The organism is Salmonella sp. 32020114201800008SM, from assembly GCF_017572025.1.
GTDB lineage: Bacteria > Pseudomonadota > Gammaproteobacteria > Enterobacterales > Enterobacteriaceae > Salmonella > Salmonella enterica.
On the sequence record NZ_JAGEQM010000007.1, the window covers coordinates 1 to 57,671 of the forward strand.

The window sequence follows — 57,671 nt, forward strand, 5'->3', positions numbered from 1 at the left end:
CCGTTCGACTTGCATGTGTTAGGCCTGCCGCCAGCGTTCAATCTGAGCCATGATCAAACTCTTCAATTTAAAAGTTTGATGCTCAAAGAATTAAACTTCGTAATGAATTACGTGTTCACTCTTGAGATTTGGTATTCATTTTTCGTCCGAGGACGTTAAGAATCCGTATCTTCGAGTGCCCACACAGATTGTCTGATAAATTGTTAAAGAGCAGGTGCGACGCGGCTTGCAGCTCACCGTCGCGAGGTGGCGTATATTACGCTTTCCTCTTTTTGAGTCAAGCCTTTATTTTCGCTTTCCTCACAGACTTCTTAATGAAGCCTTTCTGACCCGGCGGCCTGTATGCCGTTGTTCCGTGTCAGTGGTGGCGCATTATAGGGAGTTATTAGAGCCTGACAAGACCTAAATGCAAAAAAAAGCTCAACCGTTCACTTTTCAAACAACATTTGAACCAAAAGCCTATTTTCGCCTGGTTTTTAAACAAAAACGAGCCCGTCAGGGCCCGTTTTATTCAAATTTGTGACTTACTGCACTGCCACAATACGATCATCATTGGCTTCAAGGCGAATCACTTTGCCAGGAACCAGTTCACCAGACAGGATTTGCTGCGCCAGTGGGTTTTCGATCTGCTGTTGAATAGCACGTTTTAACGGACGCGCCCCGTAGACCGGATCGTAACCGTTGGCGCTCAACAGTTTCAGCGCCTCATCGGAGATATGGATTTCATAACCACGTTCTTCCAGACGTTTGTACAGACGCTGCAGCTGGATCTGAGCAATAGAAGCGATGTGTTGCTCACCTAACGGATGGAATACCACAACTTCATCAATACGGTTGATAAATTCCGGACGGAAGTTTTGGCTAACCACACCCAGCACCATCTCTTTCATTCGACCGTAATCCAGTTCGCCAAAGCGCTCCTGAATGAGATCGGAACCGAGGTTAGAAGTCATAATGACCACCGTATTACGGAAGTCGACCGTTCTCCCCTGCCCGTCAGTCAGCCGACCGTCGTCCAGCACCTGCAACAGAATGTTGAATACATCCGGATGCGCTTTTTCTACTTCATCCAACAAGATGACGGAATAAGGACGACGGCGTACCGCTTCCGTCAAATAACCGCCTTCTTCATAGCCGACATATCCCGGAGGCGCCCCGACCAAACGAGACACGGAGTGTTTCTCCATAAACTCAGACATGTCGATACGCACCATCGCGTCGTCGCTGTCGAACATAAAGTTAGCCAGCGCTTTACACAGTTCGGTTTTACCGACCCCCGTCGGCCCAAGGAACAGGAAGGAACCAATCGGACGGTTCGGATCGGACAGCCCCGCGCGGCTACGACGTATGGCGTTCGATACTGCTTCAACGGCTTCATTCTGCCCGATCACACGGCTGTGTAACTCTTGTTCCATACGCAACAGTTTTTCACGTTCGCCTTCCAGCATTCTGGCAACCGGAATACCGGTCCAGCGCGCCAGCACTTCGGCAATTTCCGCATCCGTTACTTTGTTACGTAACAGACGCATGGTTTTACCTTCCGACTGGGTCGCGGCTTCCAGCTGTTTTTCCAGCTCCGGAATTTTGCCGTACTGCAGTTCAGACATTCGCGCCAGGTCGCCAACGCGACGCGCCTGCTCGATGGCAATCTTCGCCTGCTCCAGCTCCGCTTTAATAGTTTGCGTACCAGAGAGCGACGCTTTTTCCGCTTTCCACTCTTCTTCCAGCTCAGAATACTGGCGCTCTTTGTCGTCCAGTTCTTCGTTGAGCATATCGAGACGTTTTTTACTCGCCTCGTCAGACTCTTTCATCAACGCCTGCTGTTCCAGTTTGAGCTGAATAATGCGGCGGTCGAGTCTGTCCAGCTCCTCCGGCTTAGAGTCAATCTGCATACGAATGCTGGATGCCGCTTCATCGATGAGGTCGATAGCTTTATCCGGCAACTGACGGTCGGCGATATAGCGGTGAGATAATGTTGCCGCCGCCACAATCGCCGGGTCAGTGATCTGCACATGGTGATGCAGCTCGTAACGTTCTTTCAGGCCACGCAGAATAGCGATGGTGTCTTCCACTGAGGGTTCTGCGACAAACACTTTTTGAAAACGACGTTCCAGCGCCGCGTCTTTTTCAATGTACTGACGGTATTCATCCAGCGTGGTCGCACCCACACAGTGCAGTTCACCACGCGCCAGCGCCGGTTTCAGCATGTTACCGGCATCCATGGCGCCATCAGCTTTACCTGCGCCAACCATGGTGTGCAGCTCGTCGATAAACAGGATGACGTTGCCTTCCTGTTTCGCCAGATCGTTCAGCACGCCTTTCAGACGCTCTTCAAATTCGCCGCGATATTTCGCCCCGGCCACCAGCGCGCCCATATCCAGCGCCAGTACGCGGCGACCTTTTAAGCCTTCAGGGACTTCACCGTTAATAATGCGCTGCGCCAGTCCTTCAACAATTGCCGTTTTACCGACCCCTGGCTCACCGATTAACACCGGGTTGTTTTTGGTACGACGTTGCAGTACCTGAATGGTACGGCGAATTTCTTCATCACGACCAATTACCGGGTCAAGCTTGCCTTGTTCAGCCCGCTCGGTCAGATCGACGGTATATTTTTTCAAGGCCTGACGTTGGTCTTCAGCCCCTTGATCGTTCACGCTTTCACCTCCGCGCATCTGTTCAATTGCCTGAGTGATATTGGCCGTGGTCGCACCGGCTGATTTCAGCAGATCGGTTAACGTGCCGCGAGACTCAAGCGCCGCCAGAACAAACAGCTCTGACGAAATAAAATTGTCTCCCCGTTTTTGCGCCAGCTTGTCGCAAAGGTTCAGTACGCGTACCAGTTCCGAAGAAGGCTGTACGTCGCCGCCGGTGCCTTCCACCTGCGGTAAACGGCTCAGCGCCTGATCGATAGCAGTGCGCAACTGGCCAGCATTAATGCCAGCGGAGGTTAATAAAGGACGTATCGATCCCCCTTCCTGGTTCAGCAAGGCGCTCATTAAATGAAGAGGTTCGATGAATTGGTTGTCGTGCCCCAGCGCGAGCGACTGGGCATCGGCAAGAGCAAGCTGGAATTTGTTAGTAAGACGATCCAGACGCATAACTCCTCCCATAACAGGTCAAAATTGCTACTGGAGATTAAATGAGGTCATCCCTCAATTATTCAAGGTGAATGACCTGAATTATGTGAAAAGAAAGTTACCCGTACCGGATCGTCTTGATTCTTTAGGTTATATCAGCCAAATAAAACTTGCCATACGACCTGTCGTCTTGTCGCGACGATAAGAGAAGAAAGTCTCACTTTCGCTAAAGGTGCAGCGATCCCCGCCATAGACATGTTCAACGCCGGTATTCGCCAGACGTTGGCGTGCAAGCTGATAAATATCCGCCAGAAATTTTTCCCCGTGCGGCAAAAATGCGCTATCGGCTTGCGCATCTTTTGCTAAAAATGCGTCACGCACTTCCGGCCCCACTTCAAACGCGGTCGGGCCGATCGCCGGACCTAACCAGGCGATGATATTTTCTGGTTTGTCAGCAAAGCAGGTGACAGTTTCCTCCAGTACGCCTTCACATAATCCGCGCCAGCCCGCATGAGCCGCCGCCACTTCTGTTCCCTCACGGTTACAGAATAGCACAGGCAGGCAGTCTGCCGTCATTACCGCGCAGACGGTTCCTGGCGTATTGCTGTAAGACGCATCCGCACGTTTGGAGGCATAAGGTTCTCCGGTAAGCCTCAACACATTTTTACCGTGAACCTGTTCAAGCCAGACAGGTTTCGAAGGCAGATTGCCCGCCGCAAACAGACGCTTGCGGTTCTCTTCAACATGCTCCGGGTTATCGCCGCAATGCGCGCCCAGATTCAGCGAGTCGTAAGGCGGTAAACTCACCCCGCCAATACGGGTAGAACTACAGGCTGCGACGCCTTTCGGCAGCGGCCACTGCGGGACAATCAGTGCATTCATAACCAGTCCACATCATCTTTATGATCTTCAAAATCAGCGCGCATCGCATCGATAAGGTCCACCATATCTTGTGGAATCGGCGCGTGCCACTCCATTTCGATACCCGATACAGGATGGTAGAGACGCAGCATTGTTGCATGCAGCGCCTGGCGGTCAAACTTACGCAGCGTGGAAATAAATTCTTCCGATGCGCCTTTCGGTGGACGTGGACGACCACCGTAGACCTGATCGCCCACTAACGGGTGCGTAATATGCGCCATATGCACGCGGATCTGGTGCGTACGCCCGGTCTCCAGACGCAACCTAAGACGCGTGTGCACACGGAAATGTTCCATAATGCGGTAGTGGGTCACCGCCGGTTTGCCCATAGGATGCACCGACATATGGGTACGTTTGGTCGGGTGACGACTGATGGGTTCATTCACCGTTCCTCCCGCCGTCATATGTCCGATCGCGACCGCTTCATATTCGCGGGTGATCTCGCGCAGCTGCAAAGACTCCACCAGGCGCGTTTGCGCCGGAACGGTTTTGGCCACCACCATCAGCCCCGTCGTGTCCTTATCCAGACGATGCACAATGCCCGCGCGCGGAACATCCGCAATCGGCGGATAATAATGTAGCAACGCGTTCAGTACCGTACCGTCCGGGTTACCCGCGCCAGGATGTACCACCAGATCGCGTGGTTTGTTGATAACCAGAATATCGTCATCTTCATAAACAATATCTAACGGGATATCCTGCGCTTCAAAACGAATCTCTTCGTCGATCTCCGCATCAATAGCCACCCGCTCGCCGCCTAACACTTTTTCTTTTGGCTTATCGCAAAGTTGACCATTGACCAACACGCGCTGATTCAAAATCCATTCTTTTATACGCGAACGTGAATAATCCGGGAACATTTCGGCCAAAGCCTGATCTAAGCGTTGACCGAGTTGGTTTTCGGAGACCGTTGCGGTGAGTTGTACTCGTTGTGCCATATACAGCTTCTTCGTTTAACGTTGGGTTTTACGGCTTTGCCGTTTAATATAGTGTGCTATTGTAGCTGGTCTTAACCGGGAGCAGGAACAGAGAATCTCCCGTAAAACATTTTGAGGAAAGTCAAAACGTCATGACGCGCATGAAATATCTGGTGGCAGCAGCCACGTTGAGCCTGTTTCTGGCGGGTTGCTCGGGTTCAAAGGAAGAGGTGCCCGATAATCCGCCGAATGAAATCTACGCGACTGCTCAGCAAAAGCTGCAGGACGGTAACTGGAAACAGGCAATAACGCAATTGGAAGCGTTAGATAATCGTTATCCATTCGGACCGTATTCTCAGCAGGTGCAGTTGGATCTTATCTACGCCTATTACAAAAACGCCGATTTGCCGCTAGCGCAGGCCGCCATCGATCGTTTTATGCGTCTTAATCCAACGCACCCTAATATTGACTATGTCATGTACATGCGCGGCCTGACGAACATGGCGCTGGATGATAGCGCGCTGCAAGGTTTCTTTGGCGTCGATCGCAGCGATCGCGATCCACAACATGCGCGGGCGGCGTTCAATGACTTTTCGAAACTGGTACGCAGCTATCCTAATAGCCAGTACACCACCGATGCCACTAAGCGTCTGGTATTCCTGAAAGACCGTCTGGCGAAATATGAATATTCCGTCGCAGAGTACTATACCGCGCGCGGCGCATGGGTTGCGGTCGTAAACCGGGTAGAAGGTATGCTACGCAATTATCCTGATACGCAGGCCACGCGCGATGCGTTGCCGCTGATGGAAAACGCCTATCGTCAGATGCAGCTGAATGCGCAGGCTGACAAAGTCGCGAAAATTATTGCCGCTAACAGCAAAAACACCTGAAGCAATACAGACAAGCAAAACGGCAGCCTTCCGGCTGCCGTTTTTTTATTCGATATCTGATGCAACAGAAATGATTTCACTGCAACGCATCCAGTCAAATATGGCCTGCTTTCAGCCATTCCTCAAGTAAAAGATCGCTTCTTCCTGCGATGCCTCACAAAAAGTTCGCCTTGACAAAAAGTGACAAAATAATGTGATTTACATCACACATTTTGACATTAAGAACGGTATGCTGGAATCACCAAGACGGGAAAGACAAGAGGTAAAATTTATGACAATGAACATTACCAGTAAACAAATGGAAATTACTCCGGCAATCCGCCAACATGTCGCAGACCGTCTCGCCAAACTGGAAAAATGGCAAACTCACCTGATTAATCCTCATATCATTCTGTCTAAAGAGCCACAGGGCTTTATTGCTGACGCCACCATTAATACACCGAACGGACATCTGGTCGCCAGCGCAAAACACGAAGATATGTACACCGCTATTAATGAATTGATCAACAAGCTGGAACGGCAGCTCAATAAAGTGCAGCATAAAGGCGAAGCCCGTCGTGCCACCGCATCGGTGAAAGATGCCAGCTTCGTCGAAGCAGAAGAAGAGTAGTCCCTTACATTGAGTGTATCGCCAACGCGCCTTCGGGCGCGTTTTTTGTTGACAGGATTAAAACAGTACGGGTACTGTACTTACGTACACAAAGGAAACAGTTATGAAGCTAACCCGGTTTTTCTTCGCATTCTTTTTTATCTTCCCCTGACCGGGAGGCGTTTCGTCATGTGATAAAGAATGCGAAGACGAACAAGAAGGCCTCCCCCACCGGGAGGCCTTTTTTATTGATAACAAAAAAGGCAACACTATGACATCGGAAAACCCATTACTGGCGCTGCGAGATAAAATCAGCGCTTTAGACGAAGAGTTACTGGCCTTACTGGCAAAACGACGCGCGCTGGCGATTGAAGTGGGACAAGCAAAACTACTGTCGCATCGTCCGGTTCGGGATATCGATCGTGAACGCGCGCTGCTGGACAGACTCATCCATCTCGGTAAAGCCCACCATCTCGACGCACACTACATTACCCGTCTGTTCCAGCTTATCATTGAAGACTCCGTGCTTACTCAGCAGGCGCTACTGCAACAACATCTGAATAATACTCACCCTCATTCGGCACGTATTGCGTTTCTTGGGCCGAAAGGCTCCTATTCTCATCTCGCGGCGCGCCAGTATGCTGCACGCCATTTTGAGCAATTTATTGAGAGCGGTTGCGCAAAATTCACCGATATTTTTCATCAGGTCGAAACCGGCCAGGCCGATTACGCCGTGGTTCCGATAGAGAACACCAGCTCCGGCGCTATCAACGATGTGTACGACTTATTGCAACACACCAGTCTGTCGATTGTCGGTGAGATGACTGTCACTATCGATCACTGCGTGCTGGTTTCCGGCACTACGGATCTGAATACCATCGAAACGGTGTACAGCCATCCGCAGCCGTTTCAGCAGTGCAGTAAATTTTTGAGCCGCTATCCGCACTGGAAAATCGACTATACCGAGAGTACGTCGGCAGCGATGGAAAAAGTCGCGCAGGCGAACTCTCCGCGCGTCGCGGCGCTCGGCAGCGAGGCAGGTGGCATGTTGCACGGATTACAGGTGCTGGAACGCATCGCCGCAAACCAGACGCAAAATATCACCCGCTTTCTGGTACTGGCGCGCAAAGCTATCAACGTTTCCGATCAGGTTCCGGCAAAAACCACTCTGTTAATCGCCACCGGGCAGCAAGCTGGCGCGCTGGTCGAAGCGCTGCTGGTGCTGCGTAACCACAATCTCATCATGACGAAACTGGAGTCGCGCCCCATTCACGGCAATCCGTGGGAAGAGATGTTTTATCTCGATATTCAGGCGAACCTGGAGTCGCAGGTAATGCAAAGCGCGCTAAAAGAGCTGGGCGAGATCACGCGCTCAATGAAAGTGCTTGGCTGCTATCCCAGCGAAAACGTCGTGCCGGTAGAACCTGCCTGACGTTCAATAAAACAGCTTTTCTTCATCCCTGCGACGGCTACCTGCAGGGTGAAGATGGCGCCGGAGAGCGGATAATCCGCCACTTCCTGAGCAGACATATTTTCTCTGGTAGTTGTAATAAACAGCGTTTTCATGTCTGCGCCGCCAAAGCAAACCATCGTCGGACAACGTACCGGCAACCGGTACTCTTCCAGCTGCTCTCCTTGCGGTGAGAAACGCGCCACGCGCCAGCCGTCAAACATCGCGCTCCAGTAGCACCCTTCGCTATCCATCGCCGCGCCGTCGGGAAGTCCTTCTCCTTCGCCAAAATGGCGAAAAAGTTCACGCTTGCCCGGTTCGCCATGCTTATCAAGTAACGTGCGGTATATCACGCCATTCGGCGTATCGGAGGTATACATCCACTGGTTATTCGGGCTGAACGCCAGGCCGTTGTGTCCCTGGATATCGCACTGGATCACTTTTGCCGTCAGGTCATGATCGATCCGCATCAGCAACGCGCCATTATAGTCACCTGGCGCCCAGAACGTTCCGGCATAAAAACGTCCATCGCCATCAGTGCCGCCATCGTTGAAACGCGCCAGTTTCGTATTAGAGGGATTGTCGCAAACCTTACGCTGCAATAATCCATTTTTATCGGCCAGCCAGATAGCATGACGCATGGCCACAATAAATCCGCCCTGCTCACGCAAGGCAAAACAGCCCACCTCTTCCGGAAACGCCAGCACGCTATGCGTCCCGCTCGCCGGATGGTAACGATGGATCTCCTGTTCCAGGATATCGGTCCAGTACAGCGCGCTTTCATCCTCGCTCCATGTGGGGCATTCTGGTAAATGTCCGACATAATCAAATAAAAGGTGCGGCGTAGTCATAACGGTTCCTTAAACGAAAAAAGCCAGCAAAGCTGGCTTTTAGTATAGATGTCATCATTATGGTCGGCTGTCATTCGCCTGACGCAATAACACACGGCTTTCATTCTGGAAGCGTCTGGCATAATCGCCAAACCAGTGTTCAACTTTGCGAAAACTGTCGATAAAAGCCTGCTTATCACCCTGTTCCAGTAACCCGATCGCATCGCCAAAACGTTTATAGTAACGCTTGATAAGCGCCAGATTGCGCTCCGACGACATAATAATGTCTGCATACAGCTGCGGGTCCTGGGCGAACAGACGCCCGACCATCGCCAGCTCCAGTCGATAAATCGGCGATGATAGCGCCAGAAGCTGCTCAAGCTGGACGTTCTCTTCCGCCAGATGCAGCCCATAAGCGAAGGTAGCAAAGTGGCGCAGCGCCTGGATAAAAGCCATGTTCTGATCGTGCTCGACAGCGCTAATTCGGTGCAACCGCGCGCCCCACACCTGGATTTGCTCAAGGAACCACTGATACGCTTCCGGTTGACGCCCATCACACCAGACCACCACCTGCTTCGCCAGGCTCCCGCTGTCCGGACCAAACATCGGATGCAAGCCCAACACGGGGCCATCATGGGCCGCCAACATTGCCTGCAACGGACCGCTTTTCACCGATGCCAGATCGACCAGAATACAGTCGGACGGCAGGGGCGGCAGTTGCGCTATGACCTGTTCAGTAACATGAATCGGCACGCTGACGATCACCATTCCGGCATCGGCGACAATGTCCCTGGCGCGCGGCCAGTCCTGTTGTTCCAGAATACGGACCTGATAGCCCGACAGCGTGAGCATTTTTTCAAACAGACGCCCCATCTGTCCGCCGCCGCCCACAATGACGACCGGACGCAGAGAAGGACAAAGCGTTTTGAACCCCTTATCATTTTCGCTGGAGTAAGATTCACGCATTACCCGGCGCAGGACATCTTCAATGAGATCGGGCGGGACACCGATCGCTTCTGCTTCCGCCCGTCGTGAAGCCAGCATAGAGGCCTCACGCTCCGGCACGTAAATAGGCAGGCCAAAACGGCTTTTCACCTCGCCGACTTTGGCAACCAGTTCCAGGCGCTTAGCCAGTAAATTCAACAACGCTTTATCGACATCATCTATTTGATCGCGTAACGCGGTCAATTCAGCAACCATAACAACCTCTTATGCGACGCGCACCGCCAGCTGGCCGCTCAAATCTTTATGAATTTCACGTAACAGGGCATCGGTCATCTCCCAGCTAATACAAGCATCGGTGACGGAAACGCCATACTTCATTTCGCTGCGCGGCTGTTCGGAAGACTGATTACCCTCATGAATATTACTTTCAATCATTAAGCCAATGATTGAACGATTGCCATCTTTAATCTGCGCAACCACAGATTCGGCAACGGCTGGCTGGCGGCGATAATCTTTATTGGAGTTACCATGACTGCAATCTACCATCAGCGAAGGACGTAGTCCCGCCTGTTCCATCTCTTTTTCACACTGAGCGACATCTGCCGGGCTATAGTTTGGCGCTTTGCCGCCACGCAGAATTACATGGCCATGCGGATTTCCCTGGGTTTGCAATAACGCAACCTGACCGGCCTGGTTAATGCCAACAAAGCGATGGGGTTGCGCAGCGGCGCGCATGGCGTTAATCGCTGTCGCCAGGCTGCCATCCGTGCCGTTTTTAAAGCCGACCGGCATAGAAAGACCAGACGCCATTTCGCGGTGGGTTTGCGATTCGGTTGTGCGCGCGCCTATCGCCGACCAGCTAAACAGATCGCCCAGGTATTGCGGGCTGTTCGGATCCAACGCTTCGGTCGCCAATGGCAACCCCATATTCACCAGTTCCACCAGTAGCTGACGCGCTATTTTCAACCCGGCTTCCACATCAAATGAGCCATCCATGTGAGGATCGTTAATCAGCCCTTTCCAGCCGACGGTAGTCCGCGGCTTTTCAAAATAGACGCGCATTACCAGATAGAGGCTATCGCTGACCTCTGCGGCAAGGGCTTTAAATCGACGGGCATATTCCAGAGCGGTTTCAGGATCGTGAATAGAACAAGGACCGCATACCACCAACAGACGCGGATCGCGCCCGGCAATAATGTCAGAAATGATTCCTCGGGACTGCGCTATCTGCGCTTCCTGCGCCAGGCTCAACGGAAAGGCAGCTTTAAGCTGCTCCGGCGTCATTAATACCTGTTCATCGGTGATACGTACGTTATTCAGCGCGTCTTTTTGCATGATGGCGATCCTGTCTTTTCTTGTTTGCGATAGTTGATCCTCCACGAGGATGTTTAAACCATACCACAAAAAGTAAAGATTTCAATCCATATTACGTAAAATAAACTTTACACCATGCGCAATCGTCGATTAAACCCCCTCATTTCGTATCAAAAACTTTACACAACAAATGAATTATTTTATTCCCAGCCTCAGAAAAGCGGTAAAATGAGCGATGCTCGCTATTTTTTGATTATTTTTTCTCCGCACACATATTTTTACTTTCTGATATAGGGTGATTAATACCATTATCACAAGAATTTAATATCAGGGATATCACTTAAATTATTCATATTATCAATAAGACATAATGACGATATGGCAAAATAATGTTATTTTGCTACAAACAATCACGGATGTATTTTAATGCTTTACGACTGAAGATGGTGGGGACTTGTTAATGCGTTTTTCTCACCGATTTATCCTTCTGTTATCGCTATTATTAGCAAGCTTGCCTCTGTATGCTCAACGCGTCACGGAAGAAGAGAAATCCGTACGCGCCATCGTCTCCGGTATCGTCAGTTATACACACTGGCCGGCGTTATCCGGGCCGCCAAGGCTATGCATATTTTCATCTGCGCGTTTTGTCAGGGTACTTAGCGAAGAGGCTGACTGGGCTTTCCCTTATCAACCGCTTGTCATCCGTACCACACAAGAAGCCCTGAGCGCCCGCTGTGATGGTTTTTACTTTGGCAATGAATCGCCAGCTTATCAGGTGGAGTTAACGCGTCATTATCCAGTTAATGCCTTGTTATTAATTGCCGAGCAAAATACCGAATGTATTATTGGCAGCGCATTTTGTCTGATCATTAACAATGATGAAGTCAAATTTTCCGTCAACCTGGACTCCCTCTCGCATAGCGGCGTGAGAGTGAATCCAGAAGTATTAATGCTTGCACGGAATCAAAAGCATGAATAAGGAATTTTCTCTGTCCAGACCAACATTTAAACGCACACTACGGCGGATTAGTATAATCAGCGTGCTGCTTACAATGACATTGATCTGGCTATTAATTTGCGTTGCGTCTGTCCTTACGCTCAAACAGTATGCGCAAAAAAATCTCGATTTGACCGCCGCCACAATGGCCCATAGCCTTGAAGCGGCACTGGTATTTTCCGATAACACGGCCGCAGCGGAAACGCTCGCCACACTGGGACGCCAGGGACAATTTTCAGCGGTGGAGGTCCGCGATAAAAATGGCCGTATTATCGCCTCATGGCGCTATGATGCGCGAGCCGCAGACGATAAGCTCATTGGCTTAATTAGCCACTGGCTTTTTCCATTGCCGGTATCACAACCCGTCTGGCACAACGGCAGGGCCATCGGCGAAGTACGGCTTGTCGCCCGCGACAGCCTTATTGGTCATTTTATCTGGCTATCGCTGGCAGTGCTGACAGGATGTATTCTGCTGGCATCCGGCATTGCCCTGCTGCTCACGCGTTATTTACACAATGGCGTTGTGGATGCACTGCAAAATATTACTGAAGTTGTACACGACGTTCGCACTAACCGAAATTTTTCACGCCGGGTACCTGATGAGCGTATTGCGGAATTTCACCTGTTTGCGCAGGATTTCAATAGCCTTCTGGATGAGATGGAAGAATGGCAGCTACGGCTTCAGGCTAAAAATGCCCAGTTACTACGTACCGCGCTGCACGATCCGCTGACGGGGCTTGCCAATCGCGCAGCATTTCGCAGCTGTATTAACGCGCTGATGAAGGACAATTCCGCTCGTAGCAGTTCGGCATTGTTATTTCTGGATGGCGATAACTTTAAATATATTAATGATACCTGGGGACATGCGGCAGGCGACCGCGTACTTATAGAGGTTGCCAAAAGATTAGCGGAATTCGGTGGTAGCCGTTATCAGACTTACCGACTCGGCGGCGATGAATTTGCGATGGTGCTTTACGATGTACATTCGGAATATGAAGTACAACGTATTTGCGCAGCGCTATCCCAGGCGTTTAATCGACCTTTTGAACTGCATAACGGCCAGCGGATAACGATGACCATGAGTATTGGCTTTGCGCTGACATGGGAACATGCCACTGCCGAAAAACTACAAGAACTGGCCGATCGAAATATGTATCAGGCTAAACACCGGCGTGCGGAACGCTCGCTAAACTAAGGAACGGGCCTGGCCGTTTCTGACTCAGCGTTGAGACCACTGACCCAGACTAATCATGCAACCGTCTATGGCGTGGAGCAAACCCATAAAAAAAGGGGCCAGCGTAATGCCAGCCCCTTCTTTTCTACAAGCTTTCGGATGTTGCGAAAGCGCGTTCTTAGTTAAGACGCTCTTTGATACGAGCCGCTTTACCAGTACGCTCACGCAGGTAGTACAGTTTAGCTTTACGAACAGCACCACGACGTTTAACAGCAATGCTGTCAACTACCGGAGAGTGAGTCTGGAAGACACGCTCAACGCCTTCGCCGTTGGAAATTTTACGAACAGTGAATGCAGAGTGCAGACCGCGGTTACGAATAGCGATAACCACGCCCTCGAATGCCTGCAGACGTTTCTTGGTACCTTCAACAACCCATACTTTCACTTCCACGGTATCGCCCGGACGGAAGGAAGGTACGTTCTGCTTCATCTGCTCTTGTTCAAGTTGCTTAATAATGTTGCTCATAATTTAATCTCTTATCCTGGGTAAACTGATATTCGGGGGCCTATGCCATCCCATCATGTTTATGCTGCTGTTGTGCGTGTTCTGTTTTGAACTCCGCCAGCAACCTTGCTTGCTCTTCAGTCAGAGCCAGGTTTTCCAGAAGTTCAGGTCTTCTAAGCCAGGTTCGGCCCAGCGACTGTTTCAAGCGCCAGCGACGTATCTCGGCATGGTTTCCCGACAGCAATACTGGCGGTACTTCCATCCCCTCTAACACTTCAGGGCGCGTATAGTGCGGACAATCCAGCAACCCATCAGCAAACGAATCTTCGATTGCTGATGCTTCATGCCCCAGAACTCCCGGTATAAACCGGGCGACGGAGTCAATCAGCGTCATTGCCGGTAGTTCGCCACCGCTGAGAACGTAATCGCCAATTGACCATTCTTCGTCAATTTCGGTCTGAATTACGCGCTCATCTACGCCTTCGTAGCGACCACACACCAGAATAAGTTTCTGATTCGTGGCCAGCTCGCTAACGCCCGCTTGATCAAGCTTGCGTCCCTGAGGCGACAGATAAATCACTTTAGCGCCTTCACCTGCCGCGGCTTTTGCTGCGTGAATGGCGTCCCGCAAGGGTTGCACCATCATTAACATCCCTGGTCCGCCGCCGTAAGGACGATCGTCCACGGTACGGTGCCGGTCATGCGTGAAGTCGCGAGGACTCCAGCTTTGGATGTTCAGCAGGCCTTTTTTTACTGCCCGGCCAGTTACCCCGTAATCGGTAATTGCGCGGAACATTTCAGGAAACAGGCTAACGATGCCAATAAACACAAGCCAATCCCCATAACGCCATTTATTACCGTTTATTCGGTGGTTTAAAAACCAGGATCCCAGTCTACTTCGATAGTACGAGTAGCGAGATCGACTTTCTTGATAACCTGCCCATCGAGGAACGGTACTAGTCGTTCCTTGATACCAAATGCATCTTTCAGGTTCGCCTTAATGACGAGAACGTCATTCGACCCGGTTTCCATCATGTCGATAACTTTACCGAGATCGTAGCCTTCAGCGGTGACTACCTGGCAGCCCATCAGGTCTTTCCAGTAGTAGTCTCCCTCCTCAAGCGCAGGAAGTTGCGAGGAATCCACGACAATTTCGCAATTCGTCAGAAGATTCGCGGCATCTCGATCGTCAACGCCTTTCAGCTTGATGATCAGATCCTGATTGTGGTGCTTCCAGCTTTCCAGCTGTACCTGCTGCCACTGACCCGCCTTCTGGATAAACCAGGGCTGATAGTCAAAAATGCTTTCGGCGTCTTCAGTGGAGGAAAACACTCTGAGCCAACCACGGATACCGTATGAAGAACCCATTTTCCCCAGTACAACCGGTTCAGCGGGTACTTGTGCGGCGAGTTGCTTGCTCATCATGACCACCGTGACAGATTAAGCTGCTTTTTTTACTTCTTTGATCAGCGCCGCAACGCGATCGGAAATGGTTGCGCCCTGGCCAACCCAGTGAGCGATGCGATCCAGATCCAGGCGGGTGCCTTCTTCTTTTTCGCTAGCGATTGGGTTGAAGAAACCAACGCGCTCAATGAAGCGACCGTTGCGTGCATTACGGCTGTCGGTGACAACAACCTGGTAGAACGGACGCTTTTTAGCGCCGTGACGAGCTAAACGAATAGTTACCATAACATCCTCTTGTGTGAATAAAACAACCGGGCCCCATCGAGGAACGGAGCCCGGCGTCATATTAAAAGCCCGAAAATTTTACTGATTTCTGGGAGAATTGCAATCAACAGTTAATAACTCTGCTGTAGAAGGCCGTCGGCGGCGCAGCGAGTTCGGTACCGGCGTGCGCGCAGCCACCGCAGCGTACACGCAGTACGTGAGGATGGCGAGCACACCCCGGTGCCGAAATAGCAAGTGAGCCAGGCCGGGAAATTAGCGACCCGGGAAGCCTGGCGGCATCATCCCCTTCATACTCCGCATCATCTTCGCCATCCCGCCCTTCTTCATCTTCTTCATCATGCGCTGCATGTCGTCGAACTGTTTCAGAAGGCGGTTAACGTCCTGCACCTGCATCCCACAGCCCTGCGCGATACGACGCTTGCGGGAACCTTTGATGATTTCCGGCTTCGCGCGTTCTTTCAGCGTCATCGAATTGATGATCGCCTCCATACGCACCAGCACCTTGTCATCCATCTGCGATTTAACGTTGTCCGGAATCTGCCCCATGCCCGGTAATTTGCCCATCAGACTGGCCATACCGCCCATGTTTTTCATCTGTTTGAGCTGTTCCAGGAAGTCGTTCAGGTCGAAGCCGTCGCCTTTCTTCAGTTTAGTCGCCAGCTTTTCAGCCTGTGCGCGGTCAACTTTGCTTTCGATATCTTCGATCAGCGACAGCACGTCGCCCATGCCGAGAATACGCGAGGCGATACGATCCGGGTGGAACGGCTCCAGCGCGTCGGTTTTCTCGCCGACACCGAGGAATTTAATCGGCTTACCGGTGATATGACGAATAGAGAGCGCCGCACCGCCACGAGCATCACCATCAACTTTGGTCAGCACCACGCCGGTTAACGGCAGCGCTTCGTTAAAGGCTTTTGCGGTATTCGCCGCATCCTGACCGGTCATCGCATCGACGACAAACAGCGTTTCTACTGGCTTGATAGAAGCGTGGACCTGTTTGATTTCGTCCATCATCGCTTCGTCAACGTGCAGACGACCGGCGGTATCAACCAGCAGCACGTCGTAGAATTTGAGCTTCGCTTCTTTCAGCGCGGCGTTGACGATATCAACCGGTTTCTGGCCGACATCAGACGGGAAGAAATCCACGCCAACCTGCTCAGCCAGCGTTTCGAGCTGTTTGATCGCCGCCGGGCGATAGACGTCGGCAGAGACGACCAGCACTTTCTTCTTGTGCTTCTCGCGCAAGAATTTACCCAACTTACCGACGCTGGTGGTTTTACCCGCCCCCTGCAGACCCGCCATCAATACTACGGCTGGCGGCTGCGCAGCTAAATTCAGCGTCTGGTTCTCTTCGCCCATCGCCGCAACCAGTTCGCTACGGACAATCTTGACGAACTCCTGCCCTGGGGTCAGGCTCTTGTTAACTTCATGACCAACCGCTTTCTCTTTTACGCGATTGATGAACTCACGCACTACCGGCAGCGCAACGTCAGCCTCCAGCAGCGCCATGCGCACTTCGCGCAGCGTCTCTTTAACGTTGTCTTCAGTAAGGCGCCCACGGCCACTGATATTGCGCAGCGTGCGCGACAAACGATCGGTTAAATTATCAAACATTGTCTCTCGCCTGGGGTGGAAACGGTTGGTCGCCGCAGCGACACAGTTACAGAATTTCGCCACAGTATACCATGAAGCCGTCTTTGTTGTTATGCAACGGTTGGAGCTGCGGTCACGTAACGCTATACTGCTTCTCTTTCTCACTGGTCAACTGTCGACACAACTATGCCCGTTTTTGCTTTACTTGCCCTTGTCGCCTACTCCTTCAGCCTCGCGCTGATCGTTCCCGGACTGTTGCAAAAAAACAGCGGCTGGCGGCGTATGGCTATTCTTTCTGCGGTCATCGCGCTGGTGTGCCATGCTGTCGCGCTGGAATCGCGTATTCTGCCCGGCGGCGACAGTGGACAAAACCTGAGCCTGCTGAATGTCGGTTCGCTGGTCAGTCTGATGATCTGCACGGTGATGACCATTGTCGCGTCGCGTAATCGCGGCTGGCTACTTCTGCCCATTGTCTATGCTTTTGCGCTGATTAACCTGGCCTTCGCCACGTTCATGCCTAATGAATATATTACGCATCTGGAAGCGACCCCAGGCATGATGGTGCACATCGGTCTGTCGCTTTTCTCTTACGCGACGCTGATAATCGCCGCGCTGTATGCGCTACAACTGGCGTGGATCGACTATCAGTTGAAGAACAAAAAGCTGGCGTTTAGTAATGAAATGCCGCCATTGATGAGCATTGAGCGCAAAATGTTTCATATCACGCAGATTGGCGTCGTACTGCTGACCCTTACTCTGTGTACCGGCCTGTTTTACATGCATAACCTGTTCAGTACTGAAAATATTGATAAAGCCGTGCTCTCTATTGTGGCATGGTTTGTCTATATCGTTCTGCTGTGGGGGCATTACCATGAGGGCTGGCGGGGTCGGCGGGTCGTGTGGTTTAACGTCGCAGGCGCGGGTATTCTGACGCTGGCCTATTTTGGTAGCCGCATATTACAGCAATTTGTAAGCTAAGCTTTTAAAGGAGTTTCCCCTGGAACACATCTCCACCACCACGCTGATTATCATATTAATCATCATGGTGGTCATCTCGGCCTATTTTTCCGGTTCCGAAACTGGAATGATGACGCTAAACCGTTACCGTTTACGCCATATGGCGAAGCAAGGTAATCGCTCGGCAAAACGGGTAGAAAAATTACTGCGTAAACCCGACCGACTGATAAGCCTGGTGCTGATCGGCAATAACCTGGTCAACATTCTTGCCTCGGCGCTCGGCACGATTGTGGGTATGCGGCTTTACGGCGACGCCGGCGTGGCTATCGCCACCGGGGTACTGACGTTTGTCGTGTTAGTTTTTGCTGAAGTCCTGCCCAAAACTATCGCCGCGCTCTATCCGGAAAAAGTGGCCTATCCCAGCAGCTTCCTGCTGGCGCCGTTACAGATACTGATGATGCCGCTGGTGTGGTTACTTAACACCATCACCCGCCTGCTGATGCGTCTGATGGGAATTAAAACGGACATCGTGGTTAGCGGGTCGTTAAGCAAAGAGGAATTACGCACTATCGTGCATGAATCCCGTTCGCAAATCTCTCGCCGCAATCAGGATATGCTGCTGTCGGTTCTCGACCTGGAAAAGGTCAGCGTGGATGACATCATGGTGCCGCGTAATGAAATTATCGGGATCGATATCAATGACGACTGGAAATCTATCGAGCGGCAGCTTACCCACTCGCCGCACGGACGCATTGTGCTCTATCGTGATTCGCTGGATGACGCCATCAGTATGCTGCGCGTGCGTGAAGCCTGGCGGTTAATGGCCGAGAAAAAAGAGTTCACCAAAGAGATGATGCTGCGCGCCGCCGATGAAATCTATTACGTCCCGGAAGGTACGCCGCTCAGTACGCAACTGATTAAATTTCAGCGCAATAAAAAGAAAGTCGGACTGGTCGTCAACGAATATGGCGATATCCAGGGTCTGGTCACCGTGGAAGATATTCTCGAAGAGATCGTCGGCGACTTCACCACCTCGATGTCGCCGACACTGGCGGAAGAGGTCACGCCGCAAAACGACGGTTCGGTCATTATTGACGGTACCGCCAACGTCCGGGAAATCAATAAAGCGTTTAACTGGCACCTGCCGGAAGATGACGCGCGCACCGTCAACGGGGTGATTCTGGAGGCGCTGGAGGAAATTCCGGTTGCTGGCACGCGCGTGCGCATTGAGCAGTACGATATCGATATTCTCGATGTACAGGAAAATATGATTAAGCAGGTAAAGGTTGTACCGGTAAAGCCGCTGCGCGAGAGTGTGGCGGAGTAACACAATGGCGAACTCCGGTTCGCCTTTTTTATCGCCGTCTTTTAAGATTCCATCAATTCCTGCCATTTACTTAACAATGCAATAATGTCTTTTCAGGCATTCAGAAAGGATATTGATGTTATGTCAGAAGATTATGTAATTGAATGGGATAAGAATTTTGCAGACGACCTCAACGTCGTCGCCAACGTTTTTTTATCACACAACCCAACCTTATGGCCCACTATTTTCTCTCAACTTTCGACGCAACCTGAAATCTTTGAAGACGAAGATGAAGACGAATATGGGTTGCAGGACGTCCTGGATTGTAGCGGTGGCGATCTCGGAAATAACGAGCTGGCACAGGCATTTTTACAAGTTCTACGCGGCGAAGGATTTATTCACCTCGTTGACTGGAAAGGTGAAGATGAAGAAGGCGAACTGGCTAATTTTGCCGCAGATCGCTTTTATGAACTCACAAAAAACCTGACGAATTCTGAGGAATTAAGAAATCTTCTTGTCGAAATAACCCAAGAGGATGAAATCTCCGATGTCTGTGAAGCCGGAGACCGTTACCTTGACGAGATCTTTGAACGCATCCAGACCGAACTCAATAAGAGGGGCTTCCAGATTTTTGATCTGAATGAAGGATCTGACACCTATAATGTGGTCGTTCTGCCAATGAGCGAATATAAAAAAATAGAGGATTTCAACACGCCGTGGCTGGAAGTGCAGGATTTTTTAAGCTAAAAAAATGGCCGACTTTACATCGGCCATCAGACTTTTACTTCGCCTTCGCTACAGTCACCATCGCCGCGCGAATGGTACGACCGTTCAGCGTATAGCCTTTCTGCATAATACCCAGCACATTGCCTGCCGGAACCTCTTCCGACTCCACCATCGCAATCGCCTGATGCACGTTCGGGTCCAGCGGCACGTTGGTCTCAGCAATCACTTCCACGCCGAATTTACGCACCACATCCAGCATAGACTTCAGCGTCAGCTCAATCCCTTCGACCATTGCCGCCATATCCGGATTGGCTTTGTCTGCGACTTCCAGCGCGCGATCCAGGCTATCGATGACCGGCAGCAATTCGTTGACGAACTTCTCGAGAGCGAATTTATGCGCTTTTTCGATATCCTGTTCAGTACGACGGCGCAGGTTTTCCATTTCCGCTTTGATGCGCAACACGGTGTCGCGTTCGCGAGTCTGGGCTTCTGCAAGCTGAACTTCCAGATTCGCAATTTTTTCATCGCGCGGATCCACCTGCTCAGCAGAATCGTTTGGTTCAACTGCCTCAACCTCTTCGTGCTGATCCATGATAATTTCTTCCGGGGCTTGCCCCTCAGGCGTTTTCTGTTCTTTACTACTCATGAATTTCTCCGCGTTTTTTTTCGCATTCATCTCGCTAACTTCGCTTATTATGGGGATCAGATTCAGGGTTTCAAGGGAAGTACTCACATTGTCATCAATCTTCGCTACAAGGACCTCAGAAAAATGAATAATCATTTCAAGTGTATCGGCATTGTGGGGCATCCGCGTCATCCCACCGCACTCACGACACATGAAATGCTCTACCGTTGGCTATGCGATCAGGGTTATGAGGTCATTGTGGAGCAACAAATCGCCCACGAATTACAGCTAAAAAATGTGCCAACCGGCACGCTGGCGGAAATTGGTCAACAGGCGGATCTGGCGGTAGTCGTGGGCGGCGACGGCAATATGCTTGGCGCAGCGCGTACGCTGGCGCGTTATGACATCAATGTGATTGGCATTAACCGCGGTAATCTTGGCTTCCTGACCGATCTCGATCCGGACAACGCCCTGCAACAATTATCGGATGTGCTGGAAGGACGCTATATCTCCGAAAAACGTTTTCTGCTGGAAGCGCAGGTCTGCCAACAGGACCGCCAGAAGCGTATCAGCACAGCCATTAATGAAGTGGTGCTGCATCCGGGAAAAGTGGCGCATATGATCGAGTTCGAGGTTTATATTGATGAAACCTTCGCTTTTTCACAGCGATCTGATGGTCTGATCATTTCTACGCCGACCGGCTCCACCGCCTATTCGCTCTCCGCAGGCGGCCCTATTCTGACCCCTTCACTGGATGCCATCACCCTGGTGCCGATGTTCCCGCATACCTTGTCGGCGCGCCCGTTAGTCATTAACAGCAGTAGCACGATTCGTCTGCGTTTTTCGCATCGCCGTAGCGATCTGGAAATTAGCTGCGACAGCCAGATAGCGCTGCCTATTCAGGAAGGAGAAGATGTGCTGATTCGCCGCTGCGATTACCATCTCAACCTCATACATCCCAAAGACTATAGCTATTTCAATACATTAAGCACAAAACTCGGTTGGTCAAAAAAATTATTCTAATTTTACGTTAGCCTCTTTACTGTATAAAAAACCAGTTTATACTGTATTTAATTACAGTCATGGTTTTTCATACAGGAAAACAGCTATGTTGGCGCAACTGACCATCAGCAATTTTGCTATCGTTCGTGAGCTTGAGATCGATTTTCAGAGCGGAATGACCGTCATTACTGGTGAAACCGGCGCGGGTAAATCTATTGCGATTGATGCCCTGGGTCTGTGTCTGGGCGGTCGCGCTGAGGCCGATATGGTCCGTACCGGAGCGACCCGCGCCGATTTGTGTGCCCGCTTTGCGCTGAAAGACACGCCTGCGGCATTGCGCTGGCTGGAAGAAAACCAGCTTGAAGAAGGTCGCGAATGCTTACTTCGCCGCGTTATCAGCAGCGATGGCCGCTCACGGGGCTTTATTAACGGCACCGCTGTGCCCCTGTCTCAATTGCGCGAGCTCGGTCAGTTGCTGATTCAAATTCACGGCCAACATGCGCACCAGCAGCTTACCAAACCCGAACAGCAAAAATCGCTGCTGGATAGCTATGCCAACGAAGCCGCTTTAGCGCAGCAGATGGCTGCTCGCTACCAATTATGGCATCAAAGCTGCCGCGATCTCGCCCATCACCAGCAACAAAGTCAGGAACGCGCCGCGCGCGCGGAACTGCTGCAATATCAGTTAAAAGAGTTGAACGACTTTAATCCGCAGGCCGGCGAATTCGAGCAAATTGACGAAGAGTACAAACGGCTGGCCAACAGCGGGCAGTTGCTTACGACCAGCCAGAACGCTCTGGCGCTACTCGCGGACGGCGAAGACGTTAACCTGCAAAGCCAGTTATATAGCGCAAAACAACTGGTTAGCGAGCTGGTGGGTATGGATAGCAAGCTTTCCGGCATCCTGGATATGCTGGAAGAAGCCACTATCCAACTCACCGAAGCCAGCGATGAATTACGCCACTATTGCGAGCGTCTGGATTTAGACCCCAATCGCCTGTTTGAGCTTGAACAGCGCATCGCTAAACAAATTTCGCTGGCGCGAAAACATCACGTCAGCCCGGAAGCGCTGCCGCAGCTTTATCAGTCACTGCTCGAAGAACAGCAGCAGCTCGACGATCAGGCCGATTCGCTGGAAACGCTGACTCTGGCGGTTAATAAGCATCACCAACAAGCGCTGGAAACGGCGCAAGCGCTGCATCAACAGCGTCAGTTTTACGCCCAGGAGCTGGGGCAGTTGATCACTGAAAGTATGCATTTACTTTCGATGCCGCACGGTCTGTTTACTATCGACGTGAAATTTGATGAGCATCATCTGAGTAACGACGGCGCCGATCGCGTGGAGTTTAAAGTGACGACAAACCCAGGTCAGCCGCTGCAGCCTATCGCTAAAGTCGCGTCTGGCGGTGAACTGTCGCGCATTGCGCTGGCTATTCAGGTGATTACCGCGCGCAAAATGGAAACGCCGGCGCTAATTTTTGACGAGGTCGATGTTGGCATCAGCGGCCCAACCGCCGCCGTGGTCGGTAAACTCCTGCGCCAGCTTGGCGAATCCACTCAGGTGATGTGCGTCACTCACCTGCCACAGGTAGCCGGGTGCGGTCACCAGCACTTCTTTGTCAGTAAAGAAACAGACGGGGCAATGACCGAAACCCATATGCAACCTTTGGATAAACGTGCGCGTTTACAGGAACTGGCCCGCCTGTTGGGAGGAAGTGAAGTTACGCGTAATACGCTGGCAAACGCAAAAGAACTGCTGGCGGCGTAAACTTTTTTATCTCCCGAAGGTCTGAGTTCACAACAAAAACGCCGTAAGACCCGACAGCAAAAGGTTTTAAAGTGATGAAAGGTCTATTATCATCGGCATATTAATATGAGCCACGTACTGCTCAGGCCCGAAAAGGAACCCAATCACTATGCGCTGTAAAACGCTGACTGCTGCCGCAGCAGTACTCCTGATGTTGACCGCAGGCTGTTCCACTCTGGAGCGAGTGGTTTACCGACCTGACATCAATCAGGGGAACTATCTTACACCTACGGATGTCGCCAAAGTGCGTGTTGGTATGACGCAACAACAGGTTGCGTATGCTTTAGGCACGCCGATGATGACCGATCCTTTTGGTACGAACACCTGGTTTTATGTCTTCCGCCAGCAGCCAGGACATGAGAACGTGACGCAGCAGACTCTGACGCTCACCTTTAACAGCAGCGGCGTGTTAACCAATATTGATAACAAACCGGCGTTGACGAAGTAATTTTGTGATACCGCCTGATGAGGTTACGTTCATCAGGCCTGCAAACCTCTCCCCCGCCATTTGGTACGAATTTGCCTGATGGCGCTACGTTTATCTGGCTTACAGGCACGCCTGTGCTTCAGGTGTGGTACGGCTTCCACACCGTTATCCGGCAAAAGAGGCTAATTATCTGCCAGCCGATTTTTCGGCGCGCTGGCGGCGTAACGCTTTTGGATCGGCGATTAAGGGACGGTAAATTTCAACCCGATCGCCATCCTGCACCGTATCGGTGAGTTTTACCGGACGACTGTAGATACCTACTTTATTTTTCGCCAGATCGATATCCGTGCGCAATTCCAGCAAGCCGGAAGCGCGAATCGCCTCTTCGATCGTCGCGCCCTCCTCCAGCGTTACGCGCTGCAAATACTGCTTTTCCGGCAGCGCATAAGCCACTTCAACCACAAGTTTATCCGGCACGGTAAACCTCTTTGGCGCGAACCGTAAACGCCTGCACCATGTTGGACGCTAACTCTTTGAATATACGACCAAACGCCAGCTCAATGAGTTTATTGGTAAACTCAAAATCAAGCTGAAACTCAATGCGGCACGCCTCGGGGCTGAGCGGGGTAAATTTCCAGCCGCCGATCAGCTTTTTAAAGGGGCCATCCACCAGATGCATCAGAATACTCTGGTTACGCGTTAGCTGATTACGCGTCGTAAACGTCTTGCTGATACCCGCCTTCGACACGTCAACAGCCGCCGTCATCTGTGCTGGCGATGACTCCAGGACGCGACTACCAACACACCCAGGCAAAAACTGGGGATACGATTGCACGTCATTCACTAACTGATACATCTGTTCCGCACTGTAGGGGACTAAAGCAGTCCGACTAATCTGAGGCATAGCAATTCCCATCAACATAAATCGTGTAAATAATACCACTTATCAGCGAGTAAAAAAAATGCTGTCCCCAACCGTCATGCCTTAATTGTGCGTGCATAGCCCAACTCATGCTAAGATAGATTTTTGCACCTCATCAGGACGTAATGGGGTGTTTTCGATATCAGATTACCTATGAATTCACGACACTTATGACGAAGAAAAAAGCACATAAACCGGGCTCAGCCACCATCGCGCTGAATAAGCGCGCCCGGCACGAATACTTTATCGAAGAAGAGTTCGAGGCTGGTCTCGCCCTGCAAGGCTGGGAAGTAAAATCTCTGCGCGCAGGAAAAGCCAATATCGGCGACAGTTACGTTATCCTCAAAGATGGCGAGGCCTGGCTGTTTGGCGCAAACTTTACGCCGATGGCGGTCGCCTCGACACATGTTGTATGCGACCCAACCCGAACCCGCAAACTGTTGTTAAATCAGCGTGAGCTTGATTCGCTGTATGGCCGTATTAATCGTGAAGGTTATACTGTCGTCGCGCTTTCTCTGTACTGGAAAAATGCCTGGTGCAAAGTGAAGATCGGCGTGGCGAAAGGTAAAAAACAACATGATAAACGTTCCGATCTTAAAGAACGTGAGTGGCAACTGGATAAAGCACGCATTATGAAAAATGCAGGCCGATAATAGACATTTTTTGTGACCAGCTTCTCAGTATGAAGCTGGTCAATGTTCATATCTCATGCATGCCTCGAAAATATATTCTCTGTGTCTGACGCTTATCAATAGCAATAAATACCACAACAAGAATATATTCTTTGTTTAAAAAATTTTTATAGCCTAATAACACAATACTTCAAATGATTTTTATAAAATTTAATATTGCTGAATACCTTCACAAAAAGTATTGTTTTTATGTTAAAAGAGAAAAAGAAGAAAAAAATTAAAATTCATTATAAAACATAAAGATAAATAAAAAATTATCATGCATTGTTAGCCCACTCTACCTCTACTTAACACAAACTCCGTTATATTTCAGACGCACTAACACCTTTATCAATAGATCTTAATTTGCAGAAAGATTTTTTTCTGACTATATCATCTAATACGAAAGCACTAGTCAGGCACAAAAAACAAAGGGTTATTCGGCGAGAAAACCAGACCTCCACCTACGCTCATAAAAAAGAATATGGCTACGGAAATTCATCTCTCACGATGAACGGGAAGGCTCGTCTACGCATTTTGCCCTGAACGTCGTGCCCGTTAATTAATACACAGAGCAAATCCATCAGGAGCTAATTTATGCGTCTACTCGCCGTGGTTTCGAAATTGACTGGCGTCTCCACCACTGTGGAATCCTCAGCGGTCACTCTTAACGCCCCGTCAATTGTTAAATTATCAGTGGCCCGGGAGGAAATTAGTCAACTTACGCGCATTAATCAGGATCTGGTGGTGAGGCTCCATTCCGGCGAAACGATCACGATTAAAAACTTTTACGTTACCAACGATCTGGGCGCAAGCCAGTTAGTACTGGCGGAAAACGATGGCACGTTATGGTGGGTAGAAAATCCTCAAGCCGGGCTACATTTTGAACAAATCGCTGATATTAATGAACTGCTGGTCACTTCCGGCGCTTCCCATGAAGCAGGCGGCGCCGTTTGGCCGTGGGTACTGGCTGGCGCGGTGGCGGCTGGCGGCATTGCCGCTATCGCGTCTTCCGGCGGCGGCGATTCCCACCATCATTCGGATGGCGATAATCCGCCCCCCGATAACACCAATCCTGACGGTAATCCCCCTGATAACAGCAATCCCGGCGGCAGTACCCCCAACGGCAATACTCCAGGTAGCAGTAATCCTGTAGATACTACCCCGCCTCTCGCTCCCGGCGAATTATTGATTTCAGCGGACGGAAAAACGGTAAGCGGGCAAGCCGAAGCGGGCAGTACCATTACCATCAAAGATCCCTCAGGCAACGTCGTTGGCGAGGGCAAAGCGGATAGCGACGGTAAATTTAGTATTGATCTGACAGCGCCACAGATTAGCGGCGAACAACTTACCGTGACCGCGACTGACGATGCCGGCAATACCGGCCCATCCGCAACCATTGATGCGCCCAACATTCCTCTCCCCGATACACCGGTTATCACCGCCGCTATCGATGATGCCGCTCCCCTCACCGGCACGCTGAGCAATAATCAGTTTACGAACGACAGTACCCCCACTCTGGAGGGCACCGGCAGCGCAGGCACAGTCATCCATATTTACGCCAATGGTCAGGAAATAGGCTCAACAACGGTTGATACCAGCGGAAACTGGCGTTTTGCCATTACCAGCGCGCTAGCGGATGGGGAAAATCATTTCACCGCCATTGCGACTAACGTTAAAGGCGAAAGTAGCGAATCAGCCCGCTTTACGCTGACTATCGACACACTCAGCCCCGATGCCCCACGCGTTGAACTGATTGCCGATAACACCGGTTTGCTCACCGGGCCGCTACAGAATAATGACCGGACTGACGAGGCAAAACCGCTATTTTCCGGGCAGGGAGAGGCAGGCAATACCATCACGATTAAAGAAGGTTCAACCGTTATCGGCAGCGCTACCGTAGACGAAAATGGACGCTGGACCTTTACGCCGACTACGCCGTTAAGCGATGGCGAACATACCTTTACCGTCGAACAAAGCGACAAAGCCGGAAACACGAGCCGCGTGACGACAACGCCTACTATCATTGTGGACACCACACCGCCTGACGCCGCTATCATTGATAATGTTGCGAAAGACGGCACAACCGTTAGCGGCACCGCTGAAGCTGGCAGTACTGTGTCGATCTATGACCCGGCGGGAAATTACCTGGGCTCCACGATTACCGGAGAAAATAACCACTTCAGCATCACGCTGAATCCGGCTCAGACCCACGGCGAGCGTCTGGAAGCGCGTATTCAGGACGCCGTCGGTAACATCGGCCCCGCCACGGAGTTTACCGCTTCTGACTCACAGTATCCTGCCCAGCCGACTATCCTTACCGTGACGGATGACGCTGGCGCCGTTACCGGGCTGCTGAAAAATGGCGATGCCACAGATGATAACCGCCCAACCCTCAGCGGTACTGCTGAACCAGGCAGTACGATATCGATTAACGATAATGGCTTTCCTGTACCGACCTTTCCGCCCATTGTCGCTGACGCTGACGGCAAATGGAGCTTTACCCCCTCGCTGGCGCTTGCCGATGGCGACCATGTCTTTACCGCTACCGCGACCAACGATCGCGGCACCAGCGGGCAGTCCGTCTCCTTTACCATTGATATCGACACGCAGCCGCCGGTGCTGGAAGGCCTGGCGGTTAGCGACGTCGGCGACAAACTCACCGGCACTACGGAAGCTGGCAGTACGGTGGTTATCAAAGATAGCCTGGGAAATACGCTCGGGAGTGGAACGGCAGGCGACGACGGCACCTTCTCAATAGGTATTAGCCCGGCGAAAATTAACGGCGAAACATTAAGCATTAGCGTTACCGATAAAGCCGCGAATAGCGGTCCGGTAGAAACGCTGAACGCGCCGGATAAAACTGCGCCTGCGGCACCGAACGGTCTTATCGTGGCGACCGACGGTCTGTCCGTAAGCGGTCAGGCGGAAGCCGGGGCAACGGTCACTATCCGCGACAGTAGCAACACCGTACTTGGCAGCGCCGTCGCTAACGGCAACGGACAATTTATCGTTCCGCTGAATACGGCGCAGACTAACGGCCAGGCGCTTATCGCTACCGCCACCGATGTCGCGAAAAACGAAAGCGCCGCCGCGACGGTTATCGCACCGGACAGTACCGCGCCGGAAATGCCGAAAAACGTGGTAATTAGTGAGGATGGCGCCAGTATCAGCGGCACCGCCGAACCGGGTAGCGCCATCACGATCGCCACGCCGGACGGCACGCCGCTTGGCAGCGGCAAAGCAGATGGCGAAGGTCATTTTACCCTTCCCCTCGTCCCCGCACAGACCAACGGCGAACAGGTTACCGTCACCGCCACCGACAGCGCCAACAACGTCAGCCCGCCAACTACAGCGCAAGCGCCCGATATCACCGCCCCGGATAAGCCCATTATCACTCAGGTGCTGGACGATGTTGAAAGCTTCACCGGGCCGCTGGTTAACGGACAAACCACCAATGACAACCGCCCCACCCTTAGCGGTACGGCGGAGGCCGGCGCGCGTGTCGAAATTTTTGATAACGGCGTTTCGCTGGGACTCGCCACGCTACAGCCCAACGGCGCCTGGACGTTTACGCCGTCGCAAAATTTAGGTGAAGGCGCGCATCGACTGACCGTAATCGCAACCGACGCTAAAGGCAATGCCAGTCCGGCCGCGTCATTCGACCTGGTGGTCGATACGCAATCGCCGCAGCAACCGGTAATCACCTTCATTACAGATGATGCGCCGGGTATTCTCGGTAGCGTCGCGCATCTGGGGCTCACTAACGACAGCACGCCAACGATTAATGGTACAGGTGAACCGGGTTCCACAGTACACCTGTATCAGAATGGCGCCCGGATAGCAGATATTATCGTCGGTAATTCCGGCGTCTGGAGCTACGCTTACACCACGGCCTCGCCACTGGCGGACGACACCTACACCTTTACCGTGACGGCCAGCGACAGTAACGGCAACACCACGCCTTTTTCGACCGATTTTACGATTACCATTGATACCCAGGCCCCTGCCGCCCCCGGCGTTATCGGCGTAACTGACGGCGACGGAAATACGATTGATACCAATCAGATTACCCAGGAATCCCAGCCCCGGTTGAGCGGTAGCGGCACCGCAGGCGACACAATCATCCTTTACGATAACGGCAATGCCATAGGTCAGGCGCTGGTCGGCACGGACGGGCGCTGGCAGTTTACGCCGCCTGCCGCGCTGGGCGACGGCGACCACCTTCTGACCGCTCGCGCCAACGATCCGGCGGGGAACGAAAGTCCCGAATCCATCAGCTTTACCCTACGCATCGATACCCAGGCGCCGGATGCGCCGCAGATCGTGTCAGCCGCCATCACCAGCGGAGAAGGCGAGGTGCTACTGGCAAACGGCAGTATTACCAATCAGCGTATGCCGACCCTCAGCGGCACCGGCGAACCCGGCGCCATCATCACCCTGTACAATAACGGCGTAGAACTGGCTACCGTCCAGGTCAATCCACAGGGTAGCTGGACCTATCCGCTAACCCGTAATCTGAGCGAAGGGTTAAACATCCTGACGGCCACCGCCACGGATGCCGCAGGCAATAGTAGCCCGACCTCCGGCGTGTTCTCCGTTACCCTTGATACCCAGCCTCCAGCGCAGCCTGACGCGCCGCTAATCAGCGATAACGTCGCGCCGGTTATTGGCAACATCGGCAATAATGGCGCAACGAACGATACCACGCCGACCTTCAGCGGCACGGGAGAGATCGGCAGCACGATAATTCTCTACAATAATGACAGTGAAATTGGTCGCACAACGGTAGGCGATAACGGTAGCTGGAACTTTACGCCTGCGGCACTGACGCCAGAAACCTATACCATTACCGTCACGGAAACCGATATAGCGGGCAATATCAGTCCACCTTCCGCCTCAGTCACTTTTACGCTAGACACCACTGCGCCCGCCAATCCAGTTATCACTTTTGCCGAAGATAACGTCGGCGAAGTCCAGGATACTATTGTCAGCGGCGCAACCACTGACGACAATACACCGGTCATTCACGGCACTGGCGACATCGGCAGCATTATTACGCTCTATAACGGCAGCAGCGTTTTAGGCGTAGTCACCGTCGATGAGACCGGCACCTGGACGCTGCCGGTGACCAGCGCGTTGCCGGATGGCGTCTACACCCTGACCGCCATTGCCGCCGATGCAGCCGGAAACAGCAGCGGCGTATCGAACAGCTTTACCTTCACCGTCGACACCGTTCCGTTGCAGCCGCCCGTCGTCAATGAGATCCTCGACGATGTTGCACCAGTGACCGGGCCATTAACCGATGGCGCCTTTACTAACGATCGGACGCTGACTATTAACGGCAGCGGCGAAAACGGCAGCACCGTCACGATTTACGACAATGGCGTGGCAATCGGGACGGCGCTCGTCACCGACGGGGTCTGGACATTCAATACGCCCGAATTATCAGAAGCCAGCCATGCGCTAACCTTCAGCGCGACTGACGATGCTGGAAATACCACGGCGCAAACCCAGCCGATCACTATTACCGTGGATATCACTGCCCCGCCCGCGCCAACGATCCAGACGGTGGACGACGATGGCACGCGCGTCGCCGGACTTGCCGATCCTTACGCTACCGTTGAAATTCACCATGCCGATGGCACCCTGGTCGGCAGCGCTGTCGCTAATGGCACCGGTGAATTCGTCGTTACGCTCAGTCCGGCGCAAACCGATGGCGGTACGCTGACGGCAATTGCTATCGATCGCGCGGGGAATAACGGCCCGGCTACGAATTTTCCTGCTTCCGACAGCGGTCTGCCCGCCGTCCCGGCCATCACGGCGATTGAAGATGATGTCGGGAGCATACAGGGGAATATTGCGGCGGGCGGCGCCACGGACGACACCATGCCGACGCTGCGCGGCACCACGGATATCGGCTCTACCGTTGAAGTTTTCATTGATGGCGATTCGGCAGGCTTTGCCACCGTTGACGCCAGCGGGAACTGGATCTTTGAGATCGCGACGCCATTAAGCGAAAGTACACATTACTTCACCGTCCAGGCAACCAATGCGAATGGCCCGGGCGGCCTGTCCGCACCGGTCGGGATCACTGTCGATCTTAGCGCGCCGGCGCAACCGGTTATTACCAGCGCAACGGATGATGTCCCCGGCATGACCGGTACGCTGGATAACGGCGCGCTCACCAATGATTCACGCCCGACGCTCAACGGAACGGGAGAAGCAGGCGCCACGATCCGCATTCTGGATAACGGCGTAGAAATCGGTTCCGCCACGGTAGATCAAAGCGGCAACTGGCGCTTCACCCCGAACGCGCCGCTGGAGAGCAACGCGCACATCTTTACCGCCGTAGCGACCGATCCCGCCGGAAATAGCGGCCAGCCTTCGGACGGTTTTACGCTGAACATTGATGCGCAGGCGCCAGATGTGCCGTTTATCACCTCCGTGATTGACGATAACAATCAACCGACCGTTCCGGTGTTACCGGGGCAATCCACCGACGATCGGCAGCCAATACTGAACGGAACTGGCGAACCTGGCGCGACAATCACCATTTTTGATAACGGTACGCCGCTTGGCACGGCTCAGGTAGGCGAAAACGGTAGCTGGACCTTCCCGGTGCCCCGCAATTTGTCAGAGGGAAGCCATAATCTGACGGTTAGCGCTACCGATCCGGCGGGCAATACCAGCGCGGTCTCCGCGCCGTGGACGATCGTGGTCGATATTACGCCTCCGGCGATCCCGGTTCTCACCTCCGTTGTGGATGACCAGCCCGGTATTACCGGCAACCTGGTTAGCGGGCAGCTAACGAACGATGCGACGCCCACCCTGAACGGGCGCGGAGAGGCAGGCGCGACGATTAATGTCTATCTTGACGGTAATCCCGCGTCCATCGGTACCACGACGGTGAATAGCGACGGCACGTGGAGTTTCACGCCGCAGACGCCGCTTGCAAACGGTAGCCACACGTTCACCCTTAGCGCCACCGATCCGGCGGGTAATAGCAGCGCGGTGTCCAGCGGATTTGTGCTGACGATTGACGCCACACCGCCCGCCGCGCCGGTTATCGCCAGCGTGGCAGATAATACGGCGCCGGTAACGGGCATCGTCCCCAACGGCGGCTCGACGAACGAAACCCGACCAACACTCTCGGGTACCGGTGAGGCGGGTACAACCATCTCGATTTATAATGGCAGCGCGCTGGTCGGCACGGCGCAAGTTCAGGCCAACGGTAGCTGGAGCTTTACACCGTCTACCTCGCTGGGCGCGGGCGTCTGGAACCTGACGGCGACAGCAACCGATGCGGCAGGCAATACCAGCGCCGCGTCCGAAATACGCTCGTTTACTATTGATACCACGGCTCCCGCCGCGCCTGTTATTGATACGGTCTACGACGGTACGGGCCCCATTACCGGCAATCTGAGTTCAGGACAGATCACAGACGAGGCGCGCCCTGTCATTAGCGGCACCCGTGAAGCCAACACAACTATTCGTCTCTACGATAACGGCACGCTGCTGGCTGAAATTCCCGCCGACAATAGCAGTAGCTGGCGCTACACGCCCGACGCCTCGCTGGCGACGGGCAACCATGTAATTACCGTCATTGCCGTTGATGCCGCAGGCAACGCCAGCCCCGTTTCGGACAGCGTTAATTTCGTCGTCGATACTACGCCGCCGCTGACGCCGGTAATCACATCAGTCAGTGACGATCAGGCGCCAGGCCTCGGCACGATCGCGAACGGCCAAAATACCAACGATCCTACGCCAACCTTCAGCGGCACCGCAGAAGCCGGCGCCACGATCACGCTCTATGAAAATGGTACGGTCATTGGCACGACAACGGCTCAGCCTGACGGCGCGTGGAGCGTCTCCACCTCAACGCTGGCAAGCGGAACGCACGTCATCACCGCCGTCGCCACCGATGCCGCAGGAAACAGCAGCCCGAACAGTACGGCTTTCACCCTGACGGTCGATACCACCGCGCCGCAAACGCCAATCCTGACGTCCGTGGTGGATGACGTCGCGGGCGGGGTCACAGGAAATCTCGCTAATGGTCAGATAACCAATGATAACCGCCCCACGCTGAACGGCACTGCCGAAGCGGGCAGCGTGGTCAGTATCTATGATGGCGACACTCTGCTTGGCGTCACCTCGGCTAACGCGAGCGGCGCGTGGAGCTTCACGCCGACGACAGGGTTAAACGACGGCACGCGCACATTAACAGTGACCGCCACCGACCCGGCAGGCAACGTTAGCCCGGCCACCAGCGGTTTTACTATCGTGGTCGATACCCTTGCGCCAACGGTTCCGCTTATAACCAGCATCGTTGATGATGTCCCGAACAATACCGGCGCCATTGGCAATGGACAATCGACCAATGACACACAGCCGACGCTCAACGGTACCGCGGAAGCCAACAGCGCGGTAAGTATCTTCGATAATGGCGCGCTGGTCGCGACCGTGAACGCCAATGCCAGCGGCAACTGGAGCTGGACGCCAACCGCCGCGCTCGGCCAGGGAAGTCACGCCTATAGCGTTAGCGCCGCCGATGCGGCTGGCAACGTTAGCGCCGCTTCGCCATCGACAACGATTATCGTGGATACCATTGCGCCCGGCGCGCCCGGCAACCTGGTCATCAATACTACCGGTAATCGGATGACGGGCACCGCGGAAGCAGGCAGTACAGTGACGATTACCTCTGAGACTGGTGTGGTACTGGGAACCGCCACCGCCGACGGTACAGGCAGCTTCACCGCCACACTCACGCCCGCGCAGACCAATGGTCAGCCGCTACTGGCATTTGCCCAGGATAAAGCAGGCAACACTGGCATTGCCGCCGGATTTACCGCGCCCGATACGCGCGTGCCGGAAGCGCCGATCATCACCAACGTAGTGGATGATGTGGGTATTTATACCGGCGCTATCGCCAACGGTCAGGTCACTAATGACGCCCAACCCACATTGAATGGTACCGCTCAGGCGGGCGCCACGGTGAGCATTTATAACAACGGGGCGCTGCTCGGCACCACCACGGCGAACGCCAGCGGAAACTGGAGCTTTACCCCGACAGGCAATTTGACCGAAGGCAGCCACGCCTTCACCGCCACCGCGACTAACGCCAACGGTACAGGCAGCGTCTCCACCGCCGCGACGGTGATTGTCGATACGCTGGCGCCCGGTACGCCGTCAGGTACGCTCAGCGCCGATGGCGGTTCACTTTCCGGGCAGGCAGAGGCAAACAGCACCGTAACCGTCACGCTGGCGGGCGGTGTGACGCTCACCACCACCGCCGGCAGCAACGGCGCATGGTCTCTCACCTTGCCGACAAAACAAATTGAAGGTCAACTCATTAACGTGACGGCCACTGACGCTGCGGGTAACGCCTCCGGCGCGTTAGGCATTACTGCGCCGGTTCTGCCGCTGGCGGCAAGGGATAACATCACCAGTCTTGATCTGACCTCTACCGCCGTCACCAGTACGCAAAACTATTCGGATTACGGCCTGCTGCTGGTTGGCGCGCTTGGCAATGTCGCCTCGGTTTTGGGTAACGATACCGCTCAGGTTGAGTTCACCATTGCTGAAGGTGGTACGGGCGACGTCACCATCGATGCCGCCGCAACGGGAATCGTGCTTTCGCTGCTCAGCACTCAGGAGATAGTGGTACAGCGCTATGACACCAGCCTCGGCGCCTGGACGACGATCGTCAACACCGCCGTTGGCGACTTCGCGAATTTGCTTACCCTGACCGGGAGCGGCGTTACCCTGAACCTGAACGGACTGGGCGAAGGCCAGTACCGGGTACTCACTTATAACACCAGTCTGCTCGCCACCGGGTCATATACCAGCCTGGATGTCGATGTACACCAGACCAGCGCAGGTATTATTAGCGGGCCAACCATCAGTACCGGCAACGTCATGGCTGATGATACCGCGCCGACGGGCACCACGGTCACCGCCATCACCAACGCCAACGGCGTCAGTACGCCGGTCGGCGCGGGCGGCGTGGATATCCTGGGGCAATACGGCACGCTGCACATTAATCAGGATGGCAGTTACACCTACACGCTGACTAAGCCCACGGCGGGATACGGACATAAAGAGAGCTTCACCTACACCATCACCCAGAATGGCGTCGGTAGCAGCGCCGCGCAACTGGTTATTAATTTGGGTCCCGCGCCTGTACCGGGCAGCGTGATAGCGACAGACAATAACGCCTCGCTGGTCTTTGATACTCACGTTAGCTACGTCAACAACGGTCCCTCGACACAAAGCGGCGTCACGGTATTAAGCGTCGGACTTGGTAATGTACTGAACGCGAATCTGCTTGATGATATGACTAATCCGATCATCTTTAACGTTGAAGAAGGCGCTACGCGAACCATGACGTTACAGGGAACCGTCGGCGGCGTCTCACTGGTTTCCACGTTCGATCTGTACGTTTATCGCTTCAACGATGCCATTCAGCAATATGAGCAGTTCCGGGTGGAAAAGGGCTGGATTAACACCCTGCTGTTAGCCGGACAGTCCCAGCCGCTGACCCTGACGTTGCCTGGCGGCGAATACCTGTTCGTGCTGAATACCGCCAGCGGCATTAGCGTCCTCACTGGCTATACGTTGGCGATTTCCCAGGACCACACCTATGCCGTTGACAGTATCACCGCCAACACCACCGGCAACGTACTGACCAATGATGTCGTCCCTACGGACGCCCTCCTCACTGAAGTAAACGGCGTGGCGATTGCGGCGACCGGCACAACGGAGGTAAACGGGCTGTATGGCTCGCTCATCATTGACGCAAGAGGCAACTATACCTACACGCTGAAGAACGGCGTCGGCGCCGACAGCATTAAAACGCCGGACAGCTTTATCTATACGGTCAAAGCGCCAAACGGCGATACCGATACGGCCTCGCTCAATATCACGCCAACCGCCAGGGCGCTGGATGCGATTAATGATGTCAGCGATACCCTCAGCGTCGCCACGCTTCAGGATACCGCTGCCTGGCTGGACTCCAGCGTCGGCAGCGCCAGTTGGGGGCTACTCGGCAAATCGGGCAGCGGGAGCGGCACCTTTGACGTTGCAACGGGCACCGTACTTAAAGGCGCGTCACTGGTCTTTGATGTCTCCACGCTCATTACGCTGGGCAATCTGAATATTAGCTGGGCCATTCAGGAGAACGGGACCGTCATACGCAACGGAACCGTTCCGGTGGCGAATATCACGCTGGGCAGCGCGACGGTGACCGTCAACCTGAGCGGCCTGGAGCTGGATGCCGGAACGTACACGCTTAACTTTACCGGCACCAATACCCTGGCCGGGGCGGCGACGATCACGCCACGCGTCATCGGCACCACCGTCGATCTGGATAATTTTGAAACGTCCGGAACGCATACCGTTCTCGGCAATATTTTTGACGGCAGCGACGCGGCGGGGGCGATGGATCAGCTTAATACGGTGAATACCCGCCTGAGCATTAGCGGGTATAACGGCAGCGCCGCCACGCTGGACGCCGCGGCGAATACCACCAGCGCCACGATTCAGGGACATTACGGCACATTGCAAATTAACCTTGATGGCGCTTACACCTACACCCTGAATAATGGCGTCGCGATGTCGTCCATCACCAGTAAAGAGGTCTTTACCTATCAACTGGATGACAAGATGGGTCATACGGATAGCGCCACATTGACCATTGATATGGCGCCGCAAATCGTCAGTACCAACCAAAACGATGTTCTCATCGGCTCCGCCTATGGCGATACGCTGATTTACCACCTGTTAAACGGCGCGGACGCGACCGGCGGCAACGGCGCCGATCGCTGGCAAAACTTCTCCACCGCGCAGGGCGACAAGATCGATATCCACGAACTGCTGACCGGCTGGGATCACCAGGCGGCGACGCTGGGTAACTTTGTTCAGGTTCATACCAGCGACGCCAATACGGTGATATCCGTCGATCGCGACGGCGCCGGCAGCGCGTTTAAATCAACTGACCTTGTCACTCTGGAGAATGTGCAGCTCACGCTAAATGATCTGTTGCAGAACAACCACCTGATAACCGGCGGTTGATAAAAAAGCCCCGAACGCCACGACGTTCGGGGCAACAAGCGGTGATATTTAAAAGGGATAAACTATGGGAAGAGTCGCACCTGTCGCCATCGTACTGGCATTTGCTTTGTTTCATCACCAGCCCCGGGGCGCAGAATCGCTGCCAATTATCACATCCGAAGGATTAGCAACGGACCAGATGCTTCCTTCGCTGGATGGCTCCGCCGCTGAGTTGCCGCTCAGCGCCGCCGCGCCGGGCAACCTGACGCTCAATGACGCGGTCAATCGCGCCGTTAACTGGCATCCTTCTATTCGCGAAGCCGTCGGCAAACTGCTCGCACAGAATGAACAAATAGAGGTCGCCAAATCGAAATATTATCCGCAAGTCAGTGCTGGCGTGAACAATGGGTACAGCAATACCTACACCGATCACGGGTATAGCCCCTCGCTGGTGCTGTCGGTATCGCAAATGCTTTATGACTTCGGCAAAGTGGCAAGCCAGGTTCGCGCCGAAACCGCAGGCGCAGCACAGCAACAGGCCAACGTGTTGCTCAGTATTGATACCGTCGCGCATGAAACCGCCAACGCCATTGTACAAACGCAGAGCTGGCAGCAAATGGTAGAAGCAGCGGAAGAACAGCTCACCGCGCTGGACGGCATCGGTAAACTTATCCGGCAGCGCAGCGATGAAGGCGCCACGTCGCTATCTGACGTAGTGCAAACCGAAGCCAGAATCGAATCCGCCCGCTCGCAACTGGCGCAGTATCAGGCCAATCTCGACAGTGCGAAAGCCTCACTGATGAGCTGGCTGGGCTGGAATTCGCTTAACGGCATCAATAATGACTTCCCAGCGAAACTTGCTCGCAGCTGTGAGACGGCGACTCCCGACGATCGACTGGTGCCCGCGGTACTGGCCGCCTGGGCGCAGGCCAACGTTGCGCGGGCGAATCTGGACTATGCCAGCGCGCAAATGACGCCGACGATTTCGCTCGAACCTTCTGTACAACATTATCTTAATGATAAATATCCCAGTCATGAAGTGCTGGATAAAACCCAGTATTCCACCTGGGTAAAAGTTGAGATGCCGCTTTATCAGGGCGGAGGGCTGACTGCCCGACGCAACGCCGCCAGCCATGCGGTAGACGCGGCTCAGTCGACCATTCAGCGCACCCGGCTTGATGTCCGCCAGAAACTGATGGAGGCGCGCAGCCAGGCAATGAGTCTTGCCAGCGCGTTACAAATCCTTCGTCGGCAACAGCAGCTTAGCGAACGCACGCGCGAACTGTATCAGCAGCAATACCTTGACCTCGGTTCCCGCCCGCTGCTCGACGTGCTTAATGCGGAGCAGGAAGTTTACCAGGCGCGTTTTGCCGAACTGCAAACGGAAAGCCAGTTGCATCAGTTGCAACTGAACTGTCTGTATAACACCGGCGCGCTTCGTCAGGCGTTCGCGTTAAATCATCGCAGCATTCAATCCGTGGAGATCCAGCCATGACCCGCGCCGCCCCCGATGTAGAAGAGGTACTCAGTGAGCGCGCGCTAAGCCAATGGGCGCAGGCCATCAGCTATGTCGCCGGTCATTATCGCGTTGCCTGTTCTCCCGGTTCAATTCAGGCCAACGCCCCGTGGTTTAGGGGTAAAAGCAGAACGACCGCCTTAACGCAGCTCGCGCGGCAGGCGGGTTTATCCTTTCATGCGCCGGACATAGACAAAACGGCATTTAGTCAGTGGCGATTGCCGTTGGTTGTCGAGCTCCGGGACGGGCTGTTATTGGTTATCGAACATGTTAATGGCGAAGATGCGGTAGACGTTTTTGTGATTGAAGAAGAGGGTCAGCGTAACCGCCTGACGCTCAGCGAGTTATTGCCGGAGATCCTCTATGTTGCCGCGCTACGCCCGCTATCGGCGCTCAAGGATAGCCGCGTCGACCGCTATATCTCCCGCTTTAAACCTGACTGGATGCGCGAGCTGGTTCTGCAGGATATTCGCCCTTATTTACCGGTAATGGTCGCCGCCTTTCTGATTAACGTGCTGTCGCTGGCCGGGATTGTGTTCTCTATGCAGGTTTACGATCGGGTGATCCCCGCTCAGTCATATCCTACCCTGTACGTGCTCTCCTTCGGCGTGCTGGTAGCGGTGCTGTTCAGTTTTCTGCTGCGTGAAGCGCGTACGCACATTATGGACGTGCTCGGTAAACGCGCCGATATGCGCATTTCCGATCGGGTATTCGGTCATGCGTTAAGGCTGCGCAACAGCGCTATCCCCCGTTCCACCGGCAGTTTTATCTCGCAGTTACGCGAACTGGAGCAGATCCGCGAGATGATTACCTCTTCAACGCTGGCGACCATTGTCGATCTGCCTTTCTTTTTCCTGTTTATGATAGTCCTGGCGATTATTGCCCCACCGCTGGCATGGATAGCGCCCGTGGCGGCTCTGCTGATGATCCTGCCGGGCGTCGCACTGCAAAAAAAACTGGCTGTCCTCGCCAACCAGGCCGCCCACGAAGCGACGCTACGCAATGCAGTCTTGGTCGAAAGCGTTCAGGGGCTGGAGGATATTAAACTGATGCAGGCGGAGAACCGCTTTCTTCAGCAGTGGAATAGCTATATCCGTATTACCGGCGAGTCGGGCCTACGCACCCGCAAACTCACGCAAGGGCTTATCAGTTGGGGGATGTCGGTACAAAGTCTGGTGTATGCCGCAGTGATTATGTTCGGCGCGCCGATGGTCATTGAAGGCAGTATGACTACCGGCGCCGTGGTCGCCGCGTCGATGCTCGGCTCGCGGATGATCGCGCCAATGGCTAACCTGTGCGGCGTGCTGGCGCGCTGGCAGCAGGTGAAAGCGGCGAAGATGGGTCTCGACAACATTATGCAACTGCCCACTGAGACACAGCATGACGATAGCCTGATACACCGCGACATCCTCCACGGGCATTACCTATTTGAAAACGCTCAGTTTCGTTACCATAACGACGATCAACGCATACCGCTGCGCCTCGTACGTCTGGAGATCATGCCAGGCGAGCGGATTGCGATACTGGGGCGTAACGGCGCGGGTAAATCCACACTTTTACAGGCGATGGCGGGCGGCCTGGAGATGATTCAGGGAGATGCCCGGCTTGATAATCTCAGCTTGTCGCACATCGATATGGCGGATTTACGCCGCAACATCGGCTTTCTTAGCCAGAACGCGCGGCTTTTCTTCGGCACCCTACGAGAGAACTTGACGCTCGGCGCGCCGCACGCCAACGATGAACAGATTTTTGACGCGCTCGAAGTCAGCGGCGGCGCCGTCTTCGTCAGGCGGCTGGCAAAAGGGTTGGATCATCCCATTATGGAGGGCGGTAACGGCCTGTCCGGTGGGCAGCGTCAGTCCCTGTTGCTGGCGAGAATGCTGCTGCGCTCCCCCAATATTGTGCTACTTGACGAACCCAGCGCCTCGCTGGACGAGCATACGGAACGAGAGTTTATTCAGCGGTTAAATCAGTGGCTTGGCAATCGTACCCTGGTCGTTGCGACGCACCGGGTACCAATACTGGAGCTGGTTGAGCGTGTCGTTGTCCTGAAAGAAGGACAACTGGTGATGGATGCGCCAAAAGCGCAGGCGCTTAACGCGGATCGGATGCAAAGTCACCGTCGGGAGTGGAAAAATGAAAATCAATCAGCATGATGCCGCGATGGACGATCCCGATATTCAGCGTGAACGGGCGTTTTCCGGCGCGGGTCGTATTGTTCTGATCTGCTCACTGTTATTTCTCATTCTCGGCATCTGGGCGTGGTTTGGCCGACTGGATGAGGTTTCCACCGGCAACGGGAAAGTGATCCCCAGTTCACGCGAACAGGTTCTGCAGTCGCTGGATGGCGGCATTCTGGCGCAGTTGACGGTGCGGGAAGGCGACAGAGTTCAGGCTAACCAGATTGTCGCCCGGCTTGATCCGACGCGTCTGGCGTCCAATGTGGGTGAAAGTGCGGCAAAATATCGCGCTTCACTCGCCTCCAGCGCACGGTTAACCGCGGAAGTCAACGACTTACCTCTCGCCTTCCCCGCTGAGCTGAACGGCTGGCCGGATCTGATTGCCGCAGAGACGCGTCTCTATAAAAGCCGCCGCGCGCAGCTGGCCGATACCGAAGCCGAGCTACGGGATGCGCTGGCGTCGGTTAATAAAGAGCTGGCCATTACCCAGCGTCTGGAGAAAAGCGGCGCGGCCAGTCATGTTGAAGTGCTGCGCCTGCAACGACAAAAAAGCGATTTAGGCTTAAAAATTACCGATCTGCGCTCACAATATTATGTGCAGGCACGCGAAGCGTTATCGAAAGCGAACGCTGAGGTCGATATGCTCTCCGCCATTTTAAAAGGACGCGAGGATTCCGTCACCCGCCTTACCGTGCGTTCGCCGGTACGCGGCATTGTTAAAAATATCCAGGTCACGACGATTGGCGGCGTGATCCCGCCTAACGGCGAGATGATGGAGATAGTGCCGGTAGACGATCGTCTGCTGATTGAAACCCGCCTTTCGCCGCGTGATATCGCCTTTATTCATCCCGGCCAACGCGCATTGGTTAAAATTACTGCTTACGATTACGCCATTTACGGCGGGCTTGACGGCGTGGTGGAGACCATTTCACCGGACACCATTCAGGATAAAGTGAAACCGGAAATTTTCTACTATCGCGTGTTTATCCGCACCCACCAGGACTATCTACAAAATAAATCAGGACGCCGTTTTTCGATTGTTCCAGGCATGATCGCCACGGTGGATATCAAAACCGGTGAAAAAACCATTGTCGACTATTTAATCAAACCGTTTAATCGCGCGAAAGAAGCGCTACGCGAACGGTAAATCGTTAAAGATAAGAAGATACGGGGGCTGGTCACGCGTGTCACAAGTCTGTTATACTTACCTTACACATTGGGGCTGATTCTGGATTCGACGGGATTTGCGAAACCCAAGGTGCATGCCGAGGGGCGGTTGGCCTCGTAAAAAGCCGCAAAAAAATAGTCGCAAACGACGAAACCTACGCTTTAGCAGCTTAATAACCTGCTTAGAGCCCTCTCTCCCTAGCCTCCGCTCTTAGGACGGGGATCAAGAGAGGTCAAACCCAAAAGAGATCGCGCGGATGCCCTGCCTGGGGTTGAAGCGTTAAAACGAATCAGGCTAGTCTGGTAGTGGCGTGTCCGTCCGCAGGTGCCAGGCGAATGTAAAGACTGACTAAGCATGTAGTACCGAGGATGTAGGAATTTCGGACGCGGGTTCAACTCCCGCCAGCTCCACCAAATAAAACAAGGGGTTACGTGAAAACGTAGCCCTTTTTCTTTGGTAGTGGCGGCAAAATGGCGACAGAGTGTCGGACTGGCGGCAACAAAAAACCCGCCATTAAAGCGGGTTCTGTTCAGAAACTCATGTGGCCTTGACCACCTTTTCCCGGATGTGGTGGCGCAGAAGAAATTAGATTCGGTTTTATAATGTGCCGTACAAACGTTTCATGAGTAACGAACGTACAGCCACAATTTATATTTTGGCACTGGTTGTAACGTTCTTTTGTCGTAGCTGATACCTGAAAGCTGCTTCTGGTATGTGCTGCATGACCGCACTCTGGACAGTTCATCATTGCTGTTATCCCACCACTTTTGCCGTAATCGCAATAATGATACATCATTATTCAATATTGAGAACCAATTATTCGATTTCAAGACCATCAATCTTTACTTCAAGCTCCATGCTGGTCGTAAATCCATTATCCGGGCTGACAGAATGCGTCAGGGTGGTAATGGTCCATTCTGCATCATCAATCGGCTGCTTAAATCCCGTCACCTTCACCGGCATTTCCGTATAGAGATCAGCCCGCCCCTCAGCGAGCTGCAGGGAAAATGAAGCAACCCCGCGCTGCAGACGTTCCCACTGCATTTTTGCTGCGCGCTCTGCATTGCTCCGGTTGGCGTAGGTACGATTAAGAACCAACACGTTTTCATCCGTTCCCACCAGATAATCTCCCTGTTTTGCTTCCGGCTCTTTGGGTGTGGTGGTTTTCTTTCGGCGACGCTTAACACGGGTTGTCTCTTTTTTCCTGGGTTCACGCGTATGCAACCAGCTGGCAATAACACCGGTATAGGCACCACGATCAGCAAGGGTGAACCGATGACCGTCACCGGCTTTGCGCGTGATGGTGATAACCGGCAGCTGCTTGCCGCTTGCCGTTCTTCCCTGTCCCTGCCGGATAAACAGCAGGTTCCCGTCTTTAACGGAAGCAATCGCCCCATACTGTCTCGCCAGTTTCATCAGAAAACTTGCATCGCTTTCATTGGTCTGGTCCATATGATCCAGCGCCTTATCCGTCAGGTCTTTACCCAGCGCCACTTTGAGGTTATGCCGGGCGGCGATTTCCTTTACCACCTCCCCCACCGTTGTCTGATGCCATGATTTTTCGCGCCGTGTATTGAGGGTTTCACGGAAATCTGCGCTACGCGCCCTGATGGTCAGCCGGTCAGGGGCACCGCTGTGTTCAATTTCATCTACGGTAAAAGCCCCTTTAGGGAAAAGCGGCTGGCCTTTCCAGCCCAGCGCCAGCTGAATCACAGCCCCACGTCGCGGCAGGGCGATCAGCCCGTCGGCGTCGTCCAGCTCCAGATCAAGCTGGTCCGCTTCAAAGCCCCGGTTATCCGTCAGTGTCAGACTCATCAGGCGGGTATCCATCACCGTCGTCACGTCTTTGCCTTCGATGGTGATACTGAAAGCCGGGCTTTTGCTGTTCAGATTCAGGAGATCAGAATTAACGTTCACTGCAGCAATCCTCCAACCGTGTTTTTGATACCTCCAATCGCAGAGGCTGCAGAATCCTGCAGGTTGCTGAGCTGGTCACTCAGACTCCCGAACATGTCAGAGAGCGACTCATCAACCCGTTTGAGGGTGATCGTAAACTCAATGCGCCTGGGCATTCCGCTGGCAAAAAACTCCGTCTTTGTCTGGCTCAGACTCTCAATAACAAACATGCCGTAAATGGTTCCACTGCCTTCAATCAAAGGCCATGCCTTGCCCAGTTCAGCCATTTGTTCAAGCGCCAGTAATGACAGTCTGCCGCCGGTCACTTCCGGCAGCAGAACCCCGGACAGTGTCAGTGAATCGTTATCCGGGCCAAGAAACTGCGTTGACGGACGGCGGTTTACCCGGCTGTTGGCGGCGTGTCGCCAGCTGCGCTGATACTGCAGTTCCTGATAAGGGACAGTGCGCAGCATAAATACATATAAACCCAGTACCATCATCATGATTCATACCCCCCCTGATCGCTGAAATTGCTGCGTGCTTTTGCCCTGGCCCGACGCTCCCGTTCGTCAAGCTGGCGTGCCACTTCACGGGCAATATCCTGCGCGTTCTGCCCAGGCTGAGCGACAATATGAATGGGCGCATTTATCTCATAACGAATAACCGGCGGCGGGCTATCTGCCTTAGCAAGCGGGGGCTGGTATGCCCTCGCAGGCAAACTGAACGGATGAAGCGGAGCCGCTTCTGCAGGTGTCGCAGCTACCCCCATCACGCCAGCAACAACAGAGGCCAGCGCAGCAGTACGCCGCCTGCTGGTAACATTTGCCGGTCCGTTCACAATTTCAGGGCCATTTTCTCCGACAATGCCAAACTGCCCGCGTGGAATGATCCCGCCCGTGTCGTACATCCCCGCGTAAGCCGGGAACCCGCCTGGCGGCAGCACCACTTTGCCGTCACTGTTCACTGTGGCGGACTGCTGCTGCGTAACCTGCGCAGGTAGTTTCGCCTTTGCCGCCTCCTTACTAACAATACCGAGCTTTTCCAGCAGCCATGACACACCGGATTTAAGTGACTCAAGTGGGTGCATCACCATATTCAGACCTTCCGCCAGCGCCTCACCAAACCGACGCCCCATTGCAGCTGCGCTGTTCAGTTCTTCGGCAGTGGATTTAACCGGGGTAAGTAAATCATTGAACCAGCCCCACAAGGCCTGCACCCTGTCACCAATCCACTGAAACACGGGTCTGAGCGGCTCAAAGGCGGCGCTGATGGGCGCAGCAGCGGATCTGAACCCTTCCACCACGCCCCCCAGAAATGCACTAATGGGCTGCCAGTATTTCCAGATAACCAGCGCCACGCCTGCCAGTGCAGCCACAACCAGCCCTACAGGACTGAGCAGCGCACCCAGCAGGCTACCAACAGCAAATAATGCCACGCGCAGCAAAGCCAGCGGACCAGAGATCAACAGACGCAGCACGCTACCTGTACGTGTGGCAGCGGCGGCTGCAGAAGGTAACGCTTTAACTGACAGCATGGACAGGCCAAACCGGATAACCGCCAGCGGTCCCAGCACAGCAGCCACCGCCACTGCCAGCGCCCCCAACCCAACAGTAATGGCTGCCGTAGCTGCCGCCACTTTCATCAGCGTGCCAGCCAGCACGGGATTCTGCTCAACCCAGCGATGCAACGCCCCGGTCACGCGCTTAACCATGCCCATAATATCCATCAGCGGCTGGCGCAGCGTTTCCCCCAGGCTGCTGAAAGCGTTCTGCGCGCCCGTCTTAACCAGCAACCACTGCGCAGACAATGAATCCTTGTTAATGTCGGATTCTTTCTGCATGGAGCCATTAGCACCACTACCTGATGTGAGTTTCAGCTGGCGCTGCAGCTCCGGCAGGTTGTTAGCCAGCTTTGCCGCATCATCGCCAAACTCTTTGCCAAAAATCATTGTCATGGCTGACAGGCGTTTATCCTGCGGCAGATTGTTGACCTTCTCCAGAACCCGCTGAATTGTGCCCATGGCATCGGTGGTCATCTGCTTTTCAATCTCCGCTGGATTGAGTTGCAACAGATTCATGCCTTCAAAAAATCGTTTACTTTGCATGGTGGCAATGGACAGTTCACGCACCATGGCATTAGAGGCGCTGGCGGCGATTTCCGGGGCAGCCCCAAGAGAAAGGAATGTTGAACCCAGCGCCGCGGCCTTTCGGAAGTCAAGGCGGTCAGCCACGCCCCCCATACGCTGCAGGACGTTGATAATGTCCCTACCCTTTGACATGGCGTTATCGTCCAGGTAGTTCAGCGCATCGCCCAGTTGTTCAATATTGCGCGTCGGAACTTTATAGAGCTGCGCGATTTTCCCCAGCCCTTCTGCCAGTTCATCTGCGGGCAGCTCAAAGGCCGTTGCCGCTTTTGCCGCCGTGGATGCAAAAGCCAGCAGGTCACGTTTCTGCTCTTCGTAAGGATCGTCCTGATTGGTCACCCCCATGCGAGCACCACCTTCAACCAGCGCGGCATAGTCTATAGCGCCGTTCTCCATCGGTAGCTGTTCGCTGGCGGCCTTGATAGCATCCTGCATGTCATAAAACTGTTTTGTGCGGTTGCCATTATCGTCCCGCAGCCCGTTTACCTGCTTTGCCACACCTTTCATGGCATCTTCCATGCTGGCGTAGCTCTTAACTGCCGCCACAACAGGTGCGCCCATTGCCACCCCCGCAGCCGTAGTGGTAGCCCCTGCCCCGGCGATGCGATCCCGCACCTCAAGACGGCGCGAATACTGATCGCGGACGGCGTTCATTCGCGCTTGCTGTTCGCCCAAGCTTTTAAGGGATTTCTGCTGCCGGTCCAGGGCCTGCCGGGTTTCGTCGGCATTCTGCCGCAGTTCCCGCTGCGCACTACTGAGCTTTTTCGTGTCCAGCCCGGCTTCATTGAGCGCAAGACGCTGGCGCTGCACCGACTGACGTAGACCGTTATATTTGCTCTGTAACTCCGTAACGCGGTTTTTTGCCTGCTCAAGCAACCGTGCCTGCGCCGCCGTCGGGCGGTTGGTGGCAGAGAATTGCGTGGCAAGTTTTGCAGCTTCTTCGCGTGCGGCTTTCAGGCTGTTACCGGTGACTGCCAGCTGCGCGCTGGCCTTGCGGAAACCGTCAATGCGGCCCGCCTTAGCATCTAATTCTTTTAAACGGGCGCGGCTTTGCTGAATCGCTGTAGCCAGCTCTTTTGAGCTGGCCTGCGCGGATCGAAATGGGCGGGTGAGCTTGTCAACCGCATTAAGAATCACCTGCAGACGCAGGTTATTGTCACTCATCGCTGGCCCCGCTTCGCTGAATTGCCTTATGCCGCCACGCCAGCACCTCAGTCAGCGGCATAACGTCAGTGATGGATGGCGACCAGTGAAAGATGGTGGCGATGTCCGCCACAAGATCATCAATCGTCAGGCTGTCGGTAAACCGGCAAGCACCGACTTCTTCAACAAAAAAGTCACCACCTCTACCGACAGCGCGGTGAGATCGGCGGGGTCCAGCTCTGCCATTTCCTGCGCGGTCAGCGTCGGGGTGGAGATTCGTGGGATCACAGTCATCATTGCGCCCACGTCCATATCCATAATGGCCTGCAGACGGGTGCCACGCAGTGCGCCGGACTGAGGCTTGCGCAGCACAATTTCGGTAATTTCAGCTTTACCGCGCATGATGGGAGTATCCAGTTTTACGGTCTTTTCAGTCAGCTTGTCGCTCATGTTCGTATCCTGTTAATGAAATACTGGCGCGGCTGCCCGCGCCGTTAAGGTTAATCAGAGGCCGAGGGCATTACGGTGTGCTTCCATCAGGTCCACGCCGCCAACGATTTCTACCATGTTGACCAGATCGACCTCATAGAGCACCTCACCATTAATGGTCAGCTTCGCGTAGCTGTTGGTACTGCTGACTTTGGTGCTGCTGCTCTCGCCGGTTTTCCACTCGCCGGAATCCACTTCTTTATGGCGCCCGCGCACAACCAGCTCAACGGCCTGCACTTCGCCGGTATCGTCACGCTGAATGGAACCGGTGAAACGCAGCTGGATGCCGTCAACGGTTGCCTTGCCCATCTGCTTGAATAACAGCAGCTCGGTACCGCCGATTGAAAATTCCGTGTCCAGTGCACCGTCATCCAACCCCATGTCCACATCCACTGCGCCCGGCATACCGCCGCCGCGATACTTCTCAAACTTGCGGGTAAATTTCGGCAGGGTCAGAGACTCAACGATCCCCTGCCAGTTGTTCCCGTCGTTGAACAGGTTCAGGTGTTTTAACTTGCGTGGTAAAGCCATGATTCCCCCTTATGCAGCGACACGGCTGGCAAAATCGACCAGGTAACGATCGGTGATGCGCTGGCGCAGCATCAGGTTTTCAAGCGGAGGCACCGGCGTGTAGTCATAATCGATGGTCAGTTTCCCGGCTTTAAGGGTGTCTTTATCGTTAACAGACTCATCCAGCCAGCAGTCACCACCAATCAGGTATCCCTGGTTGACCAGACTGCGCATCTTGGCGCGTAGTCCTTCAATAATGTCGCGGGCCAGCGACGGATTAAGCACGCCATCCACCGCCCACATGTGCGCCTCCGCCATAGTGTCAGCCAGCACCTGCGCCGTGCGGGTGTAGTTCTCAAAGGCAAACAGCGGATCGTCACTGAGACAACGGGAACCCCAGAAGCGGAAGCCGTCTTTGCGGATCAATGTGGTGACGTCATTTTTGTTCAGCAGTCCCGCATCGGTTGCCGGGTCCTGCAGATCCCAGAACACATCAGCGGAAATGCCGGTGACACCGTTCACACCCACATTGGACAGGGTTTTATGCCAGCCGATCTGCTCGTCGATTTTGGCACGCAGGCCGAGCGCACGGGCGGAGGCGTAAGCCGTCGCGTCTGCTTTCAGCACGGTGTCAAAGTTGATGAAGTCAGGCCAGATCAGCATTCCCTCGCGCTGACTGAAATTCTCGCGATAGGCAATAGCTTCCTCCACCGTTTTGCAGCCATTAGCAGCAAGGTAGGCAAACCCGCGCAAGCTTTGCGCCACGCCCAGCAGTTCAGTAGCAACGGCCTGAGTGTCATGTCCTGGCACCCCAAGAATGCGCGGCTTGACACCGAGCTGCGACTGCGCCGACAGTAGCGCTTTCATGCCCGTTTTCTTACCGTCGGAAGTTACGCCGCCGATAATATTGGAGGTGGTTTCCGCTTCGGTTTCGCCCTGCGCCACACGCACAACGACAGTCACGGGTTTTGCCTGATCTGCAATCGCGTCCAGCTAGCGGGCCAGCGTGCCGGACTCCCCCGCTTTACCGCTGGCGGTGAGCACATCAGTCAGCAGGACCGGCTTATTGAGGGGGAACACGGATGCATCAGCATCATCGCCGGTGCAGACCATGCCCACGATGGCAGTGCTCACCGTGGTAATAGGTCGGGTGCCCTCGTTGATTTCAACAACGCGCACCCCGTGGTGGTAATCCTGAGCCATAAGGCAGTCTCTCCGGTTGACAGGGATACCTTATGTTCTGGTTGCCAGGCGTGCGGCGCACGTATTTCACGATGTGTCAGTGCTGGTACAATATCGCCACTTTCAACGCGACTGATTTACAGGGAATTTCTTGTAAAGAGTGGAAATGCTAACATCAAAAAGCAATCCAACACGATGACGAGTTTCACCGGCGGCAAGCAACCGTCCGGCCTGCTCCCATTGCTCCGGAGTGAGCTTTGGACGCCTGCCACCGACTCGCCCTTGCGCCCTCGCAGCGGCAAGTCCGGCGCGGGTTCTTTCCACAATTAATTCTCTCTCCATTTCAGCGAGTGCGCCCATCACATGAAAGAAAAAACGCCCCATCGGCGTGCTGGTATCAATAGCATCCGTCAGGCTGCGAAAATTAATGCCCCGTTCGCGCAGCTCCTCTACCAGAACGACCAGATGACGCATACTGCGCCCCAGACGATCGAGCTTCCATACAACCAGCGTGTCCCCTTCTGATAACGTCCTGAGTAATTTTTTTAACCCTGGTCTTTCTGCTTTGGTCCCGCTTATTTTGTCTTCAAAAATCAGTTCACATCCTGCGCAATTCAGCGCGTTTCGCTGTAAATCGGTGTTCTGGTCATTTGTTGACACCCGTACATAGCCAATTTGCACAACAGGCCCCCTCGCAAAAGGCTGGGATCATGCCATTTACGACCGTTTTCTGCATTTTCATAAACCTCGGTTTGGGAGAAACAGCAAAGCAAGCTGCTGGTGCAGTCCAGAAAACCGGCGATGAGATGAACGGGAAGTTAACCCTGCCACAGACATCTTCCTTCGGCGTGAATACTAATAACACACTGGGCGGTAGTTCCATCGCTATCGGTGATAACGATACCGGGCTCAAAGGGAACGGCGACGGTAATCTGGCATTTATGGCTAACAACGTGCTGGCAGGATATTTTAATGAAAATGAATTGCAGCACAGTAAAAAGATGCTGACTAAAAATTTTCAGGCTCTTGTTGATAATAACTGGCCGGAGGGGGCGGGGGGATTTTCTGGTCAGTTAAGCAGTGAAGCACCGTTTAGTGTACCAATGGTTCACCGTCAGAATAATGATAATAATTTTTTCCCGCTTCTGAAAGGAAAGGTCTCACTGGAGTCTGGCTATCCTGTAGCCGCCTCTTTCGGAATATTAACTAGTGGGAATACTAATTTCCCACAAATTGCAATTCACGCGAAAACAGACTTTGATGTTAACGATAAAATATGGGTATTTGATGTTGCAACCGGAGAATTTCGCGCGCCGGGCAGGATTACAGCTACAGAAATTTTATTGAGCGGTAAAAGCCGTGTTGGTCCTGATGGTAATTTATATGGTGATGTGTGGGGTGGCTGGCTGAATGACTTCCTTATTAATAATTACAACCGTAAAAATACTGCCAGCCTCGGTGATTATGGCTGGGTTCGTGACGAAAGCACCGGGTTTATAATGCAATGGGGGACACTTGGTAGCTCAAACGGAACCTACAATTTCCCGCGAGAGTTTCCGACATCCTGCTTTGCTGTATTTGTCACCAACACTAATCAGCAGGGAGGTTCAGTGGATAATGCGTTTGGATACCCGGTGAGTAAAAGCCAGTTTTTTGCCGCGACTAAAGCATCAACAGACGGAAATGTCGTAAATGGCTATCCTGTAGCCTGGTTTGCGATCGGGAGATAAGTATCAATGAGCGATTATTATTACAGCTTTAAAGAGAAAGGTTTTTTCTACAAGCCGGATACCGAATCGGGAGATTGCCCGACTGATCTAATTCCTCTGACTGATGAACATTACCATGAACTTATGCAGGGTCAGGTGGACGGAAAATATATTGAGCACAGGAAAGGAGGCCCAGTACTGGTTGAACATCGCGAATATACACATGAAGAGTTGATTGCACAGGCTGAAGCCAAAAAGGCAGAACTTCTTGCTGAAGCTGAGTCAGTTATTGCGCCACTGGCGCGGGCGGTAAAATTGAACATTGCTACAGATGAGGAAATAAAGCGGCTGGAGGCATGGGAACTCTACAGTGTACTGGTTAATCGGGTGGATACCTCAAATCCTGACTGGCCGGATAAGCCAGCCAGTCAGTAGTCGTTATTGTGGTAATTCAGGCCACCTGATTGTAGTAAAGGTGGCCGCGTCTTTCACGCCGCTCAAATCCAGCGTTTTAAGCGCCCTGATATACGCCATCCATTTAGTCAGGCTGTCCTTATCGTCGTCACCGATTTCACCCAACGCCAGTTCGGTTCGCCAGTCAGCAATGGCGCTGTTAGCGGCATCCAGTAGTTTCTGTCGGGTGGTTTCGGCCTTAGCCTGATAATCCACCGGAACGGGTAAAACCTTACCATCTCTGTACAACCATGAGCCATCACCACGACAATCATCAGGGCAGTCAGCAGCGTCTATTTCCGCAACAGACATATTAACCGGCCACAACATTGATACAGCATATGTGTTGCTACGTTGTGGGACTGGCTTATTAACAACACCCCAGATAACCCCTTCAGGAGCGTACATAATTTTTGCAGTATCATCAGAAAATAATGACTGACATTCATACCAGTCCTGCCCGTCTTCCGACTCCAGAAAATATGCACCTATATTTATTTCGGCCTGAGTTTTACCCCTGTTTACAGGCGCGTCAATCAGTCTGAAATTTTTAATATCCTGATATTTTTTCATTATACCGTTCCCCCTTGTACGGTATACCACTGATTCCCGACTCGTTTTTGCAAAGGCGCATAATTAATACCATCAATATTTTCGCCTTGTGCATCTTTCCAGACAGAAGTAACTACATATCCGGGAGTGTTAGGCCAGGAACCTGCATTGTTCCAGGTAGTCACTGATGTGCCAGCCCCTAACTGAACATCTGCGACGAAATTATTATTAATCCACAGACTCAGCCAGTTATTCCCCCAGACAGAACCAAAGATGTCGCCGTTATTCTGATAGATGGCCCCGCCTGCACGAAGCGTGTTAGCGGTGATATCGCCATTAACCGTAAAGACAATCGAACCATCAGGATTTCGCTGGCTGTATAAATGCCATCCCTGATCGTCGTCCAGTTCAATAACTGTTGGCCTGTTTGCATCGCCCCATAAATTAAACGTGGCTGTCATTGTCGAATTATTATTGCTCGTCAGTGACAGTTTTTTTTCTTTGCCTGCGCGAATAGCTCCCAGAACCATCATTTCACCGGGAGCGACACGAACGGTGTGCTGGCTATTCGCAAACGTATCCAGTATCCCGTCACCATTCTGTTTAAAGCCGGTATCGTTATCACCGATAGCGATGGAACTACCGCCCAGTGTGTTATTAGTATTCACGCCGAAGGAAGATGTCTGTGGCAGGGTTAACTTCCCGCTCATCTCATCGCCAGTTTTCTGGACTGCGCCCGCAGCTTGCTTTGCTGTTTCGCCTAAACCGAGGTATGTGAGAAGGCCGGCGATATCTTTTCCGCTTAAATTCGTCAGTGTATTGTCCAGCGGTTGCTTTCCAGCCAGAGCGTTTATCATCGTCGTGGCAAAGTTCGGGTCATTCCCCAGAGCCGCTGCCAGCTCGTTCAGCGTATCCAGTGCTGCAGGCGCAGAACCCACCATTGCCGCAATAGACGATGCCACAAATTCCGTGTTCGCAATCTGTTTAGTGCTGTTACCCGCCGCTGGCGTCGGTACCTTTGGAATCCCTGTGAGTGTCGGGCTGTCCTTCTGCGCATACTGTGAATGCGGGTCCGGCGCAGCAAGATGCTTTGCCATCAGGTCGTCTACATATACCTTCAGCTCCAGCGCCTTATCATCCACATATTTACGGGTTGCCAGCACTACTGCAGGGTCAATTTTCATGGTGATATTATCGGTGCTGCTGGTAATCAGTACCATGCGCACGGTCTGCGTACGTCCGCTCCCTTCTGTCAGCTGCGGCTTGTAGCTCTCAGGGCAGTTACCCACAGCGATCAGCGCACCGGTTTCATCAAACAGGCCAACTTCACGAATCCACCACCCGCCCTCAGTTTCCGGGATTACCTGCTCAGCAATAATCTGGCTGTTGTTCTGCGGGTCGATATACAACATATTCAGCGCTGCGCGGCGCCTCTCAGCAACTAACGCGGTCTGTTGTGCGCTGGGTGTGGGCAGCACACCGCCACCGTCTCCCACCGCCATATGGGTAATTTTCAGCGGGACACCGAGCGCGGCGGCGCTTGCCAGTTTCGCCGCGCCGATCTCCGTCAGCAGGGTATAAAATTTTGCGCTCATGGATTCACTCTCATTGTGTCAATAACATGGACTGCCCCGCCTTCATATGCGGTGCCGCCGGAAACAATCGTTTCATTGATATACGGATATACCGTGATTTCTTCGCCAAGGTAGCTGGCTGCGCCAACCCAGTAAGGGCCGCTGGTCTGCATATTAATGGACATACCTGTCATGTGGCGGCTGCATGGTTTGGCATCGCTTATCAGGCGCTCAAGTTCCAGATAGGTATCTTCAGTGATGCCCTGGTCCTGCACACCAATGTCCAGACGAAACGTGCCCGGTGTTTCTCCGGTCTGCCACCACTCAATAATGCGGATCAGGAAGCCGAACGGCTCCACCACCCGCCGTACGGCACTGGTGGTTCCTTTGTGCTGATGAATATAAAAAGCATCCTTCACTACCTGGCGTTTGACGCTTTCTGTCCAGCCCTCGTCCCAGCGATCCACAGAGAACGCCCAGGCGAGATAAGGCAGGAAACTGACCGGACAGGTTGCCGGATTCCACAAGTCACGCAGTGACACCTGCAGATCAGAAATCCCGCTACAGGTTTGCGCCAGTCGGCGCTCCAGTGGCGTTGAACCCGGTGGCAGCAGACTATTCATCCGTTCCCCCGTTGGTCACGCTCCACTGCGTACATGATGCCGCCTGCGTTTTGTTCAGGACCACGTCCGCCTGCGGGGAAGCCAGTTCCACACGCTGAACACCCTCAACATGCAGCGCGGCAAAAATGGCGCTACGGCGAATATCCCGACCAAGCCGCGTCTGACTGGCAATGTACCTCTGCAGGCTGGCTTTTGCCGCTGCCATTACCGGCTCTGCTTCCGGTCCCGGATAGAGAAAAATGGTGGCTTCCACGCGGTACGGGATGATTTCCGCGCTGCGAACCGTCAGACGGTCAGCCACCGGGCGGACATTCTCACTGTTCAGTGCTTTCTCCACCACATCCAGCAGGTCTTTTTCTGCTGTTCCGTCGCCTTCGCGGCTAAGGACTGTCAGCACCACCTCTGCAGGTGCCGGACTGGTTGCACTGGCATCCGCCACCCGACCGTCGGCGCTTCGGGCATGAAATTCATAAGCGGCAGTTGGTCCCGCAACTGAAAGCCCCTCAAAGGCTGCAGGCACACGCAGGCGTAACGCTTCATCGCTTTCCATCACTGCTGCAACGGGCGGCACAGCGTTATTATCAGCAGGCGTCACCGTCAGGCGTTTCACGTTGTAGTTGGCAGCGATCTGGTCAAGATCGCCGCCCATCGCGTAAGCAACCATTACCGCCTGCGCGGCTTCGTTAATGCGCTGGCGCAGAAGCAACTCACGGTAAGCGTTCTCCTGCAACAATTTGGTGACGGGTTCAGATTCCAGTTCCAGCGTGCGGATCACTGCTTCCTGCTCATCTTTCGGATGAAGCGCCACAAATTCTGCCTTGCGTTCGGCAAGCAGCGTCTCAAAGTCCGGCACATCCACAATCTGCGGTGCAGGCAACTGCGAAAGGTCAATCACTGCCATTCTCTGCTCCTGTTGATACTGAAAGGGACACAGGCACACCGTTATTCCGCCGCCCGGTCAGCTCTACCACCATTGAACCGTCAAAATTGCTGTTAATAGTGATGGAATCCAGCGTCAGCCGTGGCTCCCAGCGACTCAGTGCCACATACACAGCCGACATAACCTGCAGGCGTAACGCCGGATTTTGTGGCTGATCTATCAGTGCCGACAGCAGGGAACCATATTCCCGACGGGCAATGCGGCTACCCTGCGGCGTCAGCAGAATGTCCCGCACCGACTGGCGCAGATGGTCAATATCAGTAATGGCTTTACCGCTGGTATTGTTCATCCCGCTATAAAGCGTCATACCGGGCCTCCGGTTGTGTCGCCGCCTTTCAGGACGCCAGTATGCTGATGCGCATCAACCACGATCCCGTTAGAACTCATCGCTCCGCCGCCCTGGGTAACGCCACCATTGATCACCACTTCGCTGTTAATGCGCGTGCGGTCAGCCTCCAGTACAAACTCATTGGTTTTCAGGGTGATGTTGTCAGCGGCCTCAATGACCATTGATTTGATGCCCCTGACATACCAGCGCCCGGTGGCGGGTTCGTATTCAAACCAGCCACCGTCAGGATGTTCTGTCACGCATGCGTCCGCCGACGTCGACGGTGGTGCGAACTGATTCGAATACACAGCGGGCAGCGCAAAGGCGGTCTCCAGATTGCCGCCCAGACTCAGCAGCACCACCTGCTCACCTTCCGATGGTCGCCACCATGTGCGGGCATTCCCGGCACGCAGCGTCAGCCAGCTGATCCAGTTGGTTTCAAGCTCGCCCGTTTTCACCCGGCAAAGCCAGTTTTCCCGGTCCACTTCGGTGACTACCCCAGTGCGGATCAGATTGGTGATAAGGCGCATGATTTCGGTTAATTGTGCGTTCATAATTTGATAATGAAAGAACGCATCAAAGATATAAATAATATTGAATTGTAGGGACTATGATACAAATCTTACAACTAAGCACTCATAGCTCTTTTAAAGTCGCCAGCATACAACTCTAAAGCCTCCTTCAGGTATTTGTTTTCGTTTTCCAACCATGTATGAATATAATTAAGAGCGAGATCACTAGGTTGAGAATTACAAATACCTTTTGCTTGCTTTAGCAAATAGATACCGTTTGACAATGCCAACTCGACTGTTACTCGCTCTCCCCACCGAGTTAAAACCTTGTATATATAACTTTCACCATTGATAACTTTTTCTTTATATGAAGCCAAGCAGTGCTTCATTTCCTTACCCTCTTTAATCAACTTGTTTATTGAGTTGATATACTCTATTCCGTCAATAACCTGTATGCTTGGCTCATCCAAGAAAATATCCTTTTCAAGATAGGTCATCGAATTTCTCAACCGTAATGACCACTTATCATGAAGGTTTTTCACATCTTCCCTACTATTACAATTCATAACCATTGTCTTGGCAGATTTTATACCTATGTTTTCGCCTATTCGTATACTATCCCGTACCAACTTTTCAAGAGATATCATTCCGTATTTATAATCTTGAAGAGTATCTTTTTTTTCTTCGCACAAACTTTCCAATAAATTAGCACCACAAAAAATTGGATAACTATATGCTAAATAAAGCTCCTGTATAGATATATTCTTTTTATGCTTATACGCTTCAATAATAGCATCACTACTTAAACAACGTGATAGCCAGAGAAACTCATCCTTTCTTCCATTCAGCAATGAAGTCTTCTTAAGTATATTTACTATCTTTTCCTCAGCAGCAGTACCAGCCAAAATAGAAATTAATCGTTTTCTTTTTATTCTTGCCAAATACTCAACAGTATGAAAATTAACACCGTAATAATTATCTAAAACAATTCCCCACGCTAAATTAGGACAATCGATAAAAAGTTCATTTAAGAATTTACTAGAGATAACTGAGTTATAAAGCTCTAATTGCGCATCATAGTATCTCCTTAATAAATCAATATGTAAATTTTTTGTATCCCCTATCAACGTCAGGAGATGATCAACAATTTTCTCACTTGTTTCACTTGCATCAAAAAGTGGTATACCAAAATCAATCTCACCTGATTGCACGTTATTTTCATGGATAATATTTGATAAGACCAATCCATCTTGGATATACACAATTATAGCCATATGGACTGAGGATGAAAAAGATATAACCATTTTATTTTTTAATGGATAAACCTTCATCTCTTACTTCCTCAAGATAATGAATCTTTTTTTCTAG

The 57,671-nt window shown here is 53.1% G+C and carries 49 protein-coding genes, 1 rRNA gene, 1 other RNA gene, 1 pseudogene and 1 other annotated feature (1 of these 53 running past the window's edge); of the genes and pseudogenes, 20 read left to right on the forward strand and 32 right to left on the reverse strand.

Annotated features, from left to right (window positions below; translation table 11 throughout):
• From J4613_RS17850 to rluD, 4 genes are all read right to left on the reverse strand, one after another.
• A 16S ribosomal RNA gene (locus tag J4613_RS17850) occupies positions 1–69 on the reverse strand; the annotation flags it as partial.
• Positions 70–524: 455 nt separating this feature from the next.
• A complete protein-coding gene (clpB, locus tag J4613_RS17855; RefSeq protein WP_001235092.1) occupies positions 525–3,098 on the reverse strand; it encodes an ATP-dependent chaperone ClpB in 2,574 nt (857 codons plus the stop codon).
• A 129-nt stretch (positions 3,099–3,227) separates the two neighbouring features.
• Positions 3,228–3,959: a purine nucleoside phosphorylase YfiH gene (yfiH, locus tag J4613_RS17860; RefSeq protein WP_000992639.1), complete on the reverse strand. Its 732-nt coding sequence runs from the start codon at positions 3,957–3,959 to the stop codon at positions 3,228–3,230.
• The gene (gene rluD / locus J4613_RS17865; protein WP_000079130.1) at positions 3,956–4,936 is read right to left on the reverse strand and encodes a 23S rRNA pseudouridine(1911/1915/1917) synthase RluD; all 981 of its coding nucleotides are present in this window, start codon (positions 4,934–4,936) and stop codon (positions 3,956–3,958) included. The genes yfiH and rluD overlap by 4 nt, the downstream gene beginning before the upstream one ends.
• Before the next feature lie 131 nt (positions 4,937–5,067).
• Here rluD and bamD point away from each other — a divergent pair, with 131 nt between their 5' ends.
• The 4 genes from bamD to pheA all read left to right on the forward strand — a co-directional run bounded on the left by bamD (position 5,068) and on the right by pheA (position 7,826).
• Positions 5,068–5,805, forward strand: coding sequence for an outer membrane protein assembly factor BamD (gene bamD / locus J4613_RS17870; protein WP_000197660.1), 738 nt, complete (start codon positions 5,068–5,070; stop codon positions 5,803–5,805).
• Positions 5,806–6,076: 271 nt separating this feature from the next.
• A complete protein-coding gene (gene raiA / locus J4613_RS17875) occupies positions 6,077–6,415 on the forward strand; it encodes a ribosome-associated translation inhibitor RaiA (protein WP_000178449.1) in 339 nt (112 codons plus the stop codon).
• A 102-nt stretch (positions 6,416–6,517) separates the two neighbouring features.
• Positions 6,518–6,643: a sequence feature (Phe leader region), on the forward strand.
• The gene (pheL, locus tag J4613_RS17880) at positions 6,519–6,566 is read left to right on the forward strand and encodes a pheA operon leader peptide PheL (RefSeq protein ID WP_010989056.1); all 48 of its coding nucleotides are present in this window, start codon (positions 6,519–6,521) and stop codon (positions 6,564–6,566) included. Its footprint overlaps the feature before it by 48 nt.
• A 22-nt stretch (positions 6,644–6,665) precedes the next feature.
• The gene (gene pheA / locus J4613_RS17885; RefSeq protein ID WP_001619571.1) at positions 6,666–7,826 is read left to right on the forward strand and encodes a bifunctional chorismate mutase/prephenate dehydratase; all 1,161 of its coding nucleotides are present in this window, start codon (positions 6,666–6,668) and stop codon (positions 7,824–7,826) included.
• Here the strand turns inward: pheA and J4613_RS17890 are convergent.
• Genes J4613_RS17890 through aroF form a run of 3 tightly spaced genes read right to left on the reverse strand, consistent with a single transcriptional unit; the run spans position 7,787 to position 10,954 of the window.
• Entirely contained in the window at positions 7,787–8,695 is a 909-nt protein-coding gene (locus J4613_RS17890; RefSeq protein ID WP_111742262.1) for an SMP-30/gluconolactonase/LRE family protein, read from the reverse strand. The genes pheA and J4613_RS17890 overlap by 40 nt on opposite strands.
• A gap of 57 nt (positions 8,696–8,752) precedes the next feature.
• Positions 8,753–9,874, reverse strand: a complete 1,122-nt coding sequence (gene tyrA / locus J4613_RS17895) for a bifunctional chorismate mutase/prephenate dehydrogenase (RefSeq protein ID WP_000225191.1) — start codon at positions 9,872–9,874, stop codon at positions 8,753–8,755.
• Between the two features lie 9 nt (positions 9,875–9,883).
• Positions 9,884–10,954 carry a 3-deoxy-7-phosphoheptulonate synthase AroF gene (gene aroF, locus J4613_RS17900; protein ID WP_001168062.1) on the reverse strand — a complete coding sequence of 357 codons (1,071 nt, stop codon included), beginning with the start codon at positions 10,952–10,954 and terminating at the stop codon, positions 9,884–9,886.
• 439 nt (positions 10,955–11,393) lie between these two features.
• Here aroF and J4613_RS17905 point away from each other — a divergent pair, with 439 nt between their 5' ends.
• Positions 11,394–11,912 (forward strand): YfiR family protein, encoded by a 519-nt coding sequence (locus J4613_RS17905; protein WP_001212379.1) that lies wholly within the window; start codon positions 11,394–11,396, stop codon positions 11,910–11,912.
• Positions 11,905–13,125 (forward strand): diguanylate cyclase DgcN, encoded by a 1,221-nt coding sequence (dgcN, locus tag J4613_RS17910; RefSeq protein WP_080193587.1) that lies wholly within the window; start codon positions 11,905–11,907, stop codon positions 13,123–13,125. The genes J4613_RS17905 and dgcN overlap by 8 nt, the downstream gene beginning before the upstream one ends.
• A gap of 157 nt (positions 13,126–13,282) precedes the next feature.
• On the opposite strand, the gene rplS is transcribed toward dgcN, so the two are convergent.
• From rplS to ffh, 5 genes are all read right to left on the reverse strand, one after another.
• A complete protein-coding gene (rplS, locus tag J4613_RS17915; protein WP_000065257.1) occupies positions 13,283–13,630 on the reverse strand; it encodes a 50S ribosomal protein L19 in 348 nt (115 codons plus the stop codon).
• Between the two features lie 40 nt (positions 13,631–13,670).
• The gene (gene trmD, locus J4613_RS17920) at positions 13,671–14,438 is read right to left on the reverse strand and encodes a tRNA (guanosine(37)-N1)-methyltransferase TrmD (RefSeq protein ID WP_000469807.1); all 768 of its coding nucleotides are present in this window, start codon (positions 14,436–14,438) and stop codon (positions 13,671–13,673) included.
• Between the two features lie 44 nt (positions 14,439–14,482).
• Complete coding sequence (gene rimM, locus J4613_RS17925) at positions 14,483–15,031, reverse strand: ribosome maturation factor RimM (RefSeq protein ID WP_000043266.1); 549 nt, start codon at positions 15,029–15,031, stop codon at positions 14,483–14,485.
• Positions 15,032–15,049: 18 nt separating this feature from the next.
• On the reverse strand, positions 15,050–15,298 hold the full coding sequence (rpsP, locus tag J4613_RS17930) for a 30S ribosomal protein S16 (RefSeq protein WP_000256453.1): 249 nt from the start codon (positions 15,296–15,298) through the stop codon (positions 15,050–15,052).
• 252 nt (positions 15,299–15,550) lie between these two features.
• Positions 15,551–16,912: a signal recognition particle protein gene (gene ffh, locus J4613_RS17935; protein ID WP_000460052.1), complete on the reverse strand. Its 1,362-nt coding sequence runs from the start codon at positions 16,910–16,912 to the stop codon at positions 15,551–15,553.
• Between the two features lie 165 nt (positions 16,913–17,077).
• On the opposite strand from ffh, the gene J4613_RS17940 reads away from it, so the two are divergent.
• The 3 genes from J4613_RS17940 (at position 17,078) to J4613_RS17950 (ending at position 19,901) form a co-directional block, all read left to right on the forward strand.
• Positions 17,078–17,869, forward strand: a complete 792-nt coding sequence (locus tag J4613_RS17940; RefSeq protein WP_001537507.1) for an inner membrane protein YpjD — start codon at positions 17,078–17,080, stop codon at positions 17,867–17,869.
• 19 nt (positions 17,870–17,888) lie between these two features.
• On the forward strand, positions 17,889–19,175 hold the full coding sequence (locus J4613_RS17945) for an HlyC/CorC family transporter (RefSeq protein ID WP_127172650.1): 1,287 nt from the start codon (positions 17,889–17,891) through the stop codon (positions 19,173–19,175).
• A gap of 120 nt (positions 19,176–19,295) precedes the next feature.
• Positions 19,296–19,901, forward strand: coding sequence for a hypothetical protein (locus J4613_RS17950; RefSeq protein ID WP_001287924.1), 606 nt, complete (start codon positions 19,296–19,298; stop codon positions 19,899–19,901).
• A gap of 34 nt (positions 19,902–19,935) precedes the next feature.
• Here the strand turns inward: J4613_RS17950 and grpE are convergent, their stop codons facing one another.
• Entirely contained in the window at positions 19,936–20,526 is a 591-nt protein-coding gene (gene grpE, locus J4613_RS17955; RefSeq protein WP_001518875.1) for a nucleotide exchange factor GrpE, read from the reverse strand.
• A 123-nt stretch (positions 20,527–20,649) separates the two neighbouring features.
• Here grpE and nadK point away from each other — a divergent pair, with 123 nt between their 5' ends.
• The 3 genes from nadK to bamE all read left to right on the forward strand — a co-directional run bounded on the left by nadK (position 20,650) and on the right by bamE (position 23,762).
• Positions 20,650–21,528 carry an NAD(+) kinase gene (gene nadK / locus J4613_RS17960; RefSeq protein WP_001059155.1) on the forward strand — a complete coding sequence of 293 codons (879 nt, stop codon included), beginning with the start codon at positions 20,650–20,652 and terminating at the stop codon, positions 21,526–21,528.
• A gap of 85 nt (positions 21,529–21,613) precedes the next feature.
• Positions 21,614–23,275 (forward strand): DNA repair protein RecN, encoded by a 1,662-nt coding sequence (recN, locus tag J4613_RS17965; protein WP_000880965.1) that lies wholly within the window; start codon positions 21,614–21,616, stop codon positions 23,273–23,275.
• Positions 23,276–23,423: 148 nt separating this feature from the next.
• Positions 23,424–23,762, forward strand: a complete 339-nt coding sequence (gene bamE, locus J4613_RS17970; RefSeq protein WP_001203445.1) for an outer membrane protein assembly factor BamE — start codon at positions 23,424–23,426, stop codon at positions 23,760–23,762.
• A 165-nt stretch (positions 23,763–23,927) separates the two neighbouring features.
• Here the strand turns inward: bamE and J4613_RS17975 are convergent, their stop codons facing one another.
• Both J4613_RS17975 and J4613_RS17980 read right to left on the reverse strand, forming a co-directional pair.
• Entirely contained in the window at positions 23,928–24,218 is a 291-nt protein-coding gene (locus J4613_RS17975) for an RnfH family protein (RefSeq protein ID WP_111742261.1), read from the reverse strand.
• Positions 24,208–24,645, reverse strand: coding sequence for a type II toxin-antitoxin system RatA family toxin (locus tag J4613_RS17980; protein ID WP_001537508.1), 438 nt, complete (start codon positions 24,643–24,645; stop codon positions 24,208–24,210). Before J4613_RS17980 ends, J4613_RS17975 begins: the two co-directional genes overlap by 11 nt.
• Before the next feature lie 188 nt (positions 24,646–24,833).
• On the opposite strand from J4613_RS17980, the gene smpB reads away from it, so the two are divergent.
• The 6 genes from smpB (at position 24,834) to ssrA (ending at position 42,662) form a co-directional block, all read left to right on the forward strand.
• Positions 24,834–25,316 (forward strand): SsrA-binding protein SmpB, encoded by a 483-nt coding sequence (gene smpB, locus J4613_RS17985; RefSeq protein ID WP_001518569.1) that lies wholly within the window; start codon positions 24,834–24,836, stop codon positions 25,314–25,316.
• A 615-nt stretch (positions 25,317–25,931) separates the two neighbouring features.
• Complete coding sequence (gene bapA, locus J4613_RS17990; RefSeq protein WP_111742260.1) at positions 25,932–37,406, forward strand: biofilm-associated protein BapA; 11,475 nt, start codon at positions 25,932–25,934, stop codon at positions 37,404–37,406.
• Positions 37,407–37,470: 64 nt separating this feature from the next.
• Complete coding sequence (locus J4613_RS17995) at positions 37,471–38,880, forward strand: TolC family outer membrane protein (RefSeq protein WP_000533874.1); 1,410 nt, start codon at positions 37,471–37,473, stop codon at positions 38,878–38,880.
• Complete coding sequence (locus J4613_RS18000; RefSeq protein WP_111742259.1) at positions 38,877–41,057, forward strand: type I secretion system permease/ATPase; 2,181 nt, start codon at positions 38,877–38,879, stop codon at positions 41,055–41,057. Before J4613_RS17995 ends, J4613_RS18000 begins: the two co-directional genes overlap by 4 nt.
• 7 nt (positions 41,058–41,064) lie before the next feature.
• Positions 41,065–42,228: an HlyD family type I secretion periplasmic adaptor subunit gene (locus tag J4613_RS18005; protein WP_010989057.1), complete on the forward strand. Its 1,164-nt coding sequence runs from the start codon at positions 41,065–41,067 to the stop codon at positions 42,226–42,228.
• Positions 42,229–42,299: 71 nt separating this feature from the next.
• Positions 42,300–42,662: a transfer-messenger RNA gene (ssrA, locus tag J4613_RS18010) on the forward strand.
• A gap of 116 nt (positions 42,663–42,778) precedes the next feature.
• Here ssrA and J4613_RS18015 read toward each other — a convergent pair.
• The 9 genes and pseudogenes from J4613_RS18015 to fin all read right to left on the reverse strand — a co-directional run bounded on the left by J4613_RS18015 (position 42,779) and on the right by fin (position 50,293).
• A complete protein-coding gene (locus J4613_RS18015) occupies positions 42,779–42,997 on the reverse strand; it encodes an ogr/Delta-like zinc finger family protein (RefSeq protein WP_000980498.1) in 219 nt (72 codons plus the stop codon).
• A gap of 68 nt (positions 42,998–43,065) precedes the next feature.
• Positions 43,066–44,166 (reverse strand): phage late control D family protein, encoded by a 1,101-nt coding sequence (locus tag J4613_RS18020; protein WP_079849161.1) that lies wholly within the window; start codon positions 44,164–44,166, stop codon positions 43,066–43,068.
• Positions 44,163–44,648 (reverse strand): phage tail protein, encoded by a 486-nt coding sequence (locus J4613_RS18025; RefSeq protein ID WP_000980409.1) that lies wholly within the window; start codon positions 44,646–44,648, stop codon positions 44,163–44,165. The genes J4613_RS18020 and J4613_RS18025 overlap by 4 nt, the downstream gene beginning before the upstream one ends.
• On the reverse strand, positions 44,645–47,452 hold the full coding sequence (locus J4613_RS18030) for a phage tail tape measure protein (RefSeq protein ID WP_208293663.1): 2,808 nt from the start codon (positions 47,450–47,452) through the stop codon (positions 44,645–44,647). Before J4613_RS18030 ends, J4613_RS18025 begins: the two co-directional genes overlap by 4 nt.
• Complete coding sequence (locus tag J4613_RS18035; RefSeq protein ID WP_000763316.1) at positions 47,445–47,564, reverse strand: GpE family phage tail protein; 120 nt, start codon at positions 47,562–47,564, stop codon at positions 47,445–47,447. Before J4613_RS18035 ends, J4613_RS18030 begins: the two co-directional genes overlap by 8 nt.
• 14 nt (positions 47,565–47,578) lie before the next feature.
• Positions 47,579–47,881 carry a phage tail assembly protein gene (locus J4613_RS18040; protein ID WP_001280962.1) on the reverse strand — a complete coding sequence of 101 codons (303 nt, stop codon included), beginning with the start codon at positions 47,879–47,881 and terminating at the stop codon, positions 47,579–47,581.
• A 54-nt stretch (positions 47,882–47,935) separates the two neighbouring features.
• A complete protein-coding gene (locus J4613_RS18045) occupies positions 47,936–48,451 on the reverse strand; it encodes a phage major tail tube protein (RefSeq protein WP_001207652.1) in 516 nt (171 codons plus the stop codon).
• A gap of 9 nt (positions 48,452–48,460) precedes the next feature.
• Positions 48,461–49,633, reverse strand: a pseudogene (locus J4613_RS18050) (phage tail sheath protein).
• A 102-nt stretch (positions 49,634–49,735) separates the two neighbouring features.
• A complete protein-coding gene (fin, locus tag J4613_RS18055; protein ID WP_001165555.1) occupies positions 49,736–50,293 on the reverse strand; it encodes a serine-type DNA invertase Fin in 558 nt (185 codons plus the stop codon).
• Between fin and J4613_RS18060 the strand changes: the two genes are divergently transcribed.
• Together J4613_RS18060 and J4613_RS18065 are read left to right on the forward strand one after the other, a co-directional pair.
• Entirely contained in the window at positions 50,263–51,342 is a 1,080-nt protein-coding gene (locus J4613_RS18060) for a hypothetical protein (protein WP_080215056.1), read from the forward strand. The genes fin and J4613_RS18060 overlap by 31 nt on opposite strands.
• Positions 51,343–51,348: 6 nt before the next feature.
• On the forward strand, positions 51,349–51,756 hold the full coding sequence (locus J4613_RS18065; RefSeq protein WP_058144964.1) for a tail fiber assembly protein: 408 nt from the start codon (positions 51,349–51,351) through the stop codon (positions 51,754–51,756).
• A gap of 3 nt (positions 51,757–51,759) precedes the next feature.
• On the opposite strand, the gene J4613_RS18070 is transcribed toward J4613_RS18065, so the two are convergent.
• The 8 genes from J4613_RS18070 to J4613_RS18105 form a co-directional block, all read right to left on the reverse strand.
• Entirely contained in the window at positions 51,760–52,377 is a 618-nt protein-coding gene (locus J4613_RS18070; RefSeq protein ID WP_079849174.1) for a tail fiber assembly protein, read from the reverse strand.
• Positions 52,347–53,921, reverse strand: coding sequence for a phage tail protein (locus tag J4613_RS18075; protein WP_058144962.1), 1,575 nt, complete (start codon positions 53,919–53,921; stop codon positions 52,347–52,349). The genes J4613_RS18070 and J4613_RS18075 overlap by 31 nt, the downstream gene beginning before the upstream one ends.
• Positions 53,918–54,523 (reverse strand): phage tail protein I, encoded by a 606-nt coding sequence (locus J4613_RS18080; RefSeq protein WP_079849039.1) that lies wholly within the window; start codon positions 54,521–54,523, stop codon positions 53,918–53,920. Before J4613_RS18080 ends, J4613_RS18075 begins: the two co-directional genes overlap by 4 nt.
• A complete protein-coding gene (locus tag J4613_RS18085; protein ID WP_079849040.1) occupies positions 54,516–55,424 on the reverse strand; it encodes a baseplate assembly protein in 909 nt (302 codons plus the stop codon). The genes J4613_RS18080 and J4613_RS18085 overlap by 8 nt, the downstream gene beginning before the upstream one ends.
• On the reverse strand, positions 55,411–55,770 hold the full coding sequence (locus tag J4613_RS18090; protein WP_000177580.1) for a GPW/gp25 family protein: 360 nt from the start codon (positions 55,768–55,770) through the stop codon (positions 55,411–55,413). The genes J4613_RS18085 and J4613_RS18090 overlap by 14 nt, the downstream gene beginning before the upstream one ends.
• Entirely contained in the window at positions 55,767–56,345 is a 579-nt protein-coding gene (locus tag J4613_RS18095; protein WP_000993772.1) for a phage baseplate assembly protein V, read from the reverse strand. The genes J4613_RS18090 and J4613_RS18095 overlap by 4 nt, the downstream gene beginning before the upstream one ends.
• A gap of 74 nt (positions 56,346–56,419) precedes the next feature.
• On the reverse strand, positions 56,420–57,634 hold the full coding sequence (locus tag J4613_RS18100; protein ID WP_208293664.1) for a PcfJ domain-containing protein: 1,215 nt from the start codon (positions 57,632–57,634) through the stop codon (positions 56,420–56,422).
• Positions 57,609–57,671, reverse strand: the final stretch of a protein-coding gene (locus tag J4613_RS18105; RefSeq protein WP_001183830.1) for a hypothetical protein. 321 nt of this gene lie beyond the right edge of the window; only the last 63 of its 384 coding nucleotides appear in the window; the start codon falls outside the window, past its right edge; it ends in the stop codon at positions 57,609–57,611. Before J4613_RS18105 ends, J4613_RS18100 begins: the two co-directional genes overlap by 26 nt.

Bases quoted from the DNA above. Each gene is read 5' to 3' on its own strand.
- J4613_RS17940 (WP_001537507.1), top strand. From the start codon at position 17,078: ATGCCCGTTTTTGCTTTACTTGCCCTTGTCGCCTACTCCTTCAGCCTC.
- J4613_RS18065 (WP_058144964.1), top strand. From the start codon at position 51,349: ATGAGCGATTATTATTACAGCTTTAAAGAGAAAGGTTTTTTCTACAAG.
- rluD (WP_000079130.1), bottom strand. From the start codon at position 4,936: ATGGCACAACGAGTACAACTCACCGCAACGGTCTCCGAAAACCAACTC.
- clpB (WP_001235092.1), bottom strand. From the start codon at position 3,098: ATGCGTCTGGATCGTCTTACTAACAAATTCCAGCTTGCTCTTGCCGAT.
- J4613_RS18100 (WP_208293664.1), bottom strand. From the start codon at position 57,634: ATGAAGGTTTATCCATTAAAAAATAAAATGGTTATATCTTTTTCATCC.
- dgcN (WP_080193587.1), top strand. From the start codon at position 11,905: ATGAATAAGGAATTTTCTCTGTCCAGACCAACATTTAAACGCACACTA.
- bamD (WP_000197660.1), top strand. From the start codon at position 5,068: ATGACGCGCATGAAATATCTGGTGGCAGCAGCCACGTTGAGCCTGTTT.
- J4613_RS17905 (WP_001212379.1), top strand. From the start codon at position 11,394: ATGCGTTTTTCTCACCGATTTATCCTTCTGTTATCGCTATTATTAGCA.
- J4613_RS18045 (WP_001207652.1), bottom strand. From the start codon at position 48,451: ATGGCTTTACCACGCAAGTTAAAACACCTGAACCTGTTCAACGACGGG.
- J4613_RS18040 (WP_001280962.1), bottom strand. From the start codon at position 47,881: ATGAGCGACAAGCTGACTGAAAAGACCGTAAAACTGGATACTCCCATC.
- raiA (WP_000178449.1), top strand. From the start codon at position 6,077: ATGACAATGAACATTACCAGTAAACAAATGGAAATTACTCCGGCAATC.
- J4613_RS18080 (WP_079849039.1), bottom strand. From the start codon at position 54,523: ATGAATAGTCTGCTGCCACCGGGTTCAACGCCACTGGAGCGCCGACTG.
- pheA (WP_001619571.1), top strand. From the start codon at position 6,666: ATGACATCGGAAAACCCATTACTGGCGCTGCGAGATAAAATCAGCGCT.
- rplS (WP_000065257.1), bottom strand. From the start codon at position 13,630: ATGAGCAACATTATTAAGCAACTTGAACAAGAGCAGATGAAGCAGAAC.
- ffh (WP_000460052.1), bottom strand. From the start codon at position 16,912: ATGTTTGATAATTTAACCGATCGTTTGTCGCGCACGCTGCGCAATATC.
- yfiH (WP_000992639.1), bottom strand. From the start codon at position 3,959: ATGAATGCACTGATTGTCCCGCAGTGGCCGCTGCCGAAAGGCGTCGCA.
- J4613_RS18085 (WP_079849040.1), bottom strand. From the start codon at position 55,424: ATGGCAGTGATTGACCTTTCGCAGTTGCCTGCACCGCAGATTGTGGAT.
- J4613_RS17950 (WP_001287924.1), top strand. From the start codon at position 19,296: ATGTCAGAAGATTATGTAATTGAATGGGATAAGAATTTTGCAGACGAC.
- J4613_RS18075 (WP_058144962.1), bottom strand. From the start codon at position 53,921: ATGAGCGCAAAATTTTATACCCTGCTGACGGAGATCGGCGCGGCGAAA.
- rpsP (WP_000256453.1), bottom strand. From the start codon at position 15,298: ATGGTAACTATTCGTTTAGCTCGTCACGGCGCTAAAAAGCGTCCGTTC.
- bamE (WP_001203445.1), top strand. From the start codon at position 23,424: ATGCGCTGTAAAACGCTGACTGCTGCCGCAGCAGTACTCCTGATGTTG.
- J4613_RS17995 (WP_000533874.1), top strand. From the start codon at position 37,471: ATGGGAAGAGTCGCACCTGTCGCCATCGTACTGGCATTTGCTTTGTTT.
- J4613_RS18030 (WP_208293663.1), bottom strand. From the start codon at position 47,452: ATGAGTGACAATAACCTGCGTCTGCAGGTGATTCTTAATGCGGTTGAC.
- J4613_RS18005 (WP_010989057.1), top strand. From the start codon at position 41,065: ATGGACGATCCCGATATTCAGCGTGAACGGGCGTTTTCCGGCGCGGGT.
- J4613_RS17980 (WP_001537508.1), bottom strand. From the start codon at position 24,645: ATGCCTCAGATTAGTCGGACTGCTTTAGTCCCCTACAGTGCGGAACAG.
- nadK (WP_001059155.1), top strand. From the start codon at position 20,650: ATGAATAATCATTTCAAGTGTATCGGCATTGTGGGGCATCCGCGTCAT.
- aroF (WP_001168062.1), bottom strand. From the start codon at position 10,954: ATGCAAAAAGACGCGCTGAATAACGTACGTATCACCGATGAACAGGTA.
- J4613_RS18015 (WP_000980498.1), bottom strand. From the start codon at position 42,997: ATGATGAACTGTCCAGAGTGCGGTCATGCAGCACATACCAGAAGCAGC.
- tyrA (WP_000225191.1), bottom strand. From the start codon at position 9,874: ATGGTTGCTGAATTGACCGCGTTACGCGATCAAATAGATGATGTCGAT.
- J4613_RS18095 (WP_000993772.1), bottom strand. From the start codon at position 56,345: ATGAACGCACAATTAACCGAAATCATGCGCCTTATCACCAATCTGATC.
- J4613_RS17890 (WP_111742262.1), bottom strand. From the start codon at position 8,695: ATGACTACGCCGCACCTTTTATTTGATTATGTCGGACATTTACCAGAA.
- smpB (WP_001518569.1), top strand. From the start codon at position 24,834: ATGACGAAGAAAAAAGCACATAAACCGGGCTCAGCCACCATCGCGCTG.
- bapA (WP_111742260.1), top strand. From the start codon at position 25,932: ATGCGTCTACTCGCCGTGGTTTCGAAATTGACTGGCGTCTCCACCACT.
- recN (WP_000880965.1), top strand. From the start codon at position 21,614: ATGTTGGCGCAACTGACCATCAGCAATTTTGCTATCGTTCGTGAGCTT.
- J4613_RS18000 (WP_111742259.1), top strand. From the start codon at position 38,877: ATGACCCGCGCCGCCCCCGATGTAGAAGAGGTACTCAGTGAGCGCGCG.
- J4613_RS18025 (WP_000980409.1), bottom strand. From the start codon at position 44,648: ATGATGATGGTACTGGGTTTATATGTATTTATGCTGCGCACTGTCCCT.
- J4613_RS18090 (WP_000177580.1), bottom strand. From the start codon at position 55,770: ATGACGCTTTATAGCGGGATGAACAATACCAGCGGTAAAGCCATTACT.
- rimM (WP_000043266.1), bottom strand. From the start codon at position 15,031: ATGAGCAAGCAACTCGCCGCACAAGTACCCGCTGAACCGGTTGTACTG.
- grpE (WP_001518875.1), bottom strand. From the start codon at position 20,526: ATGAGTAGTAAAGAACAGAAAACGCCTGAGGGGCAAGCCCCGGAAGAA.